The sequence below is a fragment of the Melghirimyces thermohalophilus genome, from assembly GCF_900102685.1.
GTDB classification, from domain to species: domain Bacteria; phylum Bacillota; class Bacilli; order Thermoactinomycetales; family DSM-45169; genus Melghirimyces; species Melghirimyces thermohalophilus.
This window is the reverse complement of sequence record NZ_FMZA01000001.1, coordinates 1-56,497: the sequence shown is the minus strand read 5'-3', so window position 1 is coordinate 56,497 and position 56,497 is coordinate 1. Positions and strand designations below refer to the sequence as shown.

59 protein-coding genes, 2 tRNA genes, 2 pseudogenes and 1 riboswitch (1 of these 64 cut by a window edge) are annotated in these 56,497 nt (G+C 52.9%); of the genes and pseudogenes, 23 read left to right on the top strand and 40 right to left on the bottom strand.

What is annotated here, in order from left to right:
* On the top strand, window positions 1-1,060 hold the 3' portion of the coding sequence (gene selA, locus BLP91_RS00295; protein WP_091565757.1) for an L-seryl-tRNA(Sec) selenium transferase. 353 nt of this gene lie to the left of the window's left edge; the window shows 1,060 of its 1,413 coding nt (coding positions 354-1,413); the start codon falls outside the window, past its left edge; it ends in the stop codon at window positions 1,058-1,060.
* 112 nt (window positions 1,061-1,172) lie between these two features.
* Here the strand turns inward: selA and BLP91_RS00290 are convergent, their stop codons facing one another.
* The 4 genes from BLP91_RS00290 to BLP91_RS00275 form a co-directional block, all read right to left on the bottom strand.
* Window positions 1,173-1,385: a hypothetical protein gene (locus tag BLP91_RS00290; RefSeq protein WP_091565289.1), complete on the bottom strand. Its 213-nt coding sequence runs from the start codon at window positions 1,383-1,385 to the stop codon at window positions 1,173-1,175.
* Entirely contained in the window at window positions 1,375-2,169 is a 795-nt protein-coding gene (locus tag BLP91_RS00285) for a ParM/StbA family protein (protein ID WP_091565286.1), read from the bottom strand. The genes BLP91_RS00290 and BLP91_RS00285 overlap by 11 nt, the downstream gene beginning before the upstream one ends.
* 138 nt (window positions 2,170-2,307) lie before the next feature.
* On the bottom strand, window positions 2,308-2,829 hold the full coding sequence (locus tag BLP91_RS00280; protein ID WP_091565283.1) for a methyltransferase family protein: 522 nt from the start codon (window positions 2,827-2,829) through the stop codon (window positions 2,308-2,310).
* Between the two features lie 23 nt (window positions 2,830-2,852).
* Window positions 2,853-3,557 carry a TetR/AcrR family transcriptional regulator gene (locus BLP91_RS00275; RefSeq protein ID WP_176757719.1) on the bottom strand — a complete coding sequence of 235 codons (705 nt, stop codon included), beginning with the start codon at window positions 3,555-3,557 and terminating at the stop codon, window positions 2,853-2,855.
* 210 nt (window positions 3,558-3,767) lie between these two features.
* Here BLP91_RS00275 and BLP91_RS17435 point away from each other — a divergent pair, with 210 nt between their 5' ends.
* Window positions 3,768-4,172 carry an LD-carboxypeptidase gene (locus BLP91_RS17435; protein ID WP_091565278.1) on the top strand — a complete coding sequence of 135 codons (405 nt, stop codon included), beginning with the start codon at window positions 3,768-3,770 and terminating at the stop codon, window positions 4,170-4,172.
* A 263-nt stretch (window positions 4,173-4,435) separates the two neighbouring features.
* Complete coding sequence (locus BLP91_RS17425) at window positions 4,436-4,564, top strand: hypothetical protein (protein WP_143003422.1); 129 nt, start codon at window positions 4,436-4,438, stop codon at window positions 4,562-4,564.
* 140 nt (window positions 4,565-4,704) lie between these two features.
* On the opposite strand, the gene BLP91_RS00265 is transcribed toward BLP91_RS17425, so the two are convergent.
* Entirely contained in the window at window positions 4,705-5,637 is a 933-nt protein-coding gene (locus BLP91_RS00265) for an aldo/keto reductase (RefSeq protein ID WP_091565276.1), read from the bottom strand.
* A gap of 162 nt (window positions 5,638-5,799) precedes the next feature.
* Between BLP91_RS00265 and BLP91_RS16980 the strand changes: the two genes are divergently transcribed.
* Window positions 5,800-5,991, top strand: coding sequence for a ribbon-helix-helix domain-containing protein (locus BLP91_RS16980; protein ID WP_091565274.1), 192 nt, complete (start codon window positions 5,800-5,802; stop codon window positions 5,989-5,991).
* Window positions 5,992-6,035: 44 nt separating this feature from the next.
* Here the strand turns inward: BLP91_RS16980 and BLP91_RS16490 are convergent, their stop codons facing one another.
* From BLP91_RS16490 to BLP91_RS00250, 3 genes and pseudogenes are all read right to left on the bottom strand, one after another.
* Window positions 6,036-6,173: a hypothetical protein gene (locus BLP91_RS16490; RefSeq protein ID WP_176757715.1), complete on the bottom strand. Its 138-nt coding sequence runs from the start codon at window positions 6,171-6,173 to the stop codon at window positions 6,036-6,038.
* Window positions 6,174-6,296: 123 nt separating this feature from the next.
* Window positions 6,297-6,713: a preQ(1) synthase gene (gene queF, locus BLP91_RS00255; RefSeq protein ID WP_091565273.1), complete on the bottom strand. Its 417-nt coding sequence runs from the start codon at window positions 6,711-6,713 to the stop codon at window positions 6,297-6,299.
* Window positions 6,706-7,227, bottom strand: a pseudogene (locus BLP91_RS00250) (queuosine precursor transporter); the annotation flags it as partial. The pseudogene BLP91_RS00250 and the gene queF, both read right to left, overlap by 8 nt.
* A 379-nt stretch (window positions 7,228-7,606) precedes the next feature.
* Here BLP91_RS00250 and BLP91_RS00245 point away from each other — a divergent pair.
* Window positions 7,607-8,056 (top strand): pyridoxamine 5'-phosphate oxidase family protein, encoded by a 450-nt coding sequence (locus BLP91_RS00245; RefSeq protein ID WP_176757714.1) that lies wholly within the window; start codon window positions 7,607-7,609, stop codon window positions 8,054-8,056.
* Between the two features lie 39 nt (window positions 8,057-8,095).
* Here the strand turns inward: BLP91_RS00245 and pruA are convergent, their stop codons facing one another.
* Window positions 8,096-9,640, bottom strand: a complete 1,545-nt coding sequence (pruA, locus tag BLP91_RS00240; RefSeq protein ID WP_091565270.1) for an L-glutamate gamma-semialdehyde dehydrogenase — start codon at window positions 9,638-9,640, stop codon at window positions 8,096-8,098.
* A gap of 372 nt (window positions 9,641-10,012) precedes the next feature.
* Window positions 10,013-11,581 (bottom strand): hypothetical protein, encoded by a 1,569-nt coding sequence (locus BLP91_RS00235; RefSeq protein WP_143003421.1) that lies wholly within the window; start codon window positions 11,579-11,581, stop codon window positions 10,013-10,015.
* A 281-nt stretch (window positions 11,582-11,862) separates the two neighbouring features.
* Here BLP91_RS00235 and BLP91_RS16485 point away from each other — a divergent pair.
* Window positions 11,863-11,959, top strand: a tRNA-Sec gene (locus BLP91_RS16485).
* A 128-nt stretch (window positions 11,960-12,087) separates the two neighbouring features.
* Here the strand turns inward: BLP91_RS16485 and BLP91_RS00230 are convergent.
* Complete coding sequence (locus tag BLP91_RS00230) at window positions 12,088-13,632, bottom strand: BCCT family transporter (protein WP_091565262.1); 1,545 nt, start codon at window positions 13,630-13,632, stop codon at window positions 12,088-12,090.
* Window positions 13,633-13,847: 215 nt separating this feature from the next.
* Between BLP91_RS00230 and BLP91_RS00225 the strand changes: the two genes are divergently transcribed.
* The 3 genes from BLP91_RS00225 (at window position 13,848) to BLP91_RS00220 (ending at window position 15,651) form a co-directional block, all read left to right on the top strand.
* A complete protein-coding gene (locus BLP91_RS00225; protein WP_091565259.1) occupies window positions 13,848-14,144 on the top strand; it encodes a hypothetical protein in 297 nt (98 codons plus the stop codon).
* Between the two features lie 252 nt (window positions 14,145-14,396).
* Window positions 14,397-14,549 carry a hypothetical protein gene (locus BLP91_RS16480; RefSeq protein ID WP_176757713.1) on the top strand — a complete coding sequence of 51 codons (153 nt, stop codon included), beginning with the start codon at window positions 14,397-14,399 and terminating at the stop codon, window positions 14,547-14,549.
* Window positions 14,550-14,604: 55 nt separating this feature from the next.
* Window positions 14,605-15,651 carry a C15 family peptidase gene (locus BLP91_RS00220; protein WP_176757712.1) on the top strand — a complete coding sequence of 349 codons (1,047 nt, stop codon included), beginning with the start codon at window positions 14,605-14,607 and terminating at the stop codon, window positions 15,649-15,651.
* 33 nt (window positions 15,652-15,684) lie between these two features.
* Here the strand turns inward: BLP91_RS00220 and BLP91_RS00215 are convergent, their stop codons facing one another.
* The 3 genes from BLP91_RS00215 to BLP91_RS00205 all read right to left on the bottom strand — a co-directional run bounded on the left by BLP91_RS00215 (window position 15,685) and on the right by BLP91_RS00205 (window position 19,115).
* The gene (locus BLP91_RS00215) at window positions 15,685-16,578 is read right to left on the bottom strand and encodes an AEC family transporter (RefSeq protein ID WP_091565254.1); all 894 of its coding nucleotides are present in this window, start codon (window positions 16,576-16,578) and stop codon (window positions 15,685-15,687) included.
* A gap of 41 nt (window positions 16,579-16,619) precedes the next feature.
* The gene (locus BLP91_RS00210; RefSeq protein ID WP_091565251.1) at window positions 16,620-17,150 is read right to left on the bottom strand and encodes a GNAT family N-acetyltransferase; all 531 of its coding nucleotides are present in this window, start codon (window positions 17,148-17,150) and stop codon (window positions 16,620-16,622) included.
* 222 nt (window positions 17,151-17,372) lie between these two features.
* Complete coding sequence (locus BLP91_RS00205; protein ID WP_091565248.1) at window positions 17,373-19,115, bottom strand: acyl-CoA dehydrogenase family protein; 1,743 nt, start codon at window positions 19,113-19,115, stop codon at window positions 17,373-17,375.
* Window positions 19,116-19,352: 237 nt separating this feature from the next.
* Here BLP91_RS00205 and BLP91_RS00200 point away from each other — a divergent pair, with 237 nt between their 5' ends.
* From BLP91_RS00200 to BLP91_RS00190, 3 genes are all read left to right on the top strand, one after another.
* Window positions 19,353-19,988, top strand: coding sequence for a CBS domain-containing protein (locus BLP91_RS00200; protein ID WP_176757711.1), 636 nt, complete (start codon window positions 19,353-19,355; stop codon window positions 19,986-19,988).
* Window positions 19,989-20,202: 214 nt separating this feature from the next.
* Window positions 20,203-20,454 (top strand): PGPGW domain-containing protein, encoded by a 252-nt coding sequence (locus BLP91_RS00195; protein WP_091565242.1) that lies wholly within the window; start codon window positions 20,203-20,205, stop codon window positions 20,452-20,454.
* A 96-nt stretch (window positions 20,455-20,550) separates the two neighbouring features.
* Entirely contained in the window at window positions 20,551-20,976 is a 426-nt protein-coding gene (locus BLP91_RS00190; protein WP_091565239.1) for an organic hydroperoxide resistance protein, read from the top strand.
* Window positions 20,977-21,035: 59 nt separating this feature from the next.
* Here BLP91_RS00190 and BLP91_RS00185 read toward each other — a convergent pair whose 3' ends face one another.
* Together BLP91_RS00185 and BLP91_RS00180 are read right to left on the bottom strand one after the other, a co-directional pair.
* Complete coding sequence (locus BLP91_RS00185) at window positions 21,036-21,668, bottom strand: O-methyltransferase (protein ID WP_091565237.1); 633 nt, start codon at window positions 21,666-21,668, stop codon at window positions 21,036-21,038.
* 119 nt (window positions 21,669-21,787) lie between these two features.
* A tRNA-Gly gene (locus BLP91_RS00180) sits at window positions 21,788-21,861 on the bottom strand.
* 149 nt (window positions 21,862-22,010) lie between these two features.
* On the opposite strand from BLP91_RS00180, the gene selB reads away from it, so the two are divergent.
* Window positions 22,011-23,903, top strand: a complete 1,893-nt coding sequence (selB, locus tag BLP91_RS00175; RefSeq protein ID WP_091565234.1) for a selenocysteine-specific translation elongation factor — start codon at window positions 22,011-22,013, stop codon at window positions 23,901-23,903.
* Between the two features lie 38 nt (window positions 23,904-23,941).
* On the opposite strand, the gene BLP91_RS00170 is transcribed toward selB, so the two are convergent.
* Entirely contained in the window at window positions 23,942-24,493 is a 552-nt protein-coding gene (locus tag BLP91_RS00170; protein ID WP_245661952.1) for a PTS sugar transporter subunit IIC, read from the bottom strand.
* 176 nt (window positions 24,494-24,669) lie between these two features.
* On the opposite strand from BLP91_RS00170, the gene BLP91_RS00165 reads away from it, so the two are divergent.
* The gene (locus tag BLP91_RS00165) at window positions 24,670-25,251 is read left to right on the top strand and encodes a YqaA family protein (protein ID WP_342670255.1); all 582 of its coding nucleotides are present in this window, start codon (window positions 24,670-24,672) and stop codon (window positions 25,249-25,251) included.
* 31 nt (window positions 25,252-25,282) lie between these two features.
* Here the strand turns inward: BLP91_RS00165 and BLP91_RS00160 are convergent, their stop codons facing one another.
* Window positions 25,283-26,917, bottom strand: a complete 1,635-nt coding sequence (locus BLP91_RS00160; protein WP_091565231.1) for a peptide ABC transporter substrate-binding protein — start codon at window positions 26,915-26,917, stop codon at window positions 25,283-25,285.
* A 118-nt stretch (window positions 26,918-27,035) separates the two neighbouring features.
* Here BLP91_RS00160 and BLP91_RS00155 point away from each other — a divergent pair, with 118 nt between their 5' ends.
* Window positions 27,036-27,944, top strand: a complete 909-nt coding sequence (locus BLP91_RS00155) for a C40 family peptidase (protein WP_091565228.1) — start codon at window positions 27,036-27,038, stop codon at window positions 27,942-27,944.
* Here the strand turns inward: BLP91_RS00155 and dacB are convergent.
* The 4 genes from dacB to BLP91_RS00135 all read right to left on the bottom strand — a co-directional run bounded on the left by dacB (window position 27,941) and on the right by BLP91_RS00135 (window position 30,969).
* A complete protein-coding gene (gene dacB / locus BLP91_RS00150; protein ID WP_091565224.1) occupies window positions 27,941-29,287 on the bottom strand; it encodes a D-alanyl-D-alanine carboxypeptidase/D-alanyl-D-alanine endopeptidase in 1,347 nt (448 codons plus the stop codon). The genes BLP91_RS00155 and dacB overlap by 4 nt on opposite strands.
* A gap of 1 nt (window position 29,288) precedes the next feature.
* Window positions 29,289-29,552, bottom strand: a complete 264-nt coding sequence (locus tag BLP91_RS00145) for a DivIVA domain-containing protein (RefSeq protein WP_091565221.1) — start codon at window positions 29,550-29,552, stop codon at window positions 29,289-29,291.
* A gap of 111 nt (window positions 29,553-29,663) precedes the next feature.
* Window positions 29,664-30,194, bottom strand: coding sequence for a YhcN/YlaJ family sporulation lipoprotein (locus BLP91_RS00140; protein ID WP_091565219.1), 531 nt, complete (start codon window positions 30,192-30,194; stop codon window positions 29,664-29,666).
* Window positions 30,195-30,303: 109 nt separating this feature from the next.
* Window positions 30,304-30,969 (bottom strand): zinc metallopeptidase, encoded by a 666-nt coding sequence (locus BLP91_RS00135; protein ID WP_091565745.1) that lies wholly within the window; start codon window positions 30,967-30,969, stop codon window positions 30,304-30,306.
* 688 nt (window positions 30,970-31,657) lie between these two features.
* On the opposite strand from BLP91_RS00135, the gene BLP91_RS00130 reads away from it, so the two are divergent.
* The gene (locus tag BLP91_RS00130; RefSeq protein ID WP_091565210.1) at window positions 31,658-32,890 is read left to right on the top strand and encodes a cation:proton antiporter; all 1,233 of its coding nucleotides are present in this window, start codon (window positions 31,658-31,660) and stop codon (window positions 32,888-32,890) included.
* Between the two features lie 62 nt (window positions 32,891-32,952).
* Here BLP91_RS00130 and BLP91_RS00125 read toward each other — a convergent pair whose 3' ends face one another.
* The 3 genes from BLP91_RS00125 to rodA are packed head-to-tail and all read right to left on the bottom strand — an operon-like array spanning window position 32,953 to window position 34,702.
* Window positions 32,953-33,165, bottom strand: coding sequence for a DUF1540 domain-containing protein (locus BLP91_RS00125; protein ID WP_091565207.1), 213 nt, complete (start codon window positions 33,163-33,165; stop codon window positions 32,953-32,955).
* A gap of 58 nt (window positions 33,166-33,223) precedes the next feature.
* Entirely contained in the window at window positions 33,224-33,496 is a 273-nt protein-coding gene (locus BLP91_RS00120; RefSeq protein ID WP_091565205.1) for a hypothetical protein, read from the bottom strand.
* A gap of 57 nt (window positions 33,497-33,553) precedes the next feature.
* Window positions 33,554-34,702, bottom strand: coding sequence for a rod shape-determining protein RodA (gene rodA / locus BLP91_RS00115; protein WP_091565203.1), 1,149 nt, complete (start codon window positions 34,700-34,702; stop codon window positions 33,554-33,556).
* Between the two features lie 128 nt (window positions 34,703-34,830).
* On the opposite strand from rodA, the gene ftsW reads away from it, so the two are divergent.
* Complete coding sequence (gene ftsW / locus BLP91_RS00110; RefSeq protein WP_091565200.1) at window positions 34,831-36,000, top strand: putative lipid II flippase FtsW; 1,170 nt, start codon at window positions 34,831-34,833, stop codon at window positions 35,998-36,000.
* 157 nt (window positions 36,001-36,157) lie between these two features.
* Here ftsW and BLP91_RS00105 read toward each other — a convergent pair whose 3' ends face one another.
* The 11 genes from BLP91_RS00105 to BLP91_RS00055 all read right to left on the bottom strand — a co-directional run bounded on the left by BLP91_RS00105 (window position 36,158) and on the right by BLP91_RS00055 (window position 44,317).
* Window positions 36,158-36,919 (bottom strand): thiazole synthase, encoded by a 762-nt coding sequence (locus BLP91_RS00105; RefSeq protein WP_091565197.1) that lies wholly within the window; start codon window positions 36,917-36,919, stop codon window positions 36,158-36,160.
* A gap of 4 nt (window positions 36,920-36,923) precedes the next feature.
* On the bottom strand, window positions 36,924-37,127 hold the full coding sequence (gene thiS / locus BLP91_RS00100; protein ID WP_091565195.1) for a sulfur carrier protein ThiS: 204 nt from the start codon (window positions 37,125-37,127) through the stop codon (window positions 36,924-36,926).
* Between the two features lie 5 nt (window positions 37,128-37,132).
* The gene (thiO, locus tag BLP91_RS00095) at window positions 37,133-38,266 is read right to left on the bottom strand and encodes a glycine oxidase ThiO (protein ID WP_091565192.1); all 1,134 of its coding nucleotides are present in this window, start codon (window positions 38,264-38,266) and stop codon (window positions 37,133-37,135) included.
* Window positions 38,259-38,873, bottom strand: a complete 615-nt coding sequence (locus BLP91_RS00090; RefSeq protein ID WP_091565189.1) for a thiamine phosphate synthase — start codon at window positions 38,871-38,873, stop codon at window positions 38,259-38,261. Before BLP91_RS00090 ends, thiO begins: the two co-directional genes overlap by 8 nt.
* A gap of 75 nt (window positions 38,874-38,948) precedes the next feature.
* A riboswitch (TPP riboswitch) is annotated at window positions 38,949-39,053 on the bottom strand.
* A 66-nt stretch (window positions 39,054-39,119) separates the two neighbouring features.
* Window positions 39,120-39,419 carry a 2Fe-2S iron-sulfur cluster-binding protein gene (locus BLP91_RS00085; RefSeq protein WP_091565186.1) on the bottom strand — a complete coding sequence of 100 codons (300 nt, stop codon included), beginning with the start codon at window positions 39,417-39,419 and terminating at the stop codon, window positions 39,120-39,122.
* Between the two features lie 28 nt (window positions 39,420-39,447).
* Window positions 39,448-39,792 (bottom strand): DUF488 domain-containing protein, encoded by a 345-nt coding sequence (locus tag BLP91_RS00080; protein WP_091565185.1) that lies wholly within the window; start codon window positions 39,790-39,792, stop codon window positions 39,448-39,450.
* Between the two features lie 62 nt (window positions 39,793-39,854).
* A complete protein-coding gene (locus BLP91_RS00075) occupies window positions 39,855-40,337 on the bottom strand; it encodes a COG2426 family protein (RefSeq protein ID WP_091565182.1) in 483 nt (160 codons plus the stop codon).
* A 97-nt stretch (window positions 40,338-40,434) separates the two neighbouring features.
* Complete coding sequence (locus BLP91_RS00070; protein ID WP_091565177.1) at window positions 40,435-41,040, bottom strand: DedA family protein; 606 nt, start codon at window positions 41,038-41,040, stop codon at window positions 40,435-40,437.
* Between the two features lie 183 nt (window positions 41,041-41,223).
* Complete coding sequence (locus BLP91_RS00065) at window positions 41,224-42,324, bottom strand: NADH-quinone oxidoreductase subunit D (protein WP_091565175.1); 1,101 nt, start codon at window positions 42,322-42,324, stop codon at window positions 41,224-41,226.
* A gap of 16 nt (window positions 42,325-42,340) precedes the next feature.
* Window positions 42,341-43,081, bottom strand: coding sequence for an isochorismatase family protein (locus tag BLP91_RS00060; RefSeq protein ID WP_091565172.1), 741 nt, complete (start codon window positions 43,079-43,081; stop codon window positions 42,341-42,343).
* 171 nt (window positions 43,082-43,252) lie between these two features.
* Window positions 43,253-44,317 (bottom strand): M42 family metallopeptidase, encoded by a 1,065-nt coding sequence (locus tag BLP91_RS00055; protein ID WP_091565170.1) that lies wholly within the window; start codon window positions 44,315-44,317, stop codon window positions 43,253-43,255.
* Between the two features lie 166 nt (window positions 44,318-44,483).
* On the opposite strand from BLP91_RS00055, the gene BLP91_RS00050 reads away from it, so the two are divergent.
* Window positions 44,484-46,142, top strand: coding sequence for a hypothetical protein (locus BLP91_RS00050; RefSeq protein ID WP_091565167.1), 1,659 nt, complete (start codon window positions 44,484-44,486; stop codon window positions 46,140-46,142).
* A 139-nt stretch (window positions 46,143-46,281) separates the two neighbouring features.
* Here BLP91_RS00050 and xylB read toward each other — a convergent pair whose 3' ends face one another.
* Together xylB and xylA are read right to left on the bottom strand one after the other, a co-directional pair.
* On the bottom strand, window positions 46,282-47,778 hold the full coding sequence (gene xylB, locus BLP91_RS00045; RefSeq protein WP_091565165.1) for a xylulokinase: 1,497 nt from the start codon (window positions 47,776-47,778) through the stop codon (window positions 46,282-46,284).
* A gap of 69 nt (window positions 47,779-47,847) precedes the next feature.
* Window positions 47,848-49,161 carry a xylose isomerase gene (xylA, locus tag BLP91_RS00040; protein WP_091565163.1) on the bottom strand — a complete coding sequence of 438 codons (1,314 nt, stop codon included), beginning with the start codon at window positions 49,159-49,161 and terminating at the stop codon, window positions 47,848-47,850.
* A 221-nt stretch (window positions 49,162-49,382) separates the two neighbouring features.
* Here xylA and BLP91_RS00035 point away from each other — a divergent pair, with 221 nt between their 5' ends.
* Entirely contained in the window at window positions 49,383-50,570 is a 1,188-nt protein-coding gene (locus BLP91_RS00035) for an ROK family transcriptional regulator (RefSeq protein ID WP_091565160.1), read from the top strand.
* A gap of 78 nt (window positions 50,571-50,648) precedes the next feature.
* On the opposite strand, the gene xylE is transcribed toward BLP91_RS00035, so the two are convergent.
* Entirely contained in the window at window positions 50,649-52,103 is a 1,455-nt protein-coding gene (xylE, locus tag BLP91_RS00030) for a D-xylose transporter XylE (protein ID WP_281220303.1), read from the bottom strand.
* Between the two features lie 248 nt (window positions 52,104-52,351).
* On the opposite strand from xylE, the gene BLP91_RS00025 reads away from it, so the two are divergent.
* The 3 genes from BLP91_RS00025 to BLP91_RS00015 are packed head-to-tail and all read left to right on the top strand — an operon-like array spanning window position 52,352 to window position 55,193.
* Complete coding sequence (locus BLP91_RS00025) at window positions 52,352-53,413, top strand: SIS domain-containing protein (RefSeq protein ID WP_091565159.1); 1,062 nt, start codon at window positions 52,352-52,354, stop codon at window positions 53,411-53,413.
* A gap of 2 nt (window positions 53,414-53,415) precedes the next feature.
* Window positions 53,416-54,255, top strand: coding sequence for a class II fructose-bisphosphate aldolase (locus BLP91_RS00020; RefSeq protein WP_091565158.1), 840 nt, complete (start codon window positions 53,416-53,418; stop codon window positions 54,253-54,255).
* Window positions 54,252-55,193: a 1-phosphofructokinase family hexose kinase gene (locus BLP91_RS00015; RefSeq protein ID WP_091565157.1), complete on the top strand. Its 942-nt coding sequence runs from the start codon at window positions 54,252-54,254 to the stop codon at window positions 55,191-55,193. The genes BLP91_RS00020 and BLP91_RS00015 overlap by 4 nt, the downstream gene beginning before the upstream one ends.
* A gap of 633 nt (window positions 55,194-55,826) precedes the next feature.
* Here the strand turns inward: BLP91_RS00015 and BLP91_RS16475 are convergent.
* On the bottom strand, window positions 55,827-55,967 hold the full coding sequence (locus BLP91_RS16475; protein WP_176757710.1) for a hypothetical protein: 141 nt from the start codon (window positions 55,965-55,967) through the stop codon (window positions 55,827-55,829).
* A gap of 303 nt (window positions 55,968-56,270) precedes the next feature.
* Between BLP91_RS16475 and BLP91_RS16915 the strand changes: the two are divergent.
* Window positions 56,271-56,497 (top strand): annotated as a pseudogene (locus BLP91_RS16915) (transposase); the annotation flags it as partial.

The window sequence follows — 56,497 nt, the reverse complement described above, 5'->3', positions numbered from 1 at the left end:
CCTGGAATATCGTCTGGAACAAGGCGTCCGGGGCTCCCGCTACGATCATGTGGAGGAGCTCATCTGCCGTCTCACTGGTGCGGAAGCCGCCCTGGTGGTAAACAATAATGCCGCCGCTGTCTTTCACACCTTGCGCACCCTGGCCCGGGGCAAAGAGGTGATTGTTTCCCGGGGACAGCTGGTGGAGATCGGCGGCTCCTTTCGTGTCTCAGAAATCATGCGGGAGTCCGGAGCCCAACTCCGAGAGGTGGGAACCACCAATAAAACCCGGATCGAGGATTACCAACAGGCGCTGACCGACGAGACCGCCCTACTGATGAAAGTACATACCAGCAACTTTCGCATCATCGGCTTTACCCGGGAAACCAGCCGGGAGGAATTGGTGGCGCTCAGCCGCCAGCATGGTCTGCCTTTATTTGAAGACCTGGGCAGCGGCGTTCTGTATGATCTAAAAGCCCACGGGATCGGCGATGAACCCACCGTCCGGGAATGTGTCACCGCCGGGGTGGACCTCTTAAGTTTCAGCGGCGATAAACTATTAGGCGGCCCCCAAGCGGGGATTGTGGTCGGGCGCAAACATTGGATCGAGGAGCTGAAAAGAAACCAGCTGACCCGCTCCCTGCGCGTGGACAAGTTTACCTTGGCTGCCCTGGAGGCGACCTTGCGCCATTATCTCAATCCGGAGGAAGCGGTTCGGGAGATCCCTACCTTGCGTCAGATACTGAAGAAGCCGGAGGAGCTCTACAAAGCCGCCTCTCAGTTGGAAGAGAGGATCAGAGAAGCCGGCGGGGACGCCCTAAAGACGGAAATCGTCCCCTCGCAATCAGAAGTAGGCGGAGGATCGATGCCGGGTGTGGAGCTGGCCACCTATTGTGTCGCGGTCACTCCCCGTAAGATCCCCTTGTCCCGATTGGAAATGGGGCTGCGTCAGGCCACCGTTCCGCTGATCGGCCGGGTATCCAAAGATCGACTCCTCCTCGATCCCCGCACCCTGGAAGCGGAGGATTTTGGCCGAGCTGCCCGCTCTTTTCAAGAAGTTCTTCAAGAAGAGACCAGATAAAAAAGGGACTGTTCTTCGGAACAGTCCCTTCCCCTTTTTGACCCCTAAAATCGATCTTTCGTGTCGGTATAGAGATCCCCCTTCCCCGTCCAAACACCAAAGCTTTCAGCCTTTAACCAAAAGGGAGCCCGCTGTTTCGGATCGCTTCCTGTCGATCATCGGCCCCTTCCTCTTTCGATTGCATCGCTGGGTCCAGCCAACGGGCGAGAAGGTTTTTAACCAGTTGGCTGAAATCGCGTGTTTCCCTCTCCACCTGTTCCAGCAGCATTCGGTCCTGGGGATCGGCCATGTCAAAGGTGACCCCGCGGATTTTTTTAAACCCCATCAATCATAGCCCTTCCGATTTCGTAATATCCTTTCACATTGGCCATCTGAGGATCCTCCACGCTAAATGCATGGTAAAAATGATCCCGGAAATAAGGTTCCAACTTCCGGGCCATCCCTCCCACCAGCATCACCACATCCTGATTGCCCCATGTCTTGGAAACGGTGCTGGTGATCAAATCCGCCATCTCTTTGATGTTGGTCACTTTCACCGTTTCCCAGCCGATGGGCAAGGTTCCTGATTCCCGATCGATAAACACTTTATCGCGAAAGGTGGCAAAATTGGTGGTTTTGGCCCCGATATCGATAATGCGGACCAAACCCATCCGGGGTGTGGAAAAGAAGGCCCCTCCTCCCTCAATGGTGGTAAACACTTTTTTCACATAAAAGGAGCGTTCTCTCCCGTTCAGTTTCACCTGATGGGGGCCTTCCAGGAGACGCTTCAGCGCTTTCTGCTCCACATCGGTAAAATTATCGATGGGAAGCCCGGTGATCAGAGTCACATTTCCCCGAGCCCCTGCCAAATGGAGCGCCGTCATGGTCAGAATGAGCGTCTCCTCCACCGCCTTGGAATCTTGCATCGCCTGGCGGGTAAATTCCCCTTCCCGCTCTGCCAGTTTCCCGACGAACCACTTGCGACCCTGGTATTCCAATTCGATGTCTTCCGGAAGCTCCTGCCGGTAATTCCGTTTCCGCCAACCGCTCACCTTGCTGGGGAAAAGAAAGTGTTTCCCTTTCGCGATCACTTTGACGCAGCTCCGCCCACAATCCACCGCAATGATCATTGACATCCCTCCGCAACCATGTTTACGCAAAAGATAAATCCTTTATTAAGACATACGACGGAATGGCGGAGGACATTCCGATCGCGAGGGAAAAGAATTGGGGTTCAGCCGAACCGCCCCCCATGCTGGAAAAAATGCTCAATTTTCGCCCCCCTTCTCCTCGGAATTCCAGGGGCGGAGACGGGGCCACCAGGCAGGGACGGCTCGTCGATAAACTTCATAATCAGCACCAAACTGGCGTTTCAGCTTCGGTTCTTCGTACCAGCGAACAAAGGTTGCCGAGATCAAAAGAAAAGCAGCACCGTACAGTAGCAGGGGGAGTTGACCCAGAATAAGAGCCTGCCCCACTACCACCCAGATGAGTGCCACGTACATTGGGTTGCGGACGTAACGATACATCCCTCCGACGACCAAACGCGAGGGAGGTGCAATCGGCACCGGTGTTCCCAACCCTTCTACTACAAATCGCACAAAGGCCTGGATCAACACAGACACCCCTGCCAGAAGCATCAACACCCCGATCACACGCAGGGGGCCCCAGAACGGAAGAGGTTCTTCCATCTGCCACCCTGTGATCCACCACGGGATCAGACCCGCTACTATCCCCGGACCCACCAGAAAAAACAAAGCACTTCCCACCGCGGCTGTCGGTTTGCGCATCGCTCGTACCTCCCTATTCAACTTCATTCTCTCTCCTTCGGCCCCGCAATTCCCCGAAGGAGCACCTCGCTCATCCAAGCCAACTCCTCTTCTTCCTCCCCTTGAGCCAGGTACCGGGGGAAAATATTTTTAGCCAATAGATAGCCGATCCCGATCGATAAAATGCTGCGGGCGATCACGTGGGTGGGAAGATCCTCCCGAATCCGTCCCGCCTGCTTCCAGCCGTCGATCCGTTCCGAGATCACAGCGTAAATGGAACGGGCCACATGATCCTCCAGCGCTTCCCGCAATTCCGGCTGAAACAAGCTTTCCACCAGGATGATCTTGATCTTCCGCCAGTTCCGCTCCACCAACTGCACCCGGTCGGCATACAACTCCTGAAACACCTCTGCAAAGGGTTTGTCCTGTTCCAGGATTTTCAACACGGGGCGAAGAATGTAGGGGGTGGCCACCCGGGAGATGGCTGGGATCACCAGGTGGAGTAAGAGACCTTTTTTAGAGCGGTAATGTTTGAAGATGGTCGCCTCCGCCACCTGAGCCCGTGCGGCGATGGCACTGGTGGACGCCCCCTCGAAGCCCCGTTCAGAAAAGATGTGCAAGGCCGCCTCCAGGATCCGCTTCTGCTTTTCCGTCTCCCGGTCTTTTTGATCCAGATTGAGCCCATATTCTTCAGCGATCAACTCCATCCATTCTTCCCAGCTCTTCTCGTCTTCGTGGTTCATTGTCATCTGATGTTGCCTCCTGATCATGCGGATAAAAATTTCTTTCAGTGGGGAATGGGAAAAACGCTGTCGTAACGCGGGCACGGTACCTTCCGCCACCACCCGCTCCCGATTCAGCATGGCCATCCGGTCACACTGTTTCGCCTCCGTCATGTAGTAAGTGATTGTTTACTCACCTATACTTTAAAACGGCCTATCTGGCTCCGTCAATAAAAAGTGAGTACATACTCATCATTGATTGTATCTCGCCTTCCTTTCGATATTTTGCCCTTGATCGACTGGGAACACTTGCGGTCCCTTCCTCCCAAGTGGATCCTAGGATACTCGGACATCAGCACGTTGACTTTTACCTATACACTAAACACTGGCGTCGCCAGCGCCCCTGGCACCAACTACTGCGATTTAAGCGCTACCCGGTGGGATCCTCTCACCCGTCGCTGGAGGGATGTTCTCGGAACCGAAGTCGGCAAAACTGTGATTCAACATGCTTCGGAAAAGGATCAGTCTTCCTGGGACCGGACTTTCAAAAATCTGGGAACTGTATTTTACCTGGACCACCCCCTGCGGAATGGAAGGTTCTCGGAAAGCGGGACTCCGCCACCATCTCTGGAAGGCTGTTAGGAGGATGCGTGGAAACCCTGTCTAGATTAGCTGGCACCCTTACGCACCGGTTCATGCTTTCGTTGAAAAATGGGCTGACCCAGGGATCCTCTGGTATTTGTAAAGCGCCGGGTCTTCTCCCAGTGAAATTTACCGCGCACTCTGGACCATGCGGGAAAACGGTTGGTTCCGCCATGCCAACGGGATATTGTTTGGACGACCCGGGCGTACCGGCAAACTGAAGGTTTTGGCCTGGTCGACGCCCTGAAGCGGCCTTTTCTCCCATGGATGTGCCAGTGATCTACGATGTGGATATCGGGCACGTCCCTCCCCAGCTGACTTTAGTCAACGGAGTCTTCGCCACAGTGACGGCTGAAGGAGGAAAAGGGACGTGTAAACCAGTCTTCATATAGAGGCATGGTCATGGAAATTGCAGCAGGCTGCCAATCATGTTTGGTAACCGCTTCGGGAATTCCCGTTACGACGGAAATGAAAAAAGTTGACGCCTGTGGGTTCAGACGCCAACTTGCCGTTTCCGAGCGGGAATCATCACTTAAGAGAAAATCTGATCGATTCCTTTGATCTCTTCCTCAGAAAGGGAGATCTCGGCCGCCCGCAAATTGCTTTTGACTTGTTCCGGACGTTTCGCTCCGGGAATAATCACATCGAGGGAGGGGCGAGTCAAGTACCAGGCCAGCACCAGATCCGCCACTTCCTCCCCTTTGGCTTTCGCCATCTCCTTAAGCTCATCCACCTTGGCCAGGTTTTGTTTAAACCGCTCCCCCTGGAAATCCGGATTTTTCAACCGCAAATCCGTAAAGCGTGTGTTTTCATCATATTTTCCGGCGAGCAGACCGGATACCAGCGGGAAATAAGGGATAAACGTGATGTTATTTTCCGCCGTATAGGGAAGGAGATCCTGTTCCGCTTCCCGGTGCAAAAGGTTGTACTCCGACTGGAGCACGTCGACATATCCGTCTTTGTTCGCCTCTTTCAGCTGCTCGATAGAGAAGTTGGAAACCCCGATGGAACGGATTTTTCCTTCATCCTTCAGCTCTTTCAACGCACCGACCGCCTCGTCTTTCGGGGTCTTCTCATCGGGAAAATGGATGTAATATAAATCGATATAGTCGGTTTTTAACCGACGCAAACTCTCCTCCACCGCCTGTTTTAAGAAAGCCGGGGAGTTATCCATTACCATGTCATTTCCGACGAATCGATGGGCACCTTTGGTCGCTAACACGATCTCTTCCCGTGGATATTCGGACATCACTTCACCGATCAGCTCTTCCGAACGCTCCGGTCCATAGATATACGCAGTATCCAGAAGATTCATCCCATTGTTGAGGGCGGTGCGGACCACCTCTTTTCCCTGTTCTTCGTCCAGCATATTGGGATAAATGTTATGTCCCCCAACCGCATTGGTTCCTAATCCGACCGGATGGACGGAGACGTCTGATTTGCCTAAGTGAACATGTGTGGCCACGATGATCGACTCCTTTTGTGCTTGAAAAATAGCGAGTACTCCTATTTTAATCACAAAAACCGGACCGCAAGCAATATTCCAGCCGCGCCCTGGATGCTCATGATCCGTCCCCTTCGCGGAGATACTTTTAGGGGAAGGACCCTGAAACGGAGGCGTTGTCCCATGACTCGAGACAAGCGACGAGTTACCGTAGATATCCCGGCAGAGCTGGATCAAAAACTGGAGCAAATGGCTGCTCGAAGAAACAAGCTGGAGAACCGTGCGGAGCCGGTCACGAAAACCGAGTTGGTACAGGAAGCTCTGGATACCTATGTGGAAGACTACATCGCCAAATTTGAGGACCCGCAGGGTTAACATTTGAAAAGCTCCATCCCGAAAGGATTGCAGCGCATTCCTGTTTAGCCGCTCAAATCGACCAGGCGATCGATCGTCCCGGTCACTTCCTCCCGCTGGCGAGGAGGATGACGATCTTGTGGGCGAAGGATCATCGGCAGGCTGTCTTTTGAAAAGAGAGTGATACCGACATCGCAATCCACCCAGGGTTACCTGGAATCCTTTGGTGTGGACACATAAGTCCAGCTATTTCAACCCAATGTATATGACACTTTCCGAAAAAAGCCAGGTGATCCCCACCCGGCTTCCTTTGATCCGCTATGCGATTATTTCTCCGGATACTCCGCCACGACCCGGGTGCCCAGACCGCCCCGAGGGTTCCAGAGGGCTTCCACTTTCATCCGCTTCGGTTTCAACAGATCCACCAGCTCCTCCAAAATGCGCCGGGTGGCATGTTCCTGATAGATACCCACATTGCGATAAGAGGTCAGATAATACTTGAGGGATTTCATCTCTACCAGGTGACGATCCGGGACAAACGTGATCGTGATCTCCGCGAAATCCGGCAGCCCGGACCAGGGACAGACCGATGTAAATTCCGTGGTGGGGATCTCCACCTCCACATCTTTCCCCGGATATTCGTAAGGAATCGTCTCCAGGATGTCCGTCATAATGGCGGACTCATCCTGGATATCAAACCGGATGTTCTGATATTTACTGTGATCAACGTCTACTTTACCCAAGGCGTGGTTCCCCCTTTATATAAGAATGGGATCGTTCCTGCGGACCTCTCCGGATCAACCGGACCAAACCGTAAACCACCGGGGTGTCCGCCACCGCCACCAACAGTTTCACCAGATACTGCCCCAGCATCAGCCCCAACAATTCCGACACCACACCGTAAAAAGCAATGATGATAAACACAACGGTGTCAAGAAGCTGGGAGACAGCGGTGGACAAGTTATTCCGAAGCCACAGGTGGCGGGAAGCCGTCTTTCGCTTCCAAAAATGGAACGCCCATACATCGTGATATTGGCTGATCAGATAAGCCACCATTCCCGCGATGGTGACGCGAAGGTTGGCTTCGAGCACCGCGGCATACGCCTTCTGCCCTTCCCAGGAGGGAGCGGCAGGCAGCCAGACGGCTAGTTGCACCATCAACGCGGATAACATGGAGGTGATCAACCCGACAAAAACCAGCCAGCGGATCCGCTCTTTCCCCCAAATTTCCGCCACCACATCCGTGCAGACAAAGGTGAGCGCGTAAACCTACACGGCGGGAAACCGTCTGTCCGAACAGCGGCACTTGGATGATCTTGACCGCCAGCACATTTCCGATCACCAACAGACCGACAAAGAAGCCAGCCAACATTATAAACCAACGATCTTGGCGGCTCATCCTCGTTTCCCCTTTCATTCACCCGATCCCAACCCGTGGCTAGGACCGCGCGTCCCTAGTTTTTGTTTTAGGAGAGGCGGGAGTTGCGAACTCTCCGGGTCCCGGTAAAGGAACCCACCCTATTGTATCAAAAATGGACCGATCCACCAGTCGGTTTTTGTCGCCAGCGGAGGAAGGAAAATCAAGAGGATCAGCGAAGAGAACAACAACCCGCAGGTTCGTCAGGAGGCGATCTCTTTGCAGATCATCAGAGATACGAAGCGAAGCTTCGATCTCGCCGAGTTTCTCACCCGCCCTTTGTTTGCCCATCTGGCCACGGTGTGTGAACAGGGGCCGCGGGATTCCCCGGTCTGGTTTCACTGGGAGGAAGGCGCCTTGTGGATGATCGGCACTCCCCAGGACAGCTTCCCGAAACGCATCAAAGCGGATCCGCGCTGCGCCGTGGGCATCGTCGATTTTGACCCGAAACAGGGCCGGGTGCTCCATGCCGGTTTCCGGGGGTGGGCCACGGTGGAACCCTTTGACCCGGACATCGCCACCCGGTTGCTCTCCCGCTATCTGGGCCCCAGACAACAAAAATGGGACCCCCGGTTTCGGGATCTCGACCAGCGCAATCAGTTGATTCGCTTTCATCCGAAAACCGTGGTCCTGCGGGATCAATCTTACACACCGACGAGCGGTCCATAAAAACCCCCTCTCTTTGAGAGGGGGGTTTTTAACGCTAATTTACAGCCATTCCGAAACGGATTTGGGCTCCATAAAGTTGAGCAAATAATCAGGGCCGCCGGCTTTGGCGTTGGTGCCGGACATGTTGACGCCGCCGAAGGGTTGCAGTCCGACAATCGATCCGGTGCAACCACGGTTGAAGTACAGGTTGCCCACGTTGAAATCGCGGCGGGCGCGATCCAGGTGTTCCCGGTTGCGGCTGATAACGGAGCCGGTCAGGCCGTAGTCGGTGTTGTTGGCGATAGCCAAGAGCTCCTCAAAATCCTTCGCTTTGGTAAAGGCCACCACAGGACCGAAGATCTCTTCCTGCATGATGCGCGCCTCTGGGTCCACATCGGCAAAGATGGTCGGCTGGACGAAATAGCCTTTGCTGTCATCGGTTTCACCGCCGGTGATCAACTTGCCTTCCTGTTTGCCGATGTCGATATATTCCCGGATTTTATTGAACTGGATCTCATCAATCACCGGTCCAACCAAGGTACCGTACTCGGCGGGGTCGCCCACCGTCACCTCTTTGGTCAGCTCAGCGGTACGCTCCAGCACTTGATCGTACACATCCTGGTGAATAATCGCCCGGGAACAGGCGGAGCACTTCTGACCGGAGAATCCGAAGGCGGAGGTGACGATGGACTTGGCCGCCAACTCCAGATCGGCATCCTTGTCCACAATGATGGTGTCCTTGCCGCCCATCTCGGCCACCACCCGCTTCAGCCACTTTTGTCCTTTCTGCACCTTGGCTGCCCGCTCATAAATGCGGGTACCGGTGGCACGGGAGCCAGTAAAGTTGATGAAGCGGATCTTAGGGTGATCCACAATGTAGTCGCCGATCTCCTTCGGATCACCGGGTATGAACTGGAGCACGCCGTCGGGCAGACCCGCTTCCCGGAGCACTTCCACAAATTTGGCGGAGACCACCGGAGCTTTTTCCGACGGTTTCATCAGCACCGTATTGCCAGTCACCAGTGCCGCCACCGTGGTTCCGCACATGATGGCGAAGGGGAAATTCCACGGCGGGATAATAAAGCCGACCCCCATCGGTTGGTAGAAGTATTCATTATGCTCATTCAACCGAGACAAAACGGGTTTGCCTTTGTCCAGCTCCACCATTTGGCGACCGTAATACTCCAAAAAATCGATTGCCTCCGCTGTATCCCCGTCGGCCTCCACGTAGTTTTTCCCCGCCTCCACGGTCATGGCAGCGGAAAACTCATGGCGACGGCGACGGAAGATGGCCGCCGCTTTAAATAGAATCTCGGCACGGGACTTGGCCGGCCATTTCCGCCAGGTATCAAAGTGTTTCCAGGCGCTTTCGATTGCCTTTTCCGCCAGTTCCTTGTCCGCCATGGACACCTTGCCCACCACTTGTTTTTTGTCAGCAGGGTTGTAGGAGGTGAGCTTTTGAGGCGTATGGATCTCTTCCCCGTCGATCAGGAGGGGATATTCCCGATGAAAGTCGCCTCTCACCTTATTGAGAGCTTCTTTGTAAGCCTGTCTGTTCTCCTCTTTGGAAAAGTCCGTTTCTTCCGCATGTTCGTATGGAATCATGGACATCAAACCTCCTCATCAGGAAGAGTTCGGATCAATGGCTCGGTCAGCCTGGGAAGACAAAATACCTCAGAAAACGCTTTCAGTCTTCCGGTCAGAGAATATCACGCTTTACGAAAAACGACAAGGGCAGAAATCAACGGCAATCAAGTAACCATCTCCCGGTCCCTTCCCATCTGGAGGACCCTTATGGATGTATTTGGAAGTGTATACAACAAACATGCACATTTGTCCCTGTTTATGCAGCTTCATAAAAAAACGGCGCCGCGAGGCGCCGCGCTCCGAGTCAAGTACCCGAAACCGACTGTGAATCCTGATCCCTTGCTTCCTGTTTGCACCGGGCGGAGTCACCTGTTGGAGCATCTCCCAAGTCTAGGACATTTTCTTCCTCCGGTAGATAATCAGGCCGATGATCACCAGAGTAGCGGCGGTGCCTCCGCTGTAGGCTTCCGTTTTGAGGGAATAGGTGTTTTTCGATTCCGCCAGCCGAGCGCTTTTTTTCATTCCCTGGACAGCGCTCACCCCCTGTTGATAAGTGCGGTACTCATTGTTTTTCCCGGGGATGAGATAGGAGTCACTCTCGCTCTTCTTCACCTTCAATGTTTTAGACTCCTGCATCGCTAACCGCTGTCCATCCACTTCTCCGTAAAAAACCGTCTTCAGGATATACTCCCCCTTCGGTAACGAAACCTCGAAGCGGGGATCTCCTTCGTGAAGGTAAAGGATTTTGCCGTCCCGTCGAGCCACCGCCATCATCCAATGCCCGTTCACGGTTTGTCCGGTCATTTCGGCCCGGATCACCGTCGGCGCGCCTTCCCCTTTCTTGTCCGCCGCTTGCATCATACGGGGGATATCAAAGGTGTATGGCTGTTTCACATGCACTTTTTTTCCGTTTACCGTCCCTTGAAAGTCGACAATGACCCGATATTGATCTTTACGCTTCATATGAAGATCGACGACGCCGTTCCGGGCGGCCAGAATTCCCCTCTTCATTACTTTCTTTTCCTTTCCGCCCGGCAACTTCAACACCTTGGGATAGGCGTAATGGTATCGCCAGATGCCCCGAACATCCCCGTCGGTATCCAGTTTGGCCCGCATGCGAACCCCATCCACTTCCGTCCCCGGTATCTCAATCCATTTCTTCTCGATTTTCCGACTGGTCAATATCTGGTGATCGGCCTCGATGCGGAGGGCACGGGTTGATGATACGGGAGCATCTCCTTGCTCCGAACATCCCTTCTCGCTGGACACTTCACCGGTTGCCGATGCAAATCGACCACCCTTCTCACCGAACAGATCACCCACTTGCTCACCTTTCCCCCGACCATCCACATGGACCCGCACCTCGAAGGGACCCTTTGGCCGGTTCAAGGTTTGATGATGGGATAACCCCCGCATCTCATCGGACTGATATCTGTCGAAGGGTTGATCCTCCCCTTTCCGCCGCACTTCAAACAGCCAGCGGGCAGACGCTTTTTCTGTCCCAGTGAGTTGGCCGTACACTTTCACCTGATCCTCATGACACTCCAGACGAACATCGACAGCGGGAGGCGTTAACGTTCGCGTACGGGAAAGCCGGAGCTTCTCTCCGTTGATCCTGCCGTGAAACGTAGCGGTCACGGTAATCGGCTGATCTTTTCGGAGCGGGTCCACCACCTGTGGATCGGTGAAAAACACCTCTTCCGCCGATCCTTTTCCCTGCCGAGAAACCGTCTTCCCGTCGATTTCTCCGGTAATGGTCCACTCCCCTTTCACCCGATCCTTCTCCGTCACAGGACGAAGTTTCGCCCGGACTTTCACACCGGCTTGATCTCCCTTCTCGACCGGATAAACGCCCTGAACAGCTATTTCGTATGGATCTTTGTCCTGATCGGCGGCAGCAACCGGATCCGGTTGCCAAAGCAGACAGACGGCCACCAAAAGAACAGTCACGCGTTTCACGACATCATCATCCTCACTGCCGGGGCTTCCCCGCAAGGGAGCAACGGCGTCCAATATTCTTAAACACACCTTGATTATATGTCGGTTCAAACCATACCGGGTCCAATTCTCAAAGTGTAGGGATGGATCCTTCTCCCGTCAAGAGTGTTCATCCTCATGAACGGATGAACGCGCTCTCGGTTTCAACCTTGTTTATTACAGGTTGTCCAACCATGTACCCCAACATTTTGGCACCTGAGACCGGCTTATGTTATGATAAGAGCTAATCTTGATTTTCATTTGGGAGCGGATGGGGTTCTGGTGACCCCCCCGGTCTTCAAAACCGTGCGGGAGGCGCGTTGCGTCTCCGGTGGGTTCGATTCCCACACGTTCCCGCCAGCGTAAGACGGCCCGCTACAGAGACAACCTGTGGCGGGCCTTTTTTAGTCTTTTTACACGGTCGGTAAAGGGATCGTACTCTTGTCATGATAAAAAGAAACTCTCGGAAATTATCGAGGGTTCCAACATCAAGCGGACTTTTGCTCGCGGGATCTGGCCTGGTTGGTATCGATCGTTTCGTCTTCCTGCAGCCATTTCATCAGGGAGAAGGCCATCAGGATCAGGATCACCAACACCGGTACCGATGTGATGATGGTCAAGTTTTGCATCGGCTCCAACCCGCCGCCAGCCATCATGCCGACAGAGACCCCGCCTAAAACGAGGGCAAAGAAGATGCGGAGCCAACGAGCCGGTTCCTGTTTTTCGCTCATGCTCCTGCTGGCGACACTGGCCATGGTATAGGCGGCGGAATCCAGTGTGGTGACCAAAAAGACCATCGCCAGCACCAGAAAGGCAATCAACAGGAGCGCCCCTCCCGGCAATGCCTCCAAGATGGCCATCATCGCCGCCGGGGCGCCGCTGTCATTTAAAATTTGAGTAACAGAAACCACATCCTTCAACTCGAAGAATAGCCCGGTGTTTCCAAAAATTGCGAAGGCGACCCAGCAACCGAAGCTGCCAGCAAACACCATCGCCAGAATCAGTTCCCGGATGGTCCGCCCCCGGGAGATTCGGGCGGTAAACAGGCCGATAAAGGGAGCGAAAGCCACCCACCATGCCCAATAAAAGACCGTCCAGGCACGAGTAAAATCAGCCCCGCCGACGGAATCCATGTAAAAGCTCATCCGCAAGAAGTTTTGAGTCATCAGCCCGATGCTATTGGTAAAGGTATCCAGGATAAATAGCGTTGGACCGAACAGGAGTATAAATATTCCCACAGCGATCCCTAAATACAGATTCAAATCCGACAGCCGCTTAATCCCTTTTTGCAATCCCAAGTAGGCGCTAGCACCAAATAACACCGTCCACAACAAAATGATGGAGGCATTCAGTCCCAGCCCCTTGGGAATACCGGTCAAAACAGAAACTCCCTCTGCGATCATAGGCGTACCCAAGCCAAGGGTGGTTCCCACACCGCCCACCATGCCGAAGATGAAAAACATGTCGATCATTTTTCCAAGCCAGCCATCCGCCCGGCTTCCCAGCACCCCGCGGCAGGCACGACTGAGATTCAACACCCGATAGCCCTTTTGGTGAAAGGCGTAGGCGATCACTACGGCGGGCATGCAGTAAATGGCCCAGGCACTGTAACCCCAGTGAAACAGACCGTAAGTCGCCGCCCACTGGCCGGCGGGCCCGCTCTTCGGTTCCAGTCCGAAGGGGGGATCCGTATAATAATAAGCCCATTCAATCATCCCCCAGTACATCAGACTGGAGCCGATCCCTGCCGTAAAGATCATAGCGATCCAGCTGACGGTGGAAAATTCGGGACGCGCCGATTTTCCGCCGAAACGGACATGAGCATACCGCCCCAATGCCAGCCAGGCCAACAAACCGAAGACGGCAGCTGCAAACCATAGATAAAACCATCCCAAATCCTCAGTGATCCCGTCGCGCAAACCGTTCAGAAGGGCGACTCCCTTCTCCGGTCCCAAGGTGAGCGGCGCGATCAAGAGGCCGACCACCACCAGGGATCCCCAAAATACCCGTTGATCCACTTTTGCTATATTCACTCGGTACGATCACTCCCCTGTTCGTTTCACGGGCCGCCGTTAGCGTAACAAAGGGAGTAACAGAAGACAAAGCGGAACAAACCCGCCATTCTGGAGGATCCCACTGCATCCGGTCGGATCCCCGATCTCTTCTGCCGGTAGACCATAGCAGGATACGGTAGTGCGTCAGAAGAAGGAATAACCGATTTTACACGGATCGGAAAGGAGTAAAATAGATGAACTTCCGATTGCGCCCGTCCACCGCCACGGATTTTGAGTTCGTCTTCCGGTTGAACCGAACCAACATGCAGCCTTATGTGGAGCGGATGCGAGGATGGGATGAAGAAGCGGAACGACGGGACATGGAAGGAAAATTCCTTCCGGAAATCGACCGGATCGTGATCGTCAACGGTCAGGAGGCCGGCGTGTTTGCGGTGGATGACCGTCCGGACTACCTGTTCCTCCCTAAATTGAGCTGTTGCCGGCGGTTCAGAATCAGGGACTGGTCTCCGCACCGATCGGCAACTGATTGACATCCGCTCAGGCGCAGGGAAAACCGGTGCGATTGACGGTGTTAAAGGAGAACAAGCAATGGCACTCTACCGCCGCCTGGGTTTTCACATCCGCGGGGAAACGGATCGGAAATACGAAATGGAAGCGGCCCCTCCTTTCACCAAAAATAAACGCGTAATAATTTAGAATGGGTAGGATTTTCACTCTCCTCCTTCGAATATGAAAAAGATGCCCCCGGGTCACGGGGGACATCCATCGAAGGAGGAGTTATGATGATTCGCAGTAAAAGACCCATCACCCTGGCTTTGACCGGGCTTCTTACTCTATCGCTGCCCTTGTCTGTACCGACAGTGGTATACACTCAACAGCCGATGACGGGATGTACCAATCCCGACGCACCCATCACTCCTGAAACTGAAAGATAGCCGTTTTGACCAATATGTGAAGGCCTTTGAGCGGGACTTGTGCCAAGCCCCCGATGTGAACACAGCAAAAAAGCTGATCCCAGTCCATGGCAGCCGTCTGTGGCAGACCGCTGTTGACCGGGCCCAGGGCAAACGTCCCGACCTGGGGGCGCTGGACCGATATGACGACCGGCCCCTGTATTGGGCCCGACTCCATATGACTCGCACCCTCCGCCAATGGGACCCGGAATTTAAACTGACCGAATCGCAAAAAAAGACGCTGATCCAGGAGCTGGAGTATACCACCCGGGGAATCAGGTCCATCGATTTCCCCAAAGGGGACGACGTTCGGCGGGTCTTGGTCAGCGGATTTGATCCTTATCGATTGGAACATGAATTTCGCCGCAGCAACCCCTCTGGGGCGGCGGCGTTACAATTAGATGGCAAACGCATCATGACCGAGGAGGGACCCGCCGTTATCCAGTCCGCCCTGTTTCCAGTGCGGTGGCAGGACTTTGAAGAGGGCATTGTGGAAGATACCTTCGGTCCCTATCTGAAAAAGGGTCCGGAGCGGATCGACTTGATGATGACCATCAGTCAGGGACGGCAACGGCAAATGGATATTGAAGGCTTTGCCGGCCGTTGGCATACCGGTACCGACAACAACGAGGAAACGAGAGATGAAGAGATCCCCATGGTCTCCCGGTGGCCGATGCCCTCTCCCCTTCCCGAATTTATCGAAACCACCCTGCCGGTACAAGCGATGATCGACGCCGACACCGGGCCCTGGCCTGTACAACGGAACGACGAAGTGTGCGAATGGCTTCCTCCGGATTTTGAGGACCCCTACACCTGTCATGATGGTGGCCCTACCCCGGGATCCAAAGCGCAAGCCGGTGGAGGAGGAAACTATCTCTCCAACGAAAGCCAGTATCGTTCCAACCGGTTGCGAGTCGGTTTAGGAGCGGAGGATATTCCTGGAGGACACCTTCATAATGCTGCCCTGGAGTTTTACCCGGAAGACCCCTCAATCTATATCGACCCGAAATTCCGGGAACACCGCCAGGTCACCGTAGACCAAACCGTGGCACTGGTGGAAGCCGCCGCCCGGGCCCTTGATTGATCGGCCAAAAACCCCCGTTCGACGGGGGTTTTTTCAGGAGAAGAGCCAAAGCAGAGCCGATATGGTAAGGGCACTGAGCAAAGTACTGGTCAGGGTGATACTGGACACCAGCTTGGGCTCGCTGTCAAACTGCAGGGAGTACATGGTGGTAATGGCGGCGGCAGGCATGGCCGCAGCGATCACCATCACCTTCATCAACAAGGGTTCCACCCCGAGCAAAAGCGCAATCCCCCAGGCGATCAGGGGGGATACCAACAACCGCGTCACGTTGGCAAAGATCATTTTCCCCATGTCCGTGGCGTAAAGGCGGATGGTAGACAGCTGCATGCCCAACGCCAGCATGATCGTGGGGATGGAAGCGTCAGCCAAGAGGGAGATCGCTTTGTACATCTCCTCCGGCATCGGCCAATTCAACTGCTGCCACAACAGACCTAACACCGCTGTATAAGCGATCGGCATCTTTAAGACCGGTTTTAACGCCTCTTTTCCTGACATGGAACCCCGGGCCGCCATATAGATGCCGAGGGTTCCCATCAGGAAGGTATGGATCACCATGATCATGACCGCATAGTCGAAGGCTTCCCGACCAAAGGCGAACAGAATCACGGGCACACCCATGTTTCCATTGTTCATAAAGGCGGTCGCCAACACCAGTCCGCTCTCTTCGGAGGAGGTATATCCCCTGATCCAAGTATACAGTTTGACGATGCCGATCAGGATGAAGCAGAGGCTGACCGAATAAATGAGGATGGACAATTGCTGAAAGCCCACCTCGTTGTCGTAAAAAGTGCGAAAGGCGAGCCAGGGGGACATCAGATAGAGGGCGGCTGCGGAGACGGAACGGATGTGAAGATGAAGCAGTTTTTGTCCGACAAAGCCGGCACCAAAAATGAGGAAGACGGGTAACATCACATTGACAAAAATCATGGCTGTCTACTCACCTGTTTCTACTCGCATCAATTTCTTCGTCATCCGTTTTGCTCAACGTTCCCTCTCTCTTCGACCAATAGCTTGGACATGTCATATTCATCCACATATGTCTCCTCCACCCGCAGCGCGTCCCGCCGGGTCCCTTCTATCTGGAACCCTGCCTTTTGATAGAGGGCCAGTGCCCGTTCATTATGTGTCATCACCGTCAATTCCATCCGGTGGATCCCCTGCTGCCGGGCCCAAGCTTCCACCGCCTCCAGCAAGCGGGTCCCGATACCCCGGCCGGTCCAGGCCTGTCGGATCCCCACCACCAGGGAAACGACATGACCGTTGCGCCGCACCCGTCCGCCGAAGGCGGCCAGAAAGCCGACGAGTTCGCCTCTATCCTCCGCCAGCAGGAGGGTGGAATTATCCGCGGCGAGAATCTCGCGGATCCGCTGCACGGTCTCCGCTACGGACTCTTTTCTCTCCCCCGGCTCCAGCAACATGAAGGTGGTTTCTCGATCCAACCCTTTTTGCAGATGGAGAAAAGCACGGGCATCTGACTCCCGGATCTTTCGAATCTGCATCCAGCTCTCCTCTTTTCTTTTTAATTCTCAGATTACAACATGGACGACAAAAAAGGAAGCCGGCCTTGTCATGAAGCCGACTCCCTGATCAGAGGGCGGAACATGAGGAGAGGAGGTTGAGGGTGGAGCAGTCCCTATTCCCTGGGCACTGCCTGTTGATCGGATACCCGCTGCCGCTCGCGGCAAAACTTCTTCCGCCAACGTCCCGTTGGTGCAATCGCTTCAACCAGTGCGAGTCGGGCATCCCCCTTGATCACCGACCACTTCCGCAAACAGTTCCTGTGACGGTAGATAGCCGGAACGGATGTCGAAGATTTCGGGACGGAAGGTGCGGTCCACGAAGTATTCGGCCACTTTGACCAACCGGGATGAACCGGTTGTCTCTCGAGCATAGTTGGCTTCTTCCAAAAGATGTGCCGCACTATACACATCGATCAGACGATCGGCGAGCCTGCGAGCAAATCCGTTTTGCGTCAGCGGATCCGACTGGAGCAGATACTTTGCATCTTTATACAACTCCGGAATCTGCTCTTGCACACACTGAACAGCATCGGATAATTCCGGCAGGTTCACCCCGTCCAAAGTCTCCCGAATCTCCTCCAGGATGATGCTGGATCGACCACCAGTCCTTTTTCCTTCCCGGCCCATAGTTTTCAGGATTTCCAGGGCCATGATATTGGATGGACCTTCCCAGACTGTGTTCACCTGGGCATCCCGCAGCAAGCGGGGGGTGACGTACTCTTCGATATAACCGTTGCCGCCGTGAAGCTCCAGGGCCGCTTTGGCATGTTCCACCCCTTTTTCACTGAGGCGCAACTTAGCCATGGCCAAGAGCAGGCGCAACAGGATCGACCGCTCTTCCGTTTCTTCCCCGTATGTATGGCACTGGTCCATCACCCTGATCATCTGAACGGCCAAGGCCCAACCCGCCTCTATGTCCGTCGTCATGTCCAGCAGGGTTTGCCGAACCATGGGAAAGTGGTTGAGAGTCTGTCCGAATGCCGTCCGTTTCGAAGTGTAGATCGCCGCCTCCAAAAAGGCGCGCCGGGAAATGGCAAGAGCCCCGGTGGCGGTGCACATACGGGAGATGTTCAGCGCCTCCGCCATGTATTTAAATCCTTGATCCGGCCGGCCGATCAAATAGCCGACAGCGCCCTTCAACTCCAGTTCCCCGCTGGCCACCGCCCGCACCCCCAGTTTATCTTTCAACCGGCGGATGGTAATCGAGTTGCGGGTCCCATCCGGTAACTGCCGGGGCAACAAAAACAGGCCCAATCCTTTCGTTCCTGGGGCATCGTTCACCCGGGCGAGAGCGATGGCCACGCCAGCATCACAATTGCTGGCAAACCACTTTTCACCGGTCAGGCGATACTGATCCCCATCTGGCACGGCACGGGTTTGGATCGCCCCCACATCGGAACCTCCCTGAATCTCCGTCAGGTAGGTGGCTCCCTGTTCCAGAGTCCGCCGATCCATGCTGGCCAACAGCGGCAGGTATTTCTCCTTCTGCTCGGCGGAACCGAACTTCTCCAGTACAAAGGCGACAGACATGGTCAGGGTGACGGGACAGGTAAACCCGGTTTCCGCTTCGGACATCAGCATATGGAGAAGCTGGGTAAACAGGAAGGGCACCCGCTCTGGCACATCCTGACGGTAGCGCCAACCGACCACCCCCGCCTCATAGCAATCCCCAACTGTGGCCAGGTAGCCCTCGTTGTACCAAATTTCATTGATCTCCTCACCCTGTCGGTTATACCGAATCAGCCGCGGCGCTCCCTCCCGATCGGTATGGCGAGCCCGTCGGTCCATCGGCCCCGCCGCGTAAGCGCCCATCTTCACCAGCTTTTCCTCTCCCCATGCCCAGATAGCGGGGGAAAGATAGCGGCGTGCGTAATGCTGCATGGAGAAATCGCTTTTATACCAGTTTAACTTTGTCCCGTCCGCATAACGGCTGTAATCGATCATTCGCGCCCACTCCTTTGGCCCGGGTTTCCCGGCGGGAGATAACAATAAATGATTACTGATTCAATGTTAAACAACCGCTGAGAAACCCGTCAACCGACTTTTCCGAAAAGTTCGCAAAAACGAAGATCCAAAATTTCGTTTTTCAGCCACGAAATTCGTTTTTCAGCCACGAAAAAAGAAATCCCCCATCCTCGCAGCATAAACTGAAACAGTCCCAGCTTAGGAGGAGTGAAACCTTTGTTCATCAAAAACTGCCTGACCGCGAAAAAAGAAATTGTCACTGTCACCCCGGACACCAACGCCAAGGAGCTGTTTCACACACTGGAAACCAACCAACTGGATTCGATCCCGGTTATTGATATGGATGGACATTTCCTCGGCATCACCGGATACAGTTATGTGATGAAATCCCTGATCAATCGCGGGTTCGAAGATTGGGAGCAACTGACGGTTCGGGATGCCCTCCATGTGATGGAACCGCTTGCCATCGACAGCGACTTCGAAAAAACCCTTCCCGTCATCGTCCGCTACCCCTTCGTACCCATCGTTGCCGAAGACAACCGTACTTTTCTGGGCATCGTTAAAATCAGTGACATCGAAGCGGTTCTGACTGACACCTACGGCCATAAACTCCCGGGTGTCCGCTTTCTGCTTGCAGTGATTCCCGATCTTCCCCGTGAATTGGAACATCTCATGAATGCCATCAGCGATTTTGAGGTGAACATCATCAGCGTGGTCACCTTTGATGCAGGCGACAGCGCTGCCCGGCGCATCCTTTTGAAAATACATCCGACCTCCTACACAGACGCGATCCGGCGTCGGTTGGGGGAAAAAGGTTTTCGGGTGTTAAACGTAAAAGAGATTACCCCATGAGCCGACATCCGGGCGCCTAGCCGCCTGGATGTCAGTGCTTTAAGACAGAATTTGCTGTGATTTGTTTGAATCCAACCCTTTTTTCACGATATAATACGAAGATCGGTGCAAGTCTAAAAAACGGTGTCGGAGATGTCCCGCCGAAAAACCGATAAATGCATCCTACACTCGTGCCACGGTACATGCTGTCGCTGGCAAAAAAGAGGTTGTTTAGATGAACAAAAAACGACTGAAGCGGATCATAGGCCGAATCATCGGTTGGATTCTGATCATCATGGGGGTCATCGGAACGCTCTTTCCCGTCCTCCACGGGGTCATCTTTCTGTTGGCGGGACTGCTGATTTTGTCCAAGACATCCCCCTGGGCCAAGGCTCTTCTCACCAAATTGGAAACCCGGTATCCCAAAGTCTCCAAACAGATGGACAAGCTGCGAAAACATCCCAAGCTACGACGGATTCTCCCTTGACCCTCCTGTATGGGGGGCTTTGTACGCGCTAAGTTTGAAACCTCCCCGAATCGGTTATAACAACCCATAACCGCCACGCAGAAAGGAGCCTCGAATATGAAACCTCTTTACACGGCAGAAGCCACCACAACAGGCGGCCGTGATGGTTACGTACGCACCTCGGACAACCAGTTGGACTTAAAGGTGAGCACGCCAAAAGAGATGGGAGGATCCGGAGGGGACGCAACCAACCCGGAACAGCTCTTTGCTGCCGGTTATTCCGCCTGTTTCGGCAGCGCCTTAAGCTTGGTGATGCAGAAAAAAAACATCCAAGCCGACGGAGAACCGAAAGTGACCGCCGCCGTTACCATCGGAGAAGATGCTTCAGACGGCGGATTCGCCTTGGCAGTCACCCTGACTGTCGATATTCCCGGTGTGGATGAAGAGCAATCCCGGAAGCTGGCAGAGGAGGCTCATCAGGTTTGTCCCTATTCCAAAGCGACGAGAGACAATATCGAGGTTCAGTTGAAAGCGAAAGCCTGAACACCACATCTGAATAATTATTAAATGAGACAGGCCTCCATCCGGGGAGGCTTGTTTCTTTAGAATCGGAGGCGAGCCACTCCCAGACCATCTCCCACAGGGAGAATGGTGCTGTCCAGACGATCATCCTTTGCCAACAGACGGTTGGTCTCTCGAATCGCTTCCACAGAGGCCTCCTGACGATCCGAATCAAAAATCCGGTCATGGAAAAACAGATTGTCCAAGGTGATCACCGCACCGGGACGGCTCAGCCGTATCGCCTGTTCCAGATAGCGGGGGTAATTTTCCTTGTCCGCATCGATAAAGAAAAAATCAAAACGGTGCCCTTCCTCGAACAGCGTATCCATGATTGGACCCGCTTCCCCCAACCGGTAGCGGACCCGGTCAGACAAGCCAGCCTTGCGGAGATTTTCTTCAGCGATGGCGATATGTTTGGGGTTGGCCTCTAGGGACAAAAGATCACCGCCTGAAGGAAGACCGCGAGCCATCCAAATGGCGCTGATTCCAGCCAGTCCACCTATTTCCAGAACCTGTCGGGCTCCGGAGATCTGTACCAGCATCTTAAGGATCTTCCCTGTCTCCGGCGGCACCGCGATGGGAGGGAGCCCCCTTTGACCGTGCTCGTCACGGATCGACTGCAATACCGGGTCTTCCTGTGCAAACCGTTCCCTCACATAAGCTTCCCGTTTCATCCAGCCCGCTCCTCTCTGTCAATCCCAACGTTCCACCCTTATCGCTTTCGCTTTTTTTTCCGCCATTCCTTCCGAGACACATTAAAAAACCGTTGCACTAAAGGTGCAACGGCCCATTGTGGAGCGGATGACGGGAATCGAACCCGCGTTACCAGCTTGGGAAGCTGGTGTTCTACCATTGAACTACATCCGCGCGATTTCTCTTTTGTATCGACATCGATTATTCTAGCATGATACCCATCAGTATGCAAGACCTTTTTTCGATCAACTGCCCTGCTTGTCCCCACGTTGAAACAATGGTAAAAATAAGTGGAGCAGATCAAAAGGGAGGTGGGGCACCGGATGAAGGATAGACATGTTGTACTAGGAACCGCTGGTCACATTGATCATGGAAAAACCAGATTGACCCAAGCATTGACCGGTGTAAACACGGACCGGTTGAAGGAGGAACAGAAGCGTCAGATCTCGATCGAACCCGGCTATGCCCCCCTGGTCCTGCCCTCTGGCATGAAAGTGTCCATCGTCGATGTCCCCGGCCATGAACGGTTGATCCGTCAGATGGTATCGGGAGTATCCGGTATCGATTTCGTTTTTTTGATTGTGGCCGCCGATGACGGTGTGATGCCCCAAACCAAAGAGCACTTAGCCATTCTCGATCTTTTAGGGATCCAGGATGGTTTGATCATTTTGAGCAAAATGGATCGGGCCGATCCGGATCTGTTGCCGATCATCGAAGAAGATTTGCGGGAAACTACAAAAGGAACCTTTCTGCAGGATGCGCCGATCCTGAAAGCTTCGGCAGTTACCGGAGAAGGGATCGATTCTATCCGTCGCACGCTGGATCAACAGCTCCCCTTGATCAAGAAGCGTAAAAGTGACGCTCCTTTCCGCTTGCCCATCGACCGCTCCTTTACCATCAAAGGTGCGGGAACCGTGGTGACCGGAACGGTCCAGTCCGGCTCTGCAGCACCTGGGGATGAATTGCAGATAGTGCCGGGCGAACACCGGGTGAAGGTTCGCCAGGCCCAAAACCACGGTAAAGGGGTACCTACCGTCTATGCCGGGCAACGGGCAGCTCTTAACGTGACCGGTGTCGAGGCTCACCGTCTACACCGCGGCCAGACGGTGATCCGACCCGGCGCTTGGAACACCACGGAGCGAATCGATATCCGTGTCCGCTCTATCTCCGAGCTTACCTTCTCCATACGTCAACGCAGCGCTTTGAAGCTGTTGATCGGAACCGCAGAGGTTTTCGCCGACTTAATCCTTTATGATCGCAAGGAATGGAAGCCTGGAGAGGAGATCTATGCTACCCTCGCCCTGCACCAACCTGTGGTGGCGGCCCGAGGAGACCGGCTCATCCTCAGGCGTCCTACACCGGCAGCCACCGTTGGCGGCGGTGAAGTGGTAGAGCCTCGGGCGCCCAAGCGAAAAATTCACCCTTCCGTCACAGAAGCGATCCGGCAATCCTATACCTCGACGCCGGCAGAGCGAATGCTGCGGATTCTGCGGGATCACCTGTTGCTGGATGGGGAGCAATTGGCCCAACACCTCAATATTTCGACGGAAAAGGTTGCCGAAGAGCTAAAGGACCTCCAGACGAAAGAGAAGGTCTTCCCCATCGGGTCCGCATTTGCCTCGGCGGAGTCCCTGGATGCCCTGGCACAGAAAACCCTTCGCTGGCTGACGGATGTACATCAAAGGTATCCCATGCGTGACGGAGCACCCAAAGCGGAATGGATCTCCCGTTTCCTCCCCTCGGTGGGCGCAAAAGAGAGCAACGCGTTGCTCACTTTTTTCGAGGAGCGTCGGCAAATCCGAGTAAGCGGCGAAACCATCGCCCTATTCCACTTCGCTCCCGCGATCCCCGATCGGTGGCAAAAACCGGTGGCTCAGATTGTGGACCGAATCCAGGAGGAGGGTTTTACCCCGACTGAATGGAATCGCCTCCTCCAGGAGGCCCATATTCCTCCCGACCCGGGAGAAGAGATCAAAGGCTTTCTCACCCGACAAGGTATCTTGGTTCCCCTTACTCAAAAGCTATTGATTCACCGGGATGCTTTTGACAAGGCGGTTGCCGAGGTGAAAAGCGCCATCGACCAAAAGGGAGCCTTGAGCATGCCGGAAGCTAAAAAACTGTTCGCACTGTCACGAAAATACCTCGTTCCCCTCCTGGAACGAATGGATCAAGAAGGCATCACCCGCAGACAGGGAAATCAACGGGTGCGTGCATAAGAAAAAGGCTCCCAATAGTAGGGAAGCCTTTTTCTCTGTTAAAAACCGGCGATTGGCGCGACAAAGGCGGTTAGAATAACGGAGAGCGCACCCAAGCCGACGGCCCACCAGCCGAGTGTGCTGCCTCGCCGTCCGCTGATGAGCCCCAACACGATGCCGGCAGATCCCAGCAGAAAGGGGACGAAGAAGAAGGATAAGACCGAAAGAATAATGCCGACGGTAGCGAGGCCAGTGCCTCCTTCCTGGCTACCCTCCCGGTTTTCCTCTACCTTTCGATCTCGCTCATTTCGGACGGGTTCTGCGACGGGAGCCACTTCAGCGGCGGTTTCCACATCTTCGTTATTCTCGTGACGGCGGTTTTCGAGGCCGCCCTCCTCTTCCAGTTCCACCGCATCCATGTAGTTGGGCGCTCCCGGATGGCCTCGGGTTCGATCAGCGTCATCGGATGCCTCAAAATCCCGGCCGAACTTCACTTCATCAGCGGCAAAATCGGGAATCTCCCGATCCTGGCCGAATTCCACTTCATCAGCGGCGCCGCCTGTTAATTCCCTGCGTCGCTGTGTGTCTCGTTTAAAATTGTCTTGATCCATATCCAACCCTCCCCTCTTTGGGCTTAGCCATAGTATGTGGCATGCACTCCGTATGTATTTTGGCAGTTTATACAACAGGTAATGCCAAGGGTCTAATTGTGGGGATGAATCTTGTTTGCCAAGACGGGAGCTGATAAGATGATGAAGGTCGATTAACTCGGGGGAGGAACACATCCATGATCTCACAATGGCTCGATACAATGATGGACTGGTTTCTTTCGTACGGCTCATGGGGACTGGCCGTCGTTTCATTTACTGAATCTTCCTTTTTTCCGATCCCCCCGGATGTGCTGTTGATTCCTCTGGGTATCGCACAGCCGGAACTGGTCTGGTGGTACGCACTGATTACCACAGCTGCATCGGTAAGTGGAGCGCTGTTGGGATGGTGGATCGGCCGCAAGCTGGGCCGACCGATTATGCTCCGTTTTTTTCAAGCGGAGACCGTGGATAAAGTGGAAGGTTACTTTGACCGTTATGGTGGATTCTCCCTGGCCATCGCCGGATTTACCCCCATCCCATATAAAGTTTTTACCATCGCCTCGGGAATGTGCAGGGTGAGAACCAGGGAAGTGATCATGTGGTCTCTCTTGGGACGCAGCAGTCGCTTCTTCCTGGAAGCTCTGATTATTGCCTTGTTGGGGGCATCAGCGCAAACCTTTATCGAGGAGTATTTCAGCATCATCACCACGGCTGTCGTCGCCGTCCTTCTGTTGGTGATTCTGATTCGTCATCTGATCAAAAGAAAAAAAGAAAGCTGAGAAAAAGCACCCGGTCATCCCGGGTGCTTTTTTACTCCGCTGAGGTGATTTTGGCGAATCGGTAATCGTTAGGGCCGACGATGTGACGCAAAATGTTTTTTACTCCCGGTTTTTGAATCACAACGCTGTTGTAATAATAAAGAGGGAAGATCGGCATCTCTTCCAACAGACGAGCTTCCGCCTGATGAAGCAACTCCATCCGCTTTTCTTCCTCCGTCTCTCCCCGGGCCTGCTCCAACAACTGATCATATATCTCATCTCTCCAACCGGTTCGGTTCATGGAATGGTCCGACTGGAAACTCTCCAAATAGTTGTAGGGGTCGTTGTAATCCGGTAAGAAACTGGATCGGGACACAACGTAATTGCCGCTCTTCTGATCATCAAAGTACACCTTTACTTCCCGAGACTGCAACTCGACATCAGCAGACAGGTGCTTCCGCCACATTTCCTGGATCGCTTCAGCCACCTTTTTATGTTTATCATCGCTGTTGTAGAGGATGGTCACCTTGGGAAGCTTTTCCCACCCTTCCTCCTCCATGCCTTCTTTTAACAGTTGCTTCGCCTGCTCAATCTGATCATCTTGTACGTAATCTTTTCCATTTTTCCGAAAATCACCAGCCCTTGAAACCGTCCCCGGGGCCACAAAGGCGTAAGCCGGTTTTTGTCCGCCCTGAACCACCTGTTCCACGATTGCTTTCCGATCGATGGCCAGAGCAAAAGCTTTGCGGATTTTTTTATTGGTGAAGGGCTCTTCTTCCACATTAAACCGGTAAAATTCCAGTCCGGAACTATCAGTAACTTGAGCCTTTCCGTTCTCGATCAATCGAGGGGTCAGATCAGTGGGAATTTCCCCCGGCGCTTCTCCCATATGAAGCTCCCCTGATTGGTACATCTGATACGCCGTGGTCGCCTCTGTCACCATCTTCCATTGGATGGTCGCCAATTGGACCCGGTCCGCTTCCCGGTAATGTTCATTCTTCTCGGCTACAATTTTGTCGTCATGCTTCCAGCTTTTGATCTTGAAAGGTCCATTGCTCACATAACCCTTTGCAGCGCCAAATGGGTTTTTCTCCCCTTCTACCCCTTTTTTATAAACCGGCGCAAAGGGGGTATAAGCCGTCAACTGAACGAAAAAGGGGGTCGGTTCCTCCAGCTCCACCACCAAGGTCTTATCATCCTTCGCCTCAACACCCACTTCGTCAACACTCGCCTTCCCCTCGTTGTAATCTTCCGCATTTTTGATGAAAAACATGAGATGGGACGCACTGGAGGCTGTTTCCGGGTCCACCACCCGTTTCCAGGCGTATTCAAAATCCTCCGCTGTCACCGGTTCCCCATTGGACCACTTGGCGTTATCCCGCAGATGAAAAGTATAGGTGAGACCATCCTCGGACTCTTCGATGCGCTCCGCCACCGCCGGTTTTGGCTGATGGTTTTTATCCAGTCGGGTGAGGCCTTCAAAGAGGTTGTTGACCACCTCCATCGAGTCATCATCAAAAGCTTTGGCTGGATCAATCGAGGTCGGCTCCCCATTGGACAGGTTCAGTTTTAAGACCTGCTGCACTTCGTCGCTGGAGCCGGCATCGGACCCCCCTCCGCCACATCCGGCAGTCATCAGGCTGATGGCCAACAAGAAAGTCATCCCCACCCACCCTGCTTTTTTCATGAGCGTTGCCCCCTTGTATTTATAGTCATATTATTCCCTCTTTTTTCGATAAAGCCCACATTTGATCCTTCTTTTGTATTAAACTTTCAAGGGAGGTCTTTTTGATGGGGGTGACTCTGTGCAAACGCGTTATGTAAGCGAACCTTTTGTCAATCTGTGGCGGGATCCGGGGCAAGTTCGGGATGTCGACAAGCCTTCTTTGGAGCATCCGGCCCACATCGAAAGTTGGCTTCAGATGACCTTATCAGACCGGCTGGATCTGGTCGACCGGATGGAATCCCAGTCCCTTTATGGAGAGCCGGTGCTGGTGTTGGAAGAGCAAGGCCCCTGGTCAAAGGTCTGCCTGCCAGGACAGATCACACCGAAAGATAAACGGGGGTATCCCGGCTGGGTCCCTTCGGCTCAACTCACCTTTGATTCCGATTACCACCAGCGCTGGAACCGGGGACCCTTGGCTTGGATAACAGCCAGCCACGCCTCTGTAAAGCTCCGTTCAGGCGAAGAAAAAACCGTCTCTTTTATGACCAAACTGCCTGTCATCGAGGAAGGGAAGCAAGAGATACTGGTTCGAACCCCTGAGGGAGGAACGGGCCGACTCCCTTCCGACCAGGCCATTATTGGGCACAAGCCGGAATTAGCTCCCCCAGAGGATCGAATCCGAATCGCCAAACAATTTTTAGGACTTCCCTATCTGTGGGCAGGCATGTCGGCTTATGGTTTTGACTGTTCCGGCTTCATGTTTCGAATCTTTGAAGCAGGGGGCATTCAAATCCCCCGGGATGCCGGCATTCAAGCCAGGTACGGAAAGCGAATCGACCGACAACACCTCGCTCCCGGGGACCTTGTTTTCTTTGCTTATGAACAGGGTCAGGGTGCGATTCATCACGTAGGCATGTATATCGGGGACGGCTTTTTTATCCATTCCCCTCGTACCGGCCACCCGATCCGCATCGATCCTTTGACCACCGAGCCCTATCACAGGGAGTTTTGCTGGGGGACTCGCTACCAGGGAGATGAGACTGATTAAGGGAAAGGTTTATTCCTCAGTCGAGAGGAGACCAGCTGTAGGAATCGATCCTGCAGCTTTTCCCCGTTTTGTTCCTTCAATAAGCCATTGATCAACAGAGAAAATGCGACAACCGGTTCCTCTTGAGCTATAAGGTACCCGGAAAGGCACTTCACACCGGTCAATGAGCCGGTTTTGGCCGCTACCTCCACCCCTTCGGACAGCAACGGCTGACGATCCTTCAATGTTCCTGTCCGCCCGTAACGGGCCAAGCTGTCCAACCACAAGCCAAATTGGGGAGCCGATCGCCGTGTCCAGATCAAAAGCTCCAGCAATGCTTCAGGAGTAGACAGGTTGTACATGGATAAACCTGATCCGTCCACATAAACCGTCGGAGGTTGCATGTGGCGATCATGAAAATACTTTCGTACCCGGCGCTCCCCTCCTTCTTGGGACAGACGCCCCCGATCCCTTATTCCCAAGGTGCGTAGCAGGATCTCTGCCACCAGATTATCGCTGTCCCGGTTAACCGATGGAAGCAGGCTGGACAGCGGAGCAGATTCAGTCTGCAACTGTATCGGGGCCCTCTCCGCAAATGGGCCCCGGATCACAGGGACATCCTCAGCCACTCGGACTCCCTGTTCCCGGAGCGCACCGATAAACACCTCAGCGAAAAATTCGGGCCCTGACTCCACCGCCGCCTGTACTTCCGGTTCATCCCGAGAAACTTCTCCCTCCAACACATACCGTCTGTTAAAATCCGTACGAAAAATGCGAATTTCCGGGTCAGCGGTACCCGTCCAACGCAGACGGACATCGACACGCGCCTGGCTGTGGCGCGGAAGTATACGACGCACCACTGGTTTCTGTTCAACGGGATCCAGTTGAAAGGTGATCCGATTCCTCTCCATATTGAGGGCGTGAACCGGCGCCGCAAACCCTTGGGTGCGATCGTCCCACATCCAGCCCCTTCCCCAAGGAGGATCCTCGCTCCAGCTATCATCCAAAACCACCGGACCCGCCACTTGATGCACCCCCTGTTTCCAGAGGGAGCGGGCAATGGCGGTAACCGTTGATTGATCAAACGTGGGGTCCCCGCCCCCGCGGATCCACAACTGGCGTCCATCAGAAGCAAACCGGGTTACCCAACGAAAGTGAGGACCCAACTCTCCGAGAGCGGCCACTGTGGTCCACATTTTATTATTAGAGGCGGGCACAAATCGCTTATTCCCATCCAAGCTCCACCGATCACCACTTGGAAAGTGAAGGAGTGCGCATCCCACCCTCGCCCCTTCTTCCCCTTCTTGATCGGCCCAGCGATGAAACAACGATCGCAACTGATCATCCAGCCCCGTGCCGGACATGTTACCGCCGCACCACCTGCTCCAATCGTTCCAACCGCCTCAAGATATCTTGAATGATCCGATCCTGTTCTCCATCCACCCGGTTATGGCGCATGGAGTTTTGTTTGCTTTTCTTCAGTTCTTTTTTCAGTTGTTCATTTTCTGCCAGTACATCTTCATAGCTGCGGATCACCTGGTCGAGGAATTCATTAACTTCATCTGTGTCATAACCCCGGATGGACGTTTTAAAATCCTTGTTAAAAATGTCCCTTGGTGTCAAACGCATTTGAACTCCTCCCCTTTTTGGATGACCTTCCACTTATCAATCTTATCATACCGATAAATCCCCCAAAAAAAAAGAAGCCCTGGTCTCAACCAGGGCGGATCTCCTGTTGGGTTAACGGGCGGCGGGGAAAGTGCGTTCCACCAAATCGGTAAACTGCTTCATCAGACCGGAGACCGGACGACCGGATTGGATATCCTGGGCATAATCCTGCAATTGGCTGACGAAGTCCGGGTTGGCGGAAACAAATACCTGATCGATGCTGTTGTCCGCTTTACGAACCCGTTTCGACACACGGTTTTTAATGGTGGAGGTCAATTCCCCGTCATAATCTTTGTCCATGACAACACCGACATAAGCGTTCCCGTCCGTCACCATCACCGTGGCGGAATCGATGGAATCCAAGCGGGTGACGGAATCAGCCACTTTATCGGCTACTCGCATCTGCTGACCCGTCTGCTGCCGGACATTTTCTCCTCCTTCCCGTACCCGTTCCATGCCCATGCGGTTATCCTGATTACGAACCTGTTGCGTATTGTTCTGTCCTTGTTGCCCCTGCCCTTGCTGTCCTCCCTTTTGCTGCGTCGCACAGCCGGCGGTCAGCACTAGGCCGATGGCAGCCAATACTGCAATTCTCTTTCGCATTGTTCCTTCTCTCCTTTATGGAAGAGTCGACCTTAGTATCCGCCGGCCCAGAAAAAATATGTACGAAAATAGCCGCCGGTCATCCGGCGGCTCATGATCAAATATCTTTTTATTCTTCGCTGCTGAGGAAGAGCAACACAAAGCGGAGAAGCTCCAACAGAGCGTACAGCGTCGACGCCACATAGGTGAGGGCGGCGGCGTTCAGCACCTTGCTCACCCCGCGCTCCTCCACGTTCCGGATGAAGCCTTTCTGTACCATAATCGTCTTGGCACGACTGCTAGCGTTAAATTCCACCGGCAGCGTAACCACCTGGAAGGCGACCGCTGCCGCATACAGCAGAATCCCCAGACCAAAAAGGCCTCTTGCTTGCAGAAGCAATCCTCCGATCAACAAAAACGGAGCGATGCCCGAGGCGAAATTGGCCACAGGAAACATCCGGTGACGAAGCACGAGTGCTCCATAAGCTTCTTTATGTTGAACAGCGTGACCGCATTCGTGGGCAGCCACAGAGACAGCGGCGATGGAATCGGAGTAATACACCGGCTCTGACAGCCGTACCGTCCGGGAAACCGGGTCATAATGGTCGGTCAGTTTACCCTGGACCGGTTCCACCGGCACATCGGTGAGGCCATTGTCATCCAAGATCCTCCGGGCGACATCTTTCCCCGTCATACCAGAGGACGCCTGAACTTTAGACCATCTTTTAAAGCTGCCCTTCACTCGGAACTGGGCCCAAATGACCAATCCGAAAGCTGCAAAAACGAGCAGAAGCATGATCAGGTTGATGTTCAATTTCACATTTCTCCTTTTTCATGATTCGATGGTCAATAGTTCCGTTCATGCTTATGGTAACGGCACGGGAGGGATTAATAGGTGACTCCCTGGTATTGGCGAGGTATAGTCCAAATCCCTCTTAGCCGATACTGTATATGGTCACACCTTAACGTCAGGTGCCGGAAGCAAATCCGATGACGGGTGCGTACTCTCTTTTTCGTAAGGATGATCCGTTGTCCCAACACTCTCTCTTGCCATTTCCACGGAAAGAACGGGGGCAAAAGGGCAACCTCCCAACCCAAGGGAAACAGAATCAACCAGATGGTTAAAGCCAAAGAGGAAAGGTTACGAAGCATCCAACCACACCTCATCTCGGCAGGCTTCCAATCAGATTATAGCATACTCGGATCCGGGAAGTGATTTTCCCTTCAGTACGCACAGGCATTTTTCAAGAAGCGGTCACAAAATTCATCACGATACCACCGATCAGGATCACCGCAAGAAGCAAAACAATCCAGATTCCAATATTGGATTTACCCATGGTAATCCCTCCGTATGCACCTGTTATTCTGTAGAATATAACAGGTACATACAAATGTAAATATCCAATGAACTTCTATTCACCTATAAGTGAACATCAGATGAAATTCTGATAAAATGGAGAGGGAATCGCTAAAGGAGGTAGAAGATGGACCTGATAGAGAAATTTATCGACTTTGAAAAGGTAAAGGATTTTCACTTTCTGTTGGAATTGGTGATTATCCTGGTTGCCGTCAAGTTGGCGGGCCACTTCAGCAAGAAATTTGGACAACCGGCCGTCTTCGGAGAGCTCCTGGTCGGTATTGTTCTCGGTCCTGCATTGCTCGGCTGGATCACGGTCGACCCTGATAACCCGGGCCTGATTAAAGAACTGGCAGATGTCGGGGTTATTCTGCTTATGTTTTTGGCCGGATTGGAGACCGATGTGGATGAGTTTAAAAAGTCCGCTTACGGCTCCACCCTCGTCGCCATCGGCGGCGTAATCATTCCTTTGATCATGGGCTTTGTCTTCGGACGGATGTTTGGCTACGACTCAACGACCGCCATTTTTATCGGCACCATCTTGGTGGCCACCAGTGTCAGTATTACGGTGCAAACCCTGCGGGAACTGGGAAAACTGCAGAGTAAAGAGGGGACTACCATCCTCGGTGCGGCGGTGTTGGATGATATCCTCGGCGTTATCACCTTATCAATCGTCATCGGAGTCGCAGCCAGCGGCGGTGGAGGCGGGAGTGTCCTGGATATCGTCATCCTGCTCGTCAAAATCGTCCTCTTCTTCGTGCTGACTCTGTTGCTGGGACGTCATCTTTTGCCCCGTCTGTTCAAATGGGCGGCCAACTTGATGACGACGGAAGTGGTGCTCACGTTTGGAATTATTATCGCCCTCATCTTTGCCTACGGGGCTGAGATGTTTGGCATGGCTGGGATCGTCGGATCTTATTTCGCCGGTTTGATGCTCAGCATGACCAAATTCCGTACGGAACTGTTTGAACGGGTGGAAATCGTCTCCTTCTCTTTCTTTGTCCCGATCTTCTTCGTCAGTATCGGGGTTAGCGCCGATGTGGCCGGATTGACCGGTGAGACCATCCTCCTGATAGTTGTTCTAAGCATCGTCGCCATCCTGACCAAGCTGGTCGGTTCCGGAATCGGTGCCAAATTGGCCGGTTTTGACTGGAGAAGTTCCACCGGAATCGGTGCCGGTATGATCGCCCGGGGGGAGGTTGGTTTGATCGTCGCTTCCATTGGGTTCTCCCGGGGTCTGATCGATAACGAACTATTCACCGTCACGGTGATCATCGTATTGCTCACCACCCTGGTCACCCCGCCGGCATTGAAAGCTGTCTTCAACCGTGGCGAAAAAGAAGCTAACGAGCACTCCTGACCTAAATGAAAACGCAGAAAAGCACCCGCACTGGCATGCGGGTGCTTTTCACTGTTCGGAGGTTAATGTTTCGGTTTGAAGGTGTGGCAACAGGTTTCCGCTGACTGCTTGGCGGAGTAATCCTGATGAGTTGTGTCCACAGGTTCTCCATTGATGGTCTCCTGGAACTTTCGGTCGGCATGTTCATCGATCTCCACCATAATCGCATCTGCACCACAATTATTCCCGGTATCCCAATAAACACAGCTGGCTACACTGCACTTGACTTCGGGCATTATCTTCACCTCCTGTCCCTCATTATGGACGAGAGACAGGCCAAGTATAGCTGGCGAATTAATCCGGGGTTTTGTCCGCCTCCCGTAACTCTTGCAGGATCTTGGTGACATTATCATAGTGAATCCCGTTTTCGTTGCGGGCGGTAACGGTCAGGTAGACATCGGCGCTGAAGGTGGGGATATGTTCTTTCACTTCCACTTCGGTTTCGCCATATGTTTTACGAAAGACCGGCTGTCCTCCCATTTTTTTCCATCCCAGCCGCCTCAATTCTTCCTCATAAAGGTCAAAATCTTCTTCTTTGATATTGAGCAACACACTGGTGATTTTCATATTGGACCTCCTTTCATGCACCCTAGATAATATATTATACCACAGCCTGCCGGGTCTTCAGTCCATAAACAAGAAATCCCCTTCTTTCCGCATGCCGATATTCAGCACCAGCCCCATCGCCATCATCTGCGTGATCAGTGAGCTCCCCCCGTAACTGATAAAGGGAAGGGGAAGACCGGTGATCGGGAGCAAACCTATGGTCATGCCGATATTTTGAAATACCTGAAACACGATCATACCAGCAACCCCTGCCGTGATGCAGGAGCCATAGGGGTCATCACTCCGGATGCCCACCTGCAGGATGCGGTAAACGAGAAAAATAAACAGAGTCAGCAAAAAACTCCCGCCGATAAAGCCGAACTCTTCCGCAAAGACAGCAAAGATGAAATCGTTATGGGGCTCGGGAATCCATTTTCCCTGTGCCTGGGTGCCATTCTGAAATCCTTTGCCGTCCAACTGCCCCGATCCGACGGCGATCATCGATTGGGTCAACTGATAACCGGCTCCACCCGGGTCGGAAGCCGGATTGACAAAGGTTTCAATCCGTTCCATCTGATGGTCGGCAAGAACGGTGCGCAGCAGGGAGGGTTCGGTGAAAAAGAGGAACATCACCCCGCCGATCAACAGGACAACGCCGGCCACACCCGTCAATAAGAAGCGCCAATCCACTCCTGCCGCCAACAGAATGCTGCCGGTGATACCGGTCAGCACCATGGCCGTACCCAGATCGGGCTGTTGTAAAATCAGCAGAAACGGAAGCGCGAACAGACTGAGTAATTTACCGATATCCCGCCAATTGCGGATGGGGACCCACTTGATTTCCGAGGCGACTTTGGCCAGTGTGACAATCAGAAACAGCTTCATCAGCTCTGAAGGCTGCATCTGAAAGCTTCCGATCCGAATCCATTGCTGGGCCCCTTTGACCGTGACGCCCACGCCGGGAATCAACACCAATAACAGAAGCAAAATCCCCAGCCCATACAGGACGTAAACAAACCTTCCCTTGGCCAATACCCGATAATCAAACAGGAGTACAGCCACCAAAAAAAGAATTCCTAAGAGGTACCAATACACCTGTTTTTCAACATAACCCGGATCGGAGGAGTGGGTAGCACCTGATATGGCAACAATGCTGATAACCGCCAACATCAGAATCAACAAAAGCAACGGAACATCCAATCGGCGAAAGATGCGAAACAGCTTCATCTTAAGGACAACACCCGATTCCAACGTGATAAAATGGTGTACATAACCAGTATACCGCACCCTCCGGCCGATTGGGTACCGCCAAAATGGCAAGGCCTCGAAACATCTGAACAGTGAAGGAGATTGCTATGTCACGCGGCAAACCTGATTTCTGGATGATGTTGATTATTTTTCTACTGGTCGGCTTCGGTCTGGTGATGGTATTCAGCGCCAGCTATTACGATGGGCTGATCAAGCATGACGATGCCTATTACTATTTTAAGCGACAACTGATCTGGGCCATCGGCGCCATCTTCCTGTTTTTTCTTTTTTCCAACATTCCCTACACCTTGTACCGACAACATGTGGGTTCGATTCTTCTCGGGAGTTTGGTGGTCTTGGGCCTGGTGTTTGTCCCCGGAGTCGGAGAAACGGTAAACGGAGCCAGCCGCTGGGTGCAGCTGGGTCCGATCGGTTTCCAACCCTCCGAACTGGCCAAACTAGGTGCTGTGATATACACCGCGTCGATCATGGTTAAAAAACAGGAGATGTTACATAGCTTCCGGCGGGGGTTGCTGCCTCCCTTGATTGTGATCGGCCTGATTTGCTCCCTGATCGTGTTGGAACCCCATTTCAGCAGCACGGTCATCCTGATCGGGAGTTGTCTAACGATCATTTACTGCGCAGGGGCCCGCGTGAAACACCTGCTCTTGCTGGCCTCCGCCGGCCTGCCAGTGTTGGTGTGGGTGATGATGTTTGAAAGATACCGCTTGGAGCGTCTATTGATTTTTACCGATCCGTGGAAAGATCAGACGGGAAGCGGATACCAAACGATCCAGTCCCTCTTTGCCATCGGTCCCGGCGGGTTAATCGGAAAAGGCTTGGGCAACAGCATCCAGAAACTGGCTTATCTGCCCATGCCGCAGACGGATTTTATCTTCGCCGTCATTGCGGAGGAATTGGGTTTTCTCGGCGGAGCCTTCCTGATCGGTCTATTGATCGCCTTTGTCATCCGAGGCATTCGGATCGCGCTGAAGGCACCCGATCAATTCGGAGTCCTGTTGGGGATCGGAATCGTCACCATGTTCGCACTGCAGGCGATCCTCAATCTAGGCGTGGTCACCGCTTTATTGCCGGTAACCGGAGTGCCCCTGCCCTTCATCAGTTATGGGGGGTCCTCCCTGATGATCAGCATGTCGGCGGCGGGAATCCTTCTAAATCTTTCACGTTACCACACCCTTCCAGCCCGCAACCGTCGAAACAAAACTCACCTGCGGCCGGTTCCCTCTTCCCCATCGCCAAGTCAACTGAAAACTTAAAAGTATCAACATATCCAACAAATCCGCTCCTTTTATAGGGCGGATTTGTTGACATTAAGTCATGTGACCACACACATCAAGGGGGAGTAGGGCATCGATGTTGGCACAAAAAACACAGCCCTGAACAGGCTGTGTGAAGTCGCCACATGAAGTTACATCAATCCAACAACCCCGCAGTGGGGCTGCTGGCAGAGGCTGTCTCTTTTTTGGGAACGCGTCCCGATTGGTAGGCGAGATGACCGGCTTTAACGGCCCAGTTCATGGCACGGGCCATGCCCACCGGATCCTTAGCTCCAGAGACAGCCGTGTTGAGGAGGACGCCGTCGGCACCCAACTCCATCGCCGCCGCGGCATCAGCAGGAGAACCGATTCCGGCGTCGACGATTACCGGGACTTTCGCCCTGCAGATGATCAGCTTGAGGTGAAGGGGGTTTAAAATCCCCTGTCCTGAGCCGATCGGTGAAGCACCGGGCATCACCGCATGGGCTCCCGCCTCTTCCAGGCGTTGGGCCAATACCGGATCGTCACTGGTATAGGGAAGGACGATAAACCCTTCATCCACCAACTGACGGGTCGCCTCCAAGGTCCCCACCGGATCCGGGAGCAGTGTTTCATCATCGCCGATCACTTCCACTTTCACCATATCACTCAGTTTGGAAGCGCGGGCGAGTCGAGCCAAACGGACCGCTTCTTCCGCCGTTTTCGCTCCGGCTGTATTGGGCAACAACCGATGCTTGGAGCGGTCCACATGTGCCAATGCATCAGGTTCCGGACGCTCCAGATTGACGCGACGCAGGGCAAAGGTGAGAATCTCGGTGCCGGACGCTTCCACCGCCGCCGCTTGGAGGTCCAAATTTTCAAATTTTCCGGTTCCCAACAGAAGACGGGATTCCACTTCATATGGACCGATTTTTAACAAAGACTCATCCTCCTCCCACAAATTGGACGATCTCCACCTGATCCCCGTCATCTAGCTGGGTATCCTGATGCAGATCCGATTCCACCACTTCCCGGTTTTTCTCAACTGCAACCACCCGTTCCTCCAATCCACAATATCCGATCAGATCTGCAACTGTGGTAACATCATCAGGCAGTTCCACCATGTTACCGTTCAGTCTAATCTGCATGTGACTCAACCTCCTTTCATGCTGACCATCACCCGTTCCGGTGAAAAGGGTGTAAAGGTCGTCACCGGATTTTCCGTGATCAGATCAGCCATCCCCTTGCCGGTGACGGCGCTCAACAGAATACCGTTGCGAAAGTGACCGCCGGCGATCCACAAATTTGTAAAGCCGGGGGCCGCCCCCAGATAGGGGAGGCCATCCACCGTCCCCGGCCGCACACCCGACCAGCTCCTCAGCCATTCCGCCTCCCGGAGCTCTGGCACCAGTCGAAAAGCTTCGGCCAACAAAGTTTGGATCGCCTCACCCGAGACACCGGGTGTGAAATCCTGCCGGATTTCCGTCGCACCGATGATCACCCGACCGTCTGCCTTGGGTACCAGGTAGCACCCATTCCCGAACAGGGTGCGATCAAAAAGCGGCCGTGTCGGTCGGACAGCCAAGGATTCCCCTTTTACCGGCACAACGGGTAGATCTAGACCCAGCTCGCCAGCCAAAAAGCCCGCCCAAGCGCCGGCAGCGAGAACCACACTCCCCGGACTAAATCTTCCGATGGATGTGGTCAGTTCCAAAACGCGACCACGGTCTACGACTCCTCCTTGTACTTCCACACCTTCTAACAACTCCGCCCCCAGCAGGGTTGCTCCCTGTGAGAAGGCTTGTACGAGCCGGGGGGCGGACACTTGGCTGTCGTCGGGTATGTATAAACCACCTACTAAGGAAGAATCAAGATCCGGCTCCCGTCGACGGAGCGTTTCCCGGTTCCACCATTCCGCCCGTTCCCCCCGCTCCCGTTGCCACCTGCCCCGCTCCTCCAGTTGATTCGCTTCCTCCGAATCACCGGCGAGCCGAAGCAGGCCCGATCCATTCCACTCGATATCCAGACCGGTTCGTTCTTTCAATTCACGGGACAAAGCGGGAAACATCCGGCGGCTTTCCAGACACAGCTCCACCATCGGTCCAGGAAAATCACTCTCCACCTGAGCACCCAGCATGCCCGCCGCTGCGTTGGAGGCCCCTCCTCCAAGACGTCCTTTCTCCAGCAGAGTGACCTCTACTCCCTTTTTGGCCAGCTGGTAGGCGATCGATGTACCGATTACTCCGCCACCGATCACCGCTACTTCCGGTTTACGTCGATCAGCCATGGTTCTTCCTCTCCCACGATGTTAGACTCTCTTTCAATTCCCGAGCTGCCAATCCCGCATCCGTCGCATCGGCGATGGCGGAGATGACCCCCACCCCAGCACATCCCGTACCCGCCAGCTGCGGAAGTCTATCCACCGTAATCCCTCCGATGGCGATCACCGGGAGACGAACTGCTTTCACCACCTCACGGAGCCGATCGGGCCCCTTAGGCGGCAGCCCCGCTTTGGAGGGGCTCGCAAACACGTGACCAAACAACAGATAATCGACTCCATCGCTCTCCTTAGCCACTGCAGATGACGGGGAATGAACCGATCTCCCCAGAATCTGGTGTTCACTCTGTCTCGTTGCTTCCCCGGGATAATCCTCCGGCAGATGGAGACCGCATCCCAGGGCTTGAGCCACCTGGGGGTCTCCATTGATCGCCAGACGCGACGAATCCACCTCTCCTACCTCCAGCAAGGTTTTCCCCCAATGGTAAAGCTGTTCCGACGGGGCGGACTTCAATCTTAGATGGATTCGATCCACCCAGGGATGGATGGCACGTGAGATGCGGAGAATCTCAGGCAGGGTCATTGAGGGCCCGGTTACCCAGTGAAGTTCCCCCATGATCTCACCTCTTTTTCCCACCAAAAAACCGGTATCCGCGGGGATACCGGTCGCTAACCACTTTCATGTCAAGCGTACGGTCGGCCCCCACTTTCTTACGCTGGTATCATCCAGGTCAAGTTCAAAGGGTTGAGGCGCAGCCTCTCTCAGCACGTTTCCCGTGCACCCCCAGTGGTACCGTGGAAATGATGGAGTTTTCATTATCTTATCAATCAGGTCCAAGGGCGTCAACTGCTGAAAAGCACTTTAATAAAATCGGGGTTGGGGAACCTCCACCCGGACATCCCCGAATACATAGGACTGACAAGCGAGGCGGAATCCTTGCTCGATCCGCTCTTCACCCAGACGAAGCGCTTCTCGGTCCCCCATCTCACTCAGGTTCTCCGCTCCTTCCAGCACCCGGATCCGGCAAGTGCCGCAACGGCCGGAAGTACAATTGAAGGGGATCATGATGGAACGAGAAATGGCTTCATAAAGTAAATTTTCCCCCTCCATGCACTCAAAGGACTGTTCCTGTGGTCCAATTTTGATTTCCACCTGCGGCATCTGTATCCCTCCAGCGATCGTGAAGCGTTTATGATTTTTCCTGCATCAGCTGTTTCAATACCTGTGCGTTATTCTCCCATTTGTTTTTACTGGCAAACAGGAGGGTCACCACCGGTTCTCCCTCCACCTGTCCCATCAAGCGGTCCAGCTCTTCAGGGTCGATCTCGTCCCGATAATCCCGTTGGAAGGCATCATAATCCTGATCCTGGTGGAAGCGTTTCCTAAGACTGGAAGACGGGGCCAACGCCTTGGCCCAAAGATCGATTCGAGCTTTTTCCTTGCTCAGCCCCCGGGGCCAAAGCCGGTCCACCAACACCCTGATGCCATCATCGTCAGACGGTGGTTCATATACCCGTTTGGTCCGAATTTTCATCGGGAATCCTCCTCCGAGAAACGGCCTTGCCCTGTTGTCCTCCGTGCCGGACGGGAAATCGATCACCCTCCGAACAGCCAAGCTACATAATGACTGAGGGTGGCGAACAGAAGCCCCGAACAAACCGTTCCCAACGAAATCGAACTGACCGCGACCCAAAAAGGCACCCGAAAAAAAGCGGCGGCAAAACAAGCGCTATAAGCTCCCGTCCCCGGCACAGGAATGGCGACAAATAGAAATAAGCCGACACCTGCCCCGTACTTTCGGATGCTACCACCATTCTTGACTGCACGTTCCTGAACCTTTGTAAAGTAGCGTCGATACCGGGGGGAAACCCGGTACAGTCGTTTCATCAAAGGCTCAAAAAAATAAAGGAGGGGAACGATGGGGAGCAAGTTTCCAATTATGCCGAAAAGAAGCCCCTGATTATATGGGAGTCCAATCAGGGTGGCAAAGGGAATGGCACCGCGCAGTTCGATAAAGGGCATACCTGCCATAAACAGCACTTGCAATTCTTTCGGAAACCAGGCTAACCATTCTATCATGAATGACTTAATCTCCTCTCCCACACCAAAACAATCTTTATATGCTAACAGAATATGCAAGAAAGTAGCAGAAGGGGTAGACTCCCTGTCTTCTTTCTCATTTTCTCACGGAGTTGTGTTGCTGATAAATCATACGGCTGATCCAGACCAACAACAGCGGAACGGACACCCAAAGCGCCAACGCGGTATACTGGTGTAGCTTCTGAAACACTTTGTCCCAGTGAGAACCTACGAGATACCCCAGTCCTATAAAGGTGGTGCACCAAGCGATGGCTCCGAAGTAAGCGTAGAGAGCAAAGCGGCTGAGGCTGATCTTGGAAATCCCAGCCAGATATGCGGTCACGTGACGAACTCCTGGGATAAAGTAGCCGAAAAACAGTAACCAGTTTCCATATTTGCGGAACAGAACCTGCGTCACGCGCAACCGTCTCCGGGTGACGAAAAACTTGTTCCCGTATCGCTTCAAAAACGGATACCCCAGACTCCTTCCCAGGAAGTAGCTGACTGTGATCCCGCTTGCGGAACCGCCCAGGGCACTGACGAAAGTGAATGCGAGGTTGAGCTTCCCCACCGAAGCGAGATAACCGATAAAAGTCATCATGATCTCATCAGGTAGAGGAAGACCCACGATCCCCATCACCAGGAAGAGAAAAATTCCTAGGTATCCGTACTGTGAAAGCAGATCGAACAATGTTTGCTCCATGGTTCAACCCCGTTTTCTGTCACATAAACACGAATCCATCATACCACAAAATTGATTCCGCTAAAAAAGAACCTGACCGCTGATCGTGTTTACCAGCGGCTTGTCATCTCCACTACTATTAGTATATGGGACAACAGTCGGGCTTAAAACAAAAAACGGCCTGTAGGCCGTTGTTCGGAGATTTTAAGCATCCACATCCCCCAGCACGATATCTACCGCGCCGAGGATGGCGATCAGATTGGCGACGTTTTCCCCCTTCAGGAGCCGGGGCAAAATCTGCAAGTTACTGAAGGAGGGACGTTTCCAGTGGATCCGCCAAGGTTTATCCTTCCCTTTGCTGACCAGGTGAACCCCCAACTCTCCCCGCGGGTTTTCCACCGCCGAGAAAACTTCCCCTTCCGGCGGACGGATTACCCGCGGGATTTTAGCCATGACAGGGCCGTCGGGGATGTTAGCCACGGCCTGTTCCACGATGGACAAGGATTGAAGGATTTCTTCCATGCGGAGAAAAAACCGAGCCTGACAATCCCCCGCCGTCGAAACGGGCACATCAAAGGTAAAGCGGTCGTAGACCGAGTAAGGATCATCCTTTCTCAGATCCCGCTTCACACCGGTACATCTCAAACCCGGCCCGGATAAGCCATATTTTATCGCCGTGTCGGCATCATATTTCCCAACCCCTTTTACCCGGGCCAGAAAGATTTCGTTGCCCCCGACCAGGTCCATATATTCATCGTACTGGGAGCGAAGGTAGGGAATCAGCTGTTTCACCTTCTCAATCCATTCCGCTGTCGCATCCCACTTGACGCCGCCGACCCGCATATAATTATAAGTTAAGCGGGCTCCGCACAACTCATTAAACAGGTCGACGATTTTTTCCCGATCTTTAAAGGCGTATAAAAAGGGACTGACCGCCCCGATATCCATCAAATAGGTGCCGAACCAGACCAGGTGGCTGGCTACCCGGTTTAGTTCGTCAACGATGACGCGCAAATATTCCGCCCGCTCCGGCACGGTGACCCCCATCAGCTTTTCCACAGCCAGGACGACAGCGTGGTTGTTGTTCATGGCGTTCAAATAATCCATTCGGTCGGTGTAAGGGATGATCTGGGTATAGGTCAGATCCTCCGCCAGCTTCTCCGTTCCCCGGTGGAGATATCCGATCACGGGGGTGGCTTCTTGGATGATCTCCCCGTCGATCCGGAGGATCAAGCGGAACACGCCGTGGGTGCTGGGGTGTTGGGGTCCCACATTTAACAACATTTCTTCCGTCCGCAATGGCATCGGATCATCCTCCCTTTCAGCCTTGCTCTCCCTCAATCGTCGCCACCACTTCGATCCCGTTTATTTTCATGTGGTATAGAAAGATTGATTCCAACAGGTCGCCGTCATGGGCGGGAATCCCTTGTTCTTCAGCCACTTCCACCGGCGTGTGATAGGTGCGGGTATGTTCCTTTGATACCACCACCCGTACATCGGCGTTTCGCTCATTGGCCAACAGTCGAATGCCCATAGCGTTTTGATAAATGCACAAATCGGTACAATCACCGACCACTAGAAACGTAGCTGGCCCTCTTTCAAACACATCATCCAGAAGCTGAAACAGTTGTACTCCCTGTTCATCCTGACTAAAGAGGGCGCTGGTTGCATTTTTTCGAAACAAACGCACCCCCGATATGTTCAGAAAGGGTTGCAATCGATCCACCGTTTCCGCTTCTGCGCTTCCGCGGATACAGTGTGGCGGAAAAGCGCTAAATTCCTTGGCATCCGGCAGATGATCATCTTGGAGAAACAATAGGTGACTACCAGGCAAACCCGCTTCCACCAGACTTTGTGCCAACCTTGTTACCGGCTCCACCATACCGCCCACCCGATCGGAAGCGAGGGGACCTTCTTTACAAAAACCATTTAGGATATCGACCAAAAGGAGGTACACCCGATCCATTCCCCCCGCCCGCTCTACCATCTGGGCGACTGTTTCCGAGGGAAGGTTGGCCATTTCCCGATCTACAACATGAAGAAAAGCATCTCGACTATGCATTTATCTCTCTCCTACCCATAGGTTTTTCGAACCTTCTGCCTATTCCGATCCCTATCTTACCATGAAAGCGATTGAGTTTCCATCGCTGGAATGTGACCTCCCCAGAAACAAAAAACCCCTTTACGCCGCCTTCTGACAGTGGACGCAAAGGGAAGATCGGGAAAAGAAAACTTATCCGTCGAAGCGGAAGCTCTCCAAGGCCTGATTGTCCAGTTTTTTCATCACTTCGACCATCAGTCGGATGGCGTGTTCCACATCGTTCTTGCTGATCATGGAGACGTGACTGTGGATATAACGGGCCGCCACCCCGACAACCAGGGACGGGACGCCCCGGCCATGGAGATGAAATTTCCCAGCATCGGTGCCACCGCCGGTCATCGTCTCCACCTGGTAAGGAATCTGATGCTCTTCCGCCGTCTCCGTCACCAGATTTCTGAGCCGGATATTGGGGATCATGGTCGCATCCAAAAAGGTGATCAAAGGTCCCCCACCCAGATGGGGCTTGGTCTCCGGGTTTCCCTTCGGATCATCTTGAGCCACCCCCACGTCGAAGGCAAAGGCGATATCCGGTTCCACCACGTCGGGAGCGGTGGCGGCTCCTCTGAGACCCACCTCTTCTTGGACCGTGGCTCCGCCAAACACCGTATTGGGATGATCCGTCTCCTGTAAACGCCTCATCACCTCTAAGGCGAGATAACAGCCAAATCGGTTGTCCAAAGCTTTGGCCAGGATGGTGTCATGATCAGGCAGAATCTCAAAGGGACAGATGGGAACGATGGGGTCCCCCACCCGAATCCCCCACTTTTTAACCTGTTCAGCGTTCCGTGCACCGATATCAACAAACATTTCTTTCATCGGGTAAACCTTTTTCCTCTCCTCCGGGGTTAACAGGTGAGGAGGTTTGGACCCGATCACACCGGTAAAATTCTTCTTTTCCGTCATCACTGCTACCCGTTGGGACAATAACACCTGACTCCACCAGCCACCGAGGGGAGTAAAGTACAGATATCCATCTTTATGGATTTCCTTCACCATAAAACCGACTTCATCCATATGCCCCGCCAGCAAGATCCGGGGTTTATCCGAGGCGCCCGACTTCCGGCCAAAAATACCGCCCAAACCATCGGTGATAACCGATGTTCCCATCGCTTCCAGCTCTCGGTGCATAATCTGGCGGATCCTGCCTTCATAACCGGGCACCCCGTTCGCTTCCGTCAACTCCTTCAGCAATTCCATCTCACATTTCACACTCCTTGGGCCCTATAGCCGCATTTTCATATGTATTATGGGTGCTTGCGTGCCTTTTTATCATGCGGCACATATTTCATCACCCGTCTCTCCAGACTATCGGGTGGATGGAAAGGGGCTGGGCCTAAGAATGCATGGGAGATGGTGACGATGCATGATTCATAACTTCTGCCGATACGGTTTGCTTCCCGTTCTGCTTTTATCCCTCTGTTTCCCCCTTCTCTTCCCTTTTTCGTCGTGGTCCGCCCCTGCCGCGGCATATGCCGACAGGAAAGCACCGCTTCCCATCCTGGGGGATTACGCAGGGGAACTACGAGAGCCTCATCCCCGTCAGGACGGTATCCGTCACGTGGATACCGTGCGGACAATCCGTAAACTGAAGGAGCTGGGGGTCAATTCCTATCTCTACCTAGTGTGGCATGCCCCCACCGACTGGGATGACCTGCGCCGGGAGTTCCTTCCTGCCGCCCAAAAAGCAGGGATCGATGTATGGGTCTATCTGGTCCCCCCCTCGGAGGCGCGCAGCAAATCCTCGGAACCCTTCGGCACCGATTACATCGCCTGGTTCCGGGCGATCGGCCGGCTCTCCCAATCATACGGAAATTTAAAGGGCGTCGTTATGGACGATTTCAATCACAATTACTCCTTTTTTTCGCCGGAATACGTGGCCAAGATGCGCTCAGCCGGCCGCAAAATGAACCCGGAGCTGAAATTTTACCCCCAGATTTACTATACCGGCATCAAACCCGATTTGATCAAACCTTACCGCTCCCTGATCGACGGCGTAATCATGACCTACCGGGACGGAAAATACCGCAACACTCAACGCACCCGGGAGTTGGATGAACAGATTGAACAAGCCGCCGGCATTCTGAGAAAAGAGCAGCTTCCGCTGGTCTTGATGGTTCATGCGAGCAAACTGTCCGCCACCCCGTCCAATCCTTCCGTCCGTTATATTCAGACCAGCATGCGGATCGGATTGGACCACATGCGTAAAGGGAATCTGCAGGGATTGATCACTTATGTATTGCAAAAGGAATGGTTTCCCGAGCGAAAAGATCGCTCCGCACACAGCGGTTTTGGATACGGCAGCCTCTTTGTCCCCCCGGGAAACCATCCGTCCCCTGGAGGTTGGGGAGAGTGGCAGCAGCCCATTGTTCCCGACGGCAGCGGGAAATACACTCTCGATTTTTACCATCTCAGCGTCTATCCCTGGAGGTTGAGAAACGGGCAATATGTAAAACAAGTACTGATCGACGGACAGGTCGTATGGGAACGGGATGTCCACCAGGACCTGACCCAAAGGTGGAAAAGAGCTCATATTCATTTGACCCCGCACTTAAAAGGAAAAAAGGAAGCCGTCCTCTCTCTGCGTCTCTATCGCAAACAAAAAGGGCCGACCAGCTGGTTTTACACCGGTTTCGACCAGCTGCAACCAACCGGCTTCCAGCTTGCCAATCCAGGTTTTGAAAAGCCGGAAGGCTGGACCTATCGCTCCAATCATCCCGCCGTCATCGGGGAAACTCTGATCTTTGACCCCCAGCGAAGGCTGCGTGTGTATCTGACAACGATGATGATGTACACCCTGTACCGCTTCCACCACCAGGTGAACAGCTACGGGGGCGAGGCGATGAAAAAGGAGGCAGGCCAGCTATTCACCGCCATAGTCGAGGGGCGTAACCAGCAAGCCCTGCACCGGCTCAACCGCCTGCTGGAGCGACTCAATGACCACACCTCTCTTGATCAGGACCAACGGCAACAATTGCAAAAGATGGGCAAAAAACTGGATCACCTCCTGTCCGTCAATCCGTAAAAACCATGACAAAACCCCAACGGTATCCAAACCGTTGGGGTTTTTATCATCGACAACCGGAAGCTTTACGAATACGAGTAGCGGTAGCTAGGCGGAACTCCCTTTCCATGCAGTTGATCTCCAGATACCGCTTTATCCGTTAGTTCCTGAACGCTTTTAGCTGTTGATTTAAATCCTTTGTCTGTTCATACACCCTTTGATAAACCGCAAACAACTCTCGATATTTGTCTACATTTTTCGGATTGGGCTTAAACTCGACAGAAGGCTGTACAAATCGTTCCGCACATGTTTCCAGGGATCCGAACCAGCCGCAGCCGACCGCCGCCAACATAGCAGCCCCCATGCCAGGTCCCTGTTCGTTTTGCAATCCGACAATAGTAACATCGAAAATATCTGCTTGCATCTGCAACCAACTCGAATTTTTTGCCCCACCTCCGATGGAGACGATCGTGGGAATCGATTTTCCTTCCTTGCGCAGGATTTCGATGGTTTCATTCAGGGAAAACGTGATCCCCTCGATCACCGCCCTCACAAAATCGGCCCTCGTATGGGAAGTGTCGATACCAATAAAACTCCCCCGAATCGTCGCATCGGCGTGGGGGGTTCTTTCCCCGGCCAGATAAGGGGTAAATAACAAGCCGTTAGCACCGATAGGAACACGGTCCGCCTCCTTCAACAGTTCGTCAAAGCTCTCCTCCCCGGCAAAAGTATCTTTAAACCAACGCAAGCTGTAACCGGCAGAAAGAGTGACCCCCATCGCATAATAAGCGTTCGCTTGTCCATGGTTGAAAAAGTGGAGTTTTCCGCGGAAATCCCGATTTCTCTTTTCTTCGTAGGATAAAATGATTCCAGAGGTTCCAATGCTGCACAAAGCTTTCCCTTCCGACAAGATACCGGCCCCGATCGCCCCGCAGGCATTATCGGCTCCCCCAGCGAAAACCTTGGTCGAGGGTTGCAGACCGGTCCGGGAAGCAATTTCCGGCAAAAGCGTCCCCACCCATTGATCGGATTCCACCAACGGGGGGCAGATGTCGACTGGGATATCGAAACAGTCACAGATCTCCTCACTCCACCGTTTTTCCGTTACATTTAGCATCAAGGTTCCTGCTGCATCGGAATATTCACTGTTACATACGCCTGTCATCCGGAACCGAAGATAATCTTTGGGCAGCAAAAACTGAGCCGTCCGCTCGAAAACCGCCGGTTCGTTTTCTTTAACCCACAACAATTTGGGCAGTGTAAATCCTTCTAGTGCGATGTTTTTAGTCCAATCGACCAGCCGGTTGCCAAGCCGGTCGTCGATGCTTCGGCACTGCTCTGTTGTACGCGTATCATTCCACAAAATCGCGTTCCGCAACAGCCGGCCCTGCTTATCCACCAATACCAACCCGTGCATCTGACCAGAAAAACTGAGCCCTTCGATCTCTTCCGGATCGACTTCGGAGACATCTATTAGCTCGGCAAGCATCCGTATCGTTTGTTCGACCCATATTTCCGGATCTTGTTCACTGTAACCGAAAGCATTCTGAATGAGGGGATAACTCTTTGAGACTTCTTGGATCACTTTACCATTTTGGTTTACCAGCAGCCCTTTGACAGCGCTGGTCCCCAGATCGATCCCGATCACATACTTCACAACAGGCTCGCTCCCTTACATCCAAGGTGGATGACGTTCCCGAAGGAACGCCATCGACTCCTTCTTGCTTCAACTTTCCAACAGATATTGGTTCAGAACCGCCTTCAGCTGCTCCTGTCTTCCCGATTGGTTACGGATCTCTTCTTTGTCCTGGATATAGGTTTCAAGTGTGTGAAAATCGGCTTTTCCGGATACGATGTCACGGCCGATTCCCTCTTTGAAACTGCGGTAACGATGATCCAGGACCTCTTCAAAAACTCCATCTTCGATCAGCCGATGAGCCACCTTCAACCCTTTGGCGAAACTGTCCATCCCGGCGATATGGGCGTAAAGCAAATCCTCCAGCTCAAAGGAAGGCCGTCGCAACTTGGCATCGAAGTTGAGTCCCCCTGTTCCCAACCCGTCGTTTTTCAAAATTTCATACATCGCCAGGGTGGTTTCATACAGATCGGTGGGGAATTCATCGGTATCCCACCCCAACAGGTCATCTCCCTGGTTCGCATCCACGGAGCCCAGCATCCCGTTGATTCGTGCCCATCTTAGCTCATGCTGAAAAGTATGCCCGGCAAGGGTCGCATGGTTGGCTTCGATATTAAACTTGAAATGACCGTCTAAATCATACTTTTGCAGGAAGGCTGTCGCCGATGCTACATCGTAATCATATTGGTGCTTCGTCGGTTCTTTGGGCTTCGGCTCGATCAGAAACTGTCCCGTATACCCGATCTCCTTCGCATAGTCCACTGCCATCCGTAAAAACCGAGCCATGTTATCCAATTCAAGTTCCAAATCCGTATTGAGGAGGGTTTCGTATCCTTCTCTCCCACCCCAAAAGACATAATTTTCCGCACCTAATTCTTTCGCTATTTCCAATCCTTTTTTCACCTGGGCGGCGCTGTAGGCAAAGACATCGGCATTACAGGACGTGGCCGCCCCATGAACAAACCTCGGATGTTTAAACAGATTGGCTGTATTCCACAGGAGCTTCACTTTGCTCCCCTTCATATATTCCTTCATCATGGCCGTGATTTGATCGAGATTTTTGTTGGTTTCCCGCAAGGTTTCCCCTTCAGGAGCTATATCCCGATCATGAAAAGAAAAATACGGAACATTCAGCTTTTCAAAGAGCTCAAAAGCGGCTTCCACGCGGGCTTTAGCCAGATCCATTCCCGAAAAGCGGTCCCACTCTCTTTCTATCGTTCCGCGACCGAAGGGATCCGCCCCATCGCCGGTCAAGGAGTGCCAGTAGGCGACGGAAAACCGGAGATGCTCTTCCATCGTCTTTCCTCCGACTACTTCTTCCGGATTGTAGTGTTTAAAAGCGAACGGATTCTTGGAATCCTTTCCCTCATAGGAAATGGTGCCTATACCGCTGAAATATCCCACGTCAAATCCCTCCTAAAGAACAATCATGTTTCCGCTTTCATCACAAACCATCCTATCATCTCCAAAATAGTTTGTCTATCGATTAAACAAACTGGAGTACTATGGCTGTTCCTTTATTATTCTGTGAAACTTTTATATACTGGAAAACGAGCCTTTGTAAATAAAATGACATTTTTTACTAAGATATTTCTTTCATCATGATATGAAGTGAGGGTCACTCCATGCGAATAACCGGCGATCAATACCTGATAAAAAAAATCAATAAATCCATCGTCTTTGATACCATCAGGCAAAATCACCCCATCTCACGGGCGCAGATCTCCGAAACGACCAACCTAAACAAAGGAACCGTTTCCAGCTTGGTCAAGGATTTAATCGATGACAATCTAGTCTACGAAATCGGCCCCGGCGAATCCAGCGGTGGAAGAAGGCCGGTGATGCTTTTATTCAATCATGTTGCCGGGTTTGCAATCGGCGTCGATCTGGGTGTGAATTACATTTTAACGGTTTTGACCGATTTAGAAGGAAATCCGGTGGAAGAAATTCGAACGACTTTAGAAAATATTTCTTTTGACTCAGTTATCTCAACCCTGTTTCAGTCGATCCGAACCCTGATTGAACGGGCTCCCGACAGCCCACGAGGAATCGTTGGGATCGGAATCGGGGTTCCCGGTATTGTGGAGGAAAAAGGGACTGTTTTGTTTGCCCCTAACTTAGGATGGAAAAACGTCAACCTATCGGAAATAGTCAAAAAGGAATTTCAACTACCGGTCACCGTTCACAATGAAGCCAATGCCGGAGCGATCGGGGAACACCTCTTCGGCGCAGGAAAAGACACAAAAAACCTCGTTTATGTCAGTGTCGGGATCGGAATTGGAACGGGAATTATCATAAACAACGATTTATATAAAGGCGCGCTCGGTTTTTCCGGTGAGATGGGGCATTCTGTCATTGAAAGCCACGGTAAAAAATGTCGGTGCGGTAATCGGGGATGTTGGGAATTATATGCTTCCGAACGCGCCTTTTTGGAACAGGCAAAAACTTTATCCATCGATTCAGCCGATTCAACTGAAGAGTTTAATCTCGATTGGTATCTTCAAGCGGCGAACGAAGGAAACGATGAAGTGATCCGGTTATTTCATCAGGCCGGTGAATATTTAGGGATCGGCTTAACCAACATCGTCAATACATTCAATCCCGAGCTGATCATTATAGGAAACCGGTTTGCCAAAGCGGAAAAATGGATCAGCCAACCGATTCGTCGAATCGTTGAAAACCGTGCCTTACCTTATCACCGCGGGCATATGAAAATCGCGTTTTCCAGCTTAGGGGCCCATTCCTGCGCTTTGGGCGCTGCCTCCGTCTCTATTACAAACTTCTTCTCCGATATGAAAATATCCGTGGAATGAAACATAACACAGCCTCTGTGGAAACCATCTGGTAAAGGGATGGTTTCCCTTTCTTTTGAAGGGAGCCAAGCCCCCGTCTTAAGCACTTATTTTTTTCTTTTTTGGAGTCCACAACGCTTCCAATTCTTCAAGTGATTTCCCCTTTGTTTCAGGGACGAGTTTCCAAACAAATAACGCGGATAAGAGACTCATTCCTCCGTAAAAAGCGTAAGTGAACCCTTCACTCACTTCCATCATGGAAGGATAGGTGGAGGAAATGAAGAAGTTGGCTACCCACTGTGCAGCAACAGCGATCCCGATCGCTTGCCCGCGAATTTTATTGGGGAAGATTTCAGAGAGGAGTACCCAACAAACGGGTCCCCATGACATCATGAAAGAGGCTGTGTATAGGATGATAAAAGCTAAGATTCCAGGTCCAATCATATCGAAAAAAGCCAACCCAGCCACACCAAACATACCAACCGCCATTCCCGCGGATCCTACCATTAACAAAGGCTTTCTTCCCCATCGATCCACCCTTTTGATCGCTATTATTGTAAAAATGACATTTACGGCCCCCATCACCACCGTCTGCACCATCGATGCATGTTGACCGGCCCCCATGCTCTCAAAAATACGGGGGGCATAATATAAGGCAACATTGATTCCGACAAATTGTTGAAAGACAGAGAGTAAAATACCAACCACAATTACTAATTTCCCATAGGAGAATAGACTTCCCGAAGTACGGGTGGTATTAAATGAAGCATTTATCTCAAACAGAATCGATTGGGCCGTCTCTTTTGAACCACTCAGTTTTTCTAAAAGACGAAGGGCCTCATTATTTTTGTTTTTCCTGGCGAGATAACGTGGAGTTTCCGGTACAAAAAATAATAGAACCAAAAATAGGAACGCCGGTATAGCTTCCGATGCAAACATATACCTCCAGCCTATATCGCGAATCCATTCGATGCTTTGCCCGCTAGCAATCGACCAATTAACAAAATAAACAACAAGCATCCCAAAAATGACAGCAAACTGATACCATGAAACCAACTTTCCACGAATCTGAGGCGGTGCGATCTCTCCGATATAAGTCGGTGAAATGGCGGATGCTAAACCAACCCCTATTCCACCAACAATTCTGTAAACATTAAACATGATTAAAAGAGCGATGCTGGGTTCACCCTTTTCAAAAAAAAGAAACTCAGGGACGGCCGATCCTAAAGCCGAAATAATGAATAATACTGCGGCTAATCTCAAGGAGTTTCTTCTTCCCATACGATTTGAAAAGAATCCGGATATCGCTCCGCCAATCATACAGCCAATCAAAGCACTGGAGACCGTTAATCCATGGATGATTGAATTTAACTCCAAAGGATGGATTAAATAATGCTCCAATGACTGTTCTGCACCCGAAATAACAGCGGTATCATAACCAAACAGTAATCCACCTAGGGTCGCCACAAATGTAATTAAAGCAACAAATAAGTTATTCTTTTGATTTTTGAACTGGGCAACAGGGTGAGATTCCTTATAATCTCCCAACGACACTTACACCTTCCTCCTTTCTTTATACCGATCCATTCATCGTTTCAACTTTGTTTATCCTTTGAACAAAGGATAATTTCTTTTGTAAGCGTTGTCAACTAAAGTTCACCCAAAATCGCTTGTTTTCGGAACTTGTATGTCTCTGATTGGAAGGCTGATCCCACTCCTGTAATCGGAGTGACCTTGCTCCTCGCCTTCGCCGGTGGTATATTATACCTGGGTTGAAAAATTTCTGAAAAGAGGGTGTTTTCTTGCAATATCATGCCACCCTTCGAGAAATTCGACGACAGCCGGACACGTGGAAGACAACGTGGGAGGTGTGGACGGAAAAACGAGCCTCCCTTCTTCAATTTTTTCGGGAGAGACAACCGGAATCCATCTTGTTTACCGGGTGCGGAACTTCTTATTACCTGTCCATAGCCGCCGCCCGCCTGTTTCAGGAGCAGACGGGGATCCCTGCTCAGGCGGTTCCTGCTTCGGAGATCATGATCCAACCGACGGCTTTCTTCCCTCCCGACCGCCCGGCTCTGCTGGTCGCCTCCTCCCGTTCGGGGGAGACGTCGGAAGTTGTCCGTGCCGTAAAAGTGGTACAGGAGAGACGACTCGCCCCTTCCCTGGCAATCACCGGCGAACCCGCCAGCCAACTGGCCCAGTCCGCCGGATTCGCCCTCGCTCTACCCCACATTCGGGAACAAAGCGTGGTCATGACCAGCTCCTTCACCAATCTCCTCTTCTCCCTCCAATTGTGGACGGCCATTGTGGCAGGGAATGAAGACTTGTTGCGGGAATTGAGGCAAGTTCCGGCCCTGGGAGAAAAGCATCTCTCCACTGCGGAAGAGACAGCGCGCCAATTGGGAGCGGAGGAATCCTTTACACATTTCGTCTACCTTGGCTTGGGTGCCTATTACGGGCTGGCCTGTGAAGGAATGCTGAAAATGAAGGAGATGACCCAAACATTTTGCGAAGCCTTTAACCCGCTGGAGTTTCGGCATGGACCCATTTCCACCTTAAATCGGCAGTCCCGGGTGTTTCTGTTGAAAAGCCGTGTTGGTCACCCCCATGAACAAGCCTTGGTTCTAGACCTGCAACAAAGCGGCGCCGATGTCACTGCCATCGGTGAACAAGCGGGGACGCTGGGAGCGGATCGATCAGTGGAGCTGCCCCCGGGGTTAGGCGACGGAAGTCGGTCCATCCTGTATCTTCCCTTCCTTCAACTGCTCGCCTATTACCGTACCCTTCAGCTGAAACAAAACCCGGACCAACCCCGTAACCTGGGTCAGGTGGTCCGCCTGAACGACAAAGGGGGGGACTGAAGATGCCCCTGGTTTCCACTAAGGAGCTGCTGACAGATGCCCGCCGTAACGGTTATGCTGTCCCTGCATTTCCCGCCCATCATCTGGACATGATCCGCGCTGTCACAGAAACAGCAGAGGCGATGCAATCCCCAGTCATCCTGCAGGCCACACCGGCCACGCTGAAGCAGGTTGGGGCCGATTTTATCACCGCCATGGTGCGTACCGCTGCTGATCGGGTTCCTGTTCCCGTTTCGCTCCACCTGGATCACGGTGACAGTTTCACCACCGTCATCCGCTGCCTCCGCCAGGGGTTCACCTCAGTGATGATTGATGGCTCCCACCTCCCCTTTCAAGAAAATATCCGGCTGGTGAAAAAAGTGACGGAAGCAGCTCATGCTGCGGGAGTGCCGGTGGAGTCCGAATTGGGCACCATCGATGCATCTGAAATGACCGATCCCGCCGACGCCGAGGAATTTGTCACCGCTACCGGCACTGATTTTTTAGCTCCCGCCTTCGGCACAGCCCATGGTGTCTATCGTAAGGCTGTGCGACTGGATCTTGCCCGTCTAGAAGCCATCGCCTGCCGCACGGGGATCCCGCTGGTGATGCATGGTGCTTCCGGGGTTCCACCGGAAGAGATCCGTCGCTCGATCCGAGCAGGTATCGCCAAGGTCAATTTTTCCACTGAGCTGAAACAGATCTTTTCCGCAACGCTGCGCCGGTTTCTCACCGACTCTCCTGAGGAGACCGACCCACGCAAAATCTTCCGCGTCGCCCGGGAAGGGGTCAGCGACGTGATCCGCGAAAAAATCGCCTGGACCCAGTCGGCGGGAGAGCCCCATCGGGAGAGTCCAGCATGATCACCGTCGTTACCCTGAATCCGGCGGTGGACAAAACTTATCGCCTCCTCCGGTTGGAACCAGGTCGTGTGCACCGGGTGACCGAGGTGATCCGCCGCTCCGGCGGCAAGGGGATCAACGTAGCCCGCGTGCTGAAGGCGTTAGGATGTCCGGTACAGCTCATCGGTTTTGTCGGCGGCAGCAACGGGGGGTGGATCCGAAGCCAACTGGCGGAGCTGGGCATCCCAGAAAACCTGCTCCCTATCGACAGGGAGACTCGAGACTGCATCAACATCCTGGATGAGGAGGTGAACACCCAAACGGAGTTATTGGAGCGGGGTCCCTCGATTTCAACGGAAGCCTGGAAAACATTTCAGAGGCGACTGGCTGATCTGTCCCCGGAGAGCCGGTATGTCCTCTTTTGCGGCAGCCTGCCCCCCGGAGTGCCCAACGACGCCTATGCCCAATTGATTCAATTGGCCAAAGAGAGCGGGGCGCAGACCGCCTTGGATACCAGCGGTCAACCTCTGGCCCTTGGCCTCCGGGCTTCTCCTGACATCATCAAACCAAACCTATACGAGCTGGCACAAATCACCGACCTCGATCCAGCCGAACAAACACAACTCCCTTCCCTTTTGACATCCTGGAACCGATCCGGCATCCCGCTGGCCATTGTCACACTGGGCGCCCAGGGGGCCTGGGCCGCCTACCGGGAAAAAGTCTTCCATCTTTTCCCCGTTCCCGTCGAAGCCCTTAACCCCGTCGGCTCCGGGGATGCTTTTCTAGGCGGTCTGATCGCCGCCCTCTACCAGGACCAGCCTATTCCGAAGGCCCTCGCCTGGGCCACAGCCGCAGCCGCCTCCAACGCCCAACACCGATGGGCGGGTGAGATCGATCCAGACCAAGTGATGGCTTTTGTCAACAGAGTACAAGTCTCACCACAAGAAAAATCGCTATAATTTGAGGATGATTCCACCTTGTTTGAGTCCGAATGATGAACGTTGAAAAAGTTTTCGGAAGAGCATATCCCCGTTTATCATGCATGGAGAAATAATTGGAACGTGATACGAACGACCAACCCTGCACCGGATGCTTACAGTCTGGAAGAGACGGAAGAGTTTTGCCCCAATCCATGCTGGGCTCCCATGTAAAATGCGATGTGATCATCGAGAAACAAGCCGAGCAACCGATGGGGGTGTGTGCCCTGGCTCATATCGATCCCTTCAAACGGAATGCAGCGTGTATCATTGATCGAGTTGAAACTCGCTTCTGGGAGAAAAAGATAGGCCACCGAGGCCTTGGGACTCTTATTGACGTTTGCTTTTCACGAACTGGGGCTGCATCGGGTATCTTTGCGCGTATTCTCCTTTAACGACCGCGCCATCGCACTCGATCACCGCTTGGGCTTTCGAGAAGAAGGCCGCATTCGAGAGGGACAATGGCACGACACAATCATCATGTCGATACTGGAAGAAGCGTTTACCCCTCCCGCCAAATCGAAGACACAATAAAAACCCTCCTGCAGAGGGTTTTTTACATCTTCATTGAAACTACTGTGGGACGATCGTCCCACCCTTAGTGGGTCCTTTTTCTTAATTGGAACCCTTTATATATTCATCTAGCTTTTTCTGCTGTTCCTGTTCAGTATCCTCGATCTCCTGTAACCGCTCTTCCTCCTCTCTCTTTAAGAGAGTTTCAATCTTATTATCCCGCTGGATGAAGTAGTTTTTCAATAAACGTACCCATGAACTCCTGGGGAACAAACTAATATAACATGGACACATACTATTTCGTCGATGATTACAGCATCTTAAAAATAAAAATTGCCGATACCATTTGAATAATTTTGCAACGATAATGAAATCACAGGGTTAACCAAATTTATAAATAAACAAAGCCGGATATCCTAAAAGAGCCTTTTGCAGATTTCAAACCCCTTGAGCAGCAAGGCTCCTCAGGCATAGAAAAAGGACTTCACCCCATCATGGAGAAGTTTTCAAGTGACCAAACCGAAAACCCATGAGGAGGGAAGTCACTTGTATCTTCTCCAAGGAACGCTATTTTCCTTTGAAGAATGGCTAAAAATTGAGTCCAAAGATCGGTTGCCCTTGTTTTTTGAAACGCTCGATCTTCGACCCTATGTGAAGGAAATGAAAAAATCTTCCCCCCAAGGAGCTCGCGGATATTCCCGGGAGGCGATTCTCCGTGCTTTTTTAGCCGCTCCTATGGAAGAAATTTCGACTTTGACCCGCCTTCATCAACG

Bases quoted from the DNA above. Each gene is read 5' to 3' on its own strand.
- BLP91_RS00290 (WP_091565289.1), bottom strand. From the start codon at position 1,385: ATGGGGTTTAAAAAAATCCGCGGGGTCACCTTTGACATGGCCGATCCC.
- BLP91_RS00285 (WP_091565286.1), bottom strand. From the start codon at position 2,169: ATGATCATTGCGGTGGATTGTGGGCGGAGCTGCGTCAAAGTGATCGCG.
- BLP91_RS00280 (WP_091565283.1), bottom strand. From the start codon at position 2,829: ATGCGCAAACCGACAGCCGCGGTGGGAAGTGCTTTGTTTTTTCTGGTG.
- BLP91_RS00275 (WP_176757719.1), bottom strand. From the start codon at position 3,557: ATGACAATGAACCACGAAGACGAGAAGAGCTGGGAAGAATGGATGGAG.
- BLP91_RS17425 (WP_143003422.1), top strand. From the start codon at position 4,436: ATGGATGTGCCAGTGATCTACGATGTGGATATCGGGCACGTCCCTCCC.
- BLP91_RS16980 (WP_091565274.1), top strand. From the start codon at position 5,800: ATGACTCGAGACAAGCGACGAGTTACCGTAGATATCCCGGCAGAGCTG.
- pruA (WP_091565270.1), bottom strand. From the start codon at position 9,640: ATGATTCCATACGAACATGCGGAAGAAACGGACTTTTCCAAAGAGGAG.
- BLP91_RS00225 (WP_091565259.1), top strand. From the start codon at position 13,848: ATGAACTTCCGATTGCGCCCGTCCACCGCCACGGATTTTGAGTTCGTC.
- BLP91_RS16480 (WP_176757713.1), top strand. From the start codon at position 14,397: ATGATTCGCAGTAAAAGACCCATCACCCTGGCTTTGACCGGGCTTCTT.
- BLP91_RS00215 (WP_091565254.1), bottom strand. From the start codon at position 16,578: ATGATTTTTGTCAATGTGATGTTACCCGTCTTCCTCATTTTTGGTGCC.
- BLP91_RS00210 (WP_091565251.1), bottom strand. From the start codon at position 17,150: ATGCAGATTCGAAAGATCCGGGAGTCAGATGCCCGTGCTTTTCTCCAT.
- BLP91_RS00205 (WP_091565248.1), bottom strand. From the start codon at position 19,115: ATGATCGATTACAGCCGTTATGCGGACGGGACAAAGTTAAACTGGTAT.
- BLP91_RS00195 (WP_091565242.1), top strand. From the start codon at position 20,203: ATGAACAAAAAACGACTGAAGCGGATCATAGGCCGAATCATCGGTTGG.
- BLP91_RS00190 (WP_091565239.1), top strand. From the start codon at position 20,551: ATGAAACCTCTTTACACGGCAGAAGCCACCACAACAGGCGGCCGTGAT.
- BLP91_RS00185 (WP_091565237.1), bottom strand. From the start codon at position 21,668: ATGAAACGGGAAGCTTATGTGAGGGAACGGTTTGCACAGGAAGACCCG.
- selB (WP_091565234.1), top strand. From the start codon at position 22,011: ATGAAGGATAGACATGTTGTACTAGGAACCGCTGGTCACATTGATCAT.
- BLP91_RS00170 (WP_245661952.1), bottom strand. From the start codon at position 24,493: ATGGATCAAGACAATTTTAAACGAGACACACAGCGACGCAGGGAATTA.
- BLP91_RS00165 (WP_342670255.1), top strand. From the start codon at position 24,670: ATGATCTCACAATGGCTCGATACAATGATGGACTGGTTTCTTTCGTAC.
- BLP91_RS00160 (WP_091565231.1), bottom strand. From the start codon at position 26,917: ATGAAAAAAGCAGGGTGGGTGGGGATGACTTTCTTGTTGGCCATCAGC.
- dacB (WP_091565224.1), bottom strand. From the start codon at position 29,287: ATGTCCGGCACGGGGCTGGATGATCAGTTGCGATCGTTGTTTCATCGC.
- BLP91_RS00145 (WP_091565221.1), bottom strand. From the start codon at position 29,552: ATGCGTTTGACACCAAGGGACATTTTTAACAAGGATTTTAAAACGTCC.
- BLP91_RS00140 (WP_091565219.1), bottom strand. From the start codon at position 30,194: ATGCGAAAGAGAATTGCAGTATTGGCTGCCATCGGCCTAGTGCTGACC.
- BLP91_RS00135 (WP_091565745.1), bottom strand. From the start codon at position 30,969: ATGCTTCTGCTCGTTTTTGCAGCTTTCGGATTGGTCATTTGGGCCCAG.
- BLP91_RS00130 (WP_091565210.1), top strand. From the start codon at position 31,658: ATGGACCTGATAGAGAAATTTATCGACTTTGAAAAGGTAAAGGATTTT.
- BLP91_RS00125 (WP_091565207.1), bottom strand. From the start codon at position 33,165: ATGCCCGAAGTCAAGTGCAGTGTAGCCAGCTGTGTTTATTGGGATACC.
- BLP91_RS00120 (WP_091565205.1), bottom strand. From the start codon at position 33,496: ATGAAAATCACCAGTGTGTTGCTCAATATCAAAGAAGAAGATTTTGAC.
- rodA (WP_091565203.1), bottom strand. From the start codon at position 34,702: ATGAAGCTGTTTCGCATCTTTCGCCGATTGGATGTTCCGTTGCTTTTG.
- ftsW (WP_091565200.1), top strand. From the start codon at position 34,831: ATGTCACGCGGCAAACCTGATTTCTGGATGATGTTGATTATTTTTCTA.
- thiS (WP_091565195.1), bottom strand. From the start codon at position 37,127: ATGCAGATTAGACTGAACGGTAACATGGTGGAACTGCCTGATGATGTT.
- thiO (WP_091565192.1), bottom strand. From the start codon at position 38,266: ATGGCTGATCGACGTAAACCGGAAGTAGCGGTGATCGGTGGCGGAGTA.
- BLP91_RS00090 (WP_091565189.1), bottom strand. From the start codon at position 38,873: ATGGGGGAACTTCACTGGGTAACCGGGCCCTCAATGACCCTGCCTGAG.
- BLP91_RS00085 (WP_091565186.1), bottom strand. From the start codon at position 39,419: ATGCCGCAGGTGGAAATCAAAATTGGACCACAGGAACAGTCCTTTGAG.
- BLP91_RS00080 (WP_091565185.1), bottom strand. From the start codon at position 39,792: ATGAAAATTCGGACCAAACGGGTATATGAACCACCGTCTGACGATGAT.
- BLP91_RS00075 (WP_091565182.1), bottom strand. From the start codon at position 40,337: ATGATAGAATGGTTAGCCTGGTTTCCGAAAGAATTGCAAGTGCTGTTT.
- BLP91_RS00070 (WP_091565177.1), bottom strand. From the start codon at position 41,040: ATGGAGCAAACATTGTTCGATCTGCTTTCACAGTACGGATACCTAGGA.
- BLP91_RS00065 (WP_091565175.1), bottom strand. From the start codon at position 42,324: ATGCCATTGCGGACGGAAGAAATGTTGTTAAATGTGGGACCCCAACAC.
- BLP91_RS00060 (WP_091565172.1), bottom strand. From the start codon at position 43,081: ATGCATAGTCGAGATGCTTTTCTTCATGTTGTAGATCGGGAAATGGCC.
- BLP91_RS00055 (WP_091565170.1), bottom strand. From the start codon at position 44,317: ATGGAATTGCTGAAGGAGTTGACGGAAGCGAACGGGGTGCCCGGTTAT.
- BLP91_RS00050 (WP_091565167.1), top strand. From the start codon at position 44,484: ATGATTCATAACTTCTGCCGATACGGTTTGCTTCCCGTTCTGCTTTTA.
- BLP91_RS00035 (WP_091565160.1), top strand. From the start codon at position 49,383: ATGCGAATAACCGGCGATCAATACCTGATAAAAAAAATCAATAAATCC.
- BLP91_RS00020 (WP_091565158.1), top strand. From the start codon at position 53,416: ATGCCCCTGGTTTCCACTAAGGAGCTGCTGACAGATGCCCGCCGTAAC.
- BLP91_RS00015 (WP_091565157.1), top strand. From the start codon at position 54,252: ATGATCACCGTCGTTACCCTGAATCCGGCGGTGGACAAAACTTATCGC.